Origin of the sequence: Pantoea sp. BR_17 (assembly GCF_041955125.1) — a bacterium.
Lineage (GTDB): Bacteria > Pseudomonadota > Gammaproteobacteria > Enterobacterales > Enterobacteriaceae > Pantoea > Pantoea stewartii.
The window spans coordinates 288,358-346,028 of sequence record NZ_JAVAXT010000002.1; the positions used below are offsets into that span (position 1 = coordinate 288,358).

Consider the following 57,671-nt stretch of genomic DNA (forward strand, 5'->3'; position numbering starts at 1 on the left):
CCGTAATCGTGCATTCGAAACTGCCAAAGCGCGCATCCTGCATTAACAGTCTGACCTGCACGTGCAGTGCTGCATCGGCGGGCAACCGGCCTGTAGCGCAGACTAACTCCCGTGCGCCCAGCACCATTCCCAGTGCGATGCTGCTCTGCCCCTGCTGATGGCGATGCCAGCCCGACCAGACGCCCACCGTCTGGGCCATTAACTCCAGCGCATACCAGCCGGGCAGATGACCGTCCGCATCCAGAAACGGTGCCAGTACGCTCCGGGGCGACACCGTGACGCAACAGGTTGCGCTGTCAGCCGTCACGCTGCTGACCGTTTCAAGTAACAGCATCGGCGCATCGTGTGGCAAATACTCAGCGGGGGATAAGTAATGGCTCATGAAATCTTCCCAAGCAGGATACTGGCGTTGTTACCGCCGAAAGCAAACGAATTAGACAGGATTACCGGGCGTTCCAGCGGCTGAGGCCGGGAGAGAATGCCGCACAGTGGCAGATCAGGATCGCGCGGCGACTGGCTGAAATCCTGGGCCGGCAGCGGCAGATCGCGCTGCAGAATCAGCATGCTGAGCGCCGCTTCCGTAATGCCCGCCGCGCCTAAGGTGTGCCCGGTCAGATGTTTGGTTGAACTGCACGGTACCGCCGTGCCGAACAAGGCATTCACAACGCCGGACTCAATCTGATCGTTAAGCGTCGTGGCGGTACCGTGCAGGTTGATATAGCCCACCTGCTCTGGCGTGAGACCGGCTTCGTTCAGCGCCTGCATGATGGCGCGAATAGCGCCTTCGCCCTGCGGATGCGGCGCAGAAATATGGTAGGCATCGCTGGATTCGCCCACGCCCAGCAGCGCAATCGGCTGAGGCTCACGGGTTAACAGCATCAGCGCCGCGCCTTCGCCAATCGTGATGCCACTGCGATCACGGCCAAAGGGCTGACACAGCGTAGGCGACAGCGATTCCAGGCTATGAAAGCCGTTAACCGGCATCCGGCTGAGCGTGTCCGCGCCGCCGACAATGGCGACATCGGCCAGCCCCGCGTCAATCAGGCGACGCCCGCTAATCATTGCCCGGGCGCTGGAGGAGCAGGCGGTCGAGAGCGTAAAGGCCGGACCATCCAGCGCCAGCCAGTGGCTGAGAAAGCGCGATGGATCGCCCAGTTCCTGCTGTGGATAGTGCCAGGCCGTGCTCGGCTGCTGGTTAAGCAGCCGGCTGACGTGCGTGTCCCCTTCATCCAGGCCGGAGGTGCTGGTACCCAGCACCACCGCCACCCGGTCGCGGCCATAGCGGGCTATCGCGTCATCCACCTGCGGCTGAATCTGCGCCAGTGCAGCCAGCAGCAGCTGATTATTGCGCGATCGGTGTGCGCTGAAGGCCGCCGGGATGGCGGGCAGTTCGCCCTCCACCCCCGCCAGCACTGCCTGCGGATGGTCATGCAGCCAGCCGGTACGCGCCCGCATACCGGGCGCCACGCCGCGTGTCAGGTTCGCCGCGATCGTGTCGTTATCGTTGCCCAGCGCGTTAATCATGCCGACGGCCGAAATGAAGATCATGTCAGTCATCCAGGTATTGAATGGTGATGTGGTAGTGAAAAACATGCTGCTGGATGCTGATCGGCTCGCGCCTGCCGTGCCGGTTCAGATAGGTAATCTCCGTCACCAACTTGCCGCTGGCATCGCGCAGTTCGCGCTTATCGCCCTTATCCACCAGCGTCCAGCCTTCAGGTAACTGCGGCAGCCAGGCGCTCACAGGCCAGTGGCTGAGCATGACGTCGGCCAGCACCTGACTGGCGGGCGGCAACTGCGGCACCACAATCGACTGCTCAGTGTGCACGCCCTGCTGGTCATAGGTCACCAGGAACAGGCGAATGCCGACTGATGACAGCCCCGCCAGCGTCAGCTTTTTATCATCTGCGTTGAGCATCACCAGCAGCGACTGGGTTTTACCGTTGAAACTGCCGGTGAGAAGCTGCTGCGAACTGACCGACGGCGAAATCCCCGGCGCAGGCAGCGTAACGCGCGCGTCCGGTGCCAGCCAGGCCTGCGGGCGCGATGCCTGCGGCTTGTGGACATGGCTGCAGCCGGCCAGAATCAGGGCGGCCGCCACTAACAGGCCGCTTCTGATCGCCCCGCGCGGCCGTGCTGGCCGCGTCGTGCGCATCAGACGCGCCCCGCATGTTTTCAGTAAACGCACAGTCAGGTTTCTCATCGTCTTTTCTTCTCTTTTTTTGTCGGCATCGCCAGGGGCGCAAGCAGCCAGGCGGTGAAAATCCCGCTGACCAGTACGATCCCGAAACTGCTGATGGCCTGGGTGGCGCTGAAAACCAGCATGCCAAGCGTCAGCAACGTCGTCATCATCGCCAGCGTGATGGCCAGCATAGAGGTCAGTGGCGTGCCGCGAGGATTACTGAAAAACAGCGTGTAATTGATGCCAATACCCAGCACCAGCACCTGTGCCAGCAGCGAAAACAGGTTCACCGCGTGGCCGCTCAACGCCAGTACGGCCAGGCCACAGCTCAACGATAATACGGACGGCACCAGGCTTATCGCCCCTTTGCGCCAACCCAGGCGCGCGATGGCTCCGCAGGCGATGACCGCCAGCGCCACCAACAGCAGTCCCGTCAGGATATGGCGGTACAGAGCAAACATCGCATCAAAGGTGCTTTTGCGGTCCACCCAGGCCACGCCGGGCGTCCCCTGGCTGAGCGCATTCAGCGCCGCGCTGTCTTTCACGCCGTCAACCGGCACCAGCACGCCGCTCTCGCCGTTCTGCAGCGTCAGCCACAGCAACCGCCAGCCTTCGCTGGCCGGGCTGGCCAGCCAGTCCGCGACGGTCACCGGCATCGCATTCAGGTCCGGATTGACCGTGGTTATCCCGGCCGCCTTCAACGCGCGGAGCACCATCGGCGCAGCTTCGGTTAACAGCACCCTGTCCTGTGTCTGACGGGCCAGAGAATTCAGCGGCACGGTGCGGTAACCCTTCAGCAGCCCCTGCGCTTTCGCCTTCTCCAGCACCGGCGTAAAGGCTTCCAGCCGCGTCAGCGTTTGCTGGGCGTTCTGGCCGTAAATCACAAACCATTTTTGATCCACGCTCTGGCCCGTCAGCGCGGTAATCGCTTTTTCCTGCGCCAGCACCGTAGCCGGTAATGCCTGCAACTGCGCAATATCATCATCTACGTGCAGCCGGGCAGCGCCCACCAGCGAAAAGAGTGCCAGCGCCAGCGGCAGGCCGAGCGACAGCTTTTTGTTGCGCCGCCAGGCCGCCAGCCAGCGCAGCATCAGCACCATGGCGGGCACCGGACGTACAGGCAGCCCGCGGCACAGCCACGGATGCCAGAACACTACCGTCAGGCAGGCGGCACTCAGGCCCACTGCGGCAAAAAGCGCCATCTGGCGGATGCCCGGGAACGGCGCGAGCATCATAATCAGATAGGCGGCTACTGTCGTCAGCAGAGCCAGCAACAGTGCGTTACGTACTTTCGCCAGGCTCTGCCAGGGCGAGGCATCGGCTCCGTGCACCATGCGCTCGGTGAGATAATAGAGCGTGTAATCGGCAGAGATACCAATAATGCTCATGCTCATCACCAGCGTCATCAGATGCAGTTCGCCAAACACCAGCAGCGTGACAACGGTGCCTGCCAGCGCGCCCACACCAATCGAGAGCAGGCACAACAGAATCGGCCGTAGCGAGCGAAACACAGCCAGGATGAGCAGCAGCACGCCAAGCACGGTAGCCAGCCCCAGCGTCGAGACATCGTGCTTCGCCTGCTGACTGGCATAATCGCTGTAAAACACCGTGCCGCGCGATAACAGTTGAGCCTGTGGATGCCCGGCCTTGAGCGTTTTTTCCAGCGCGCCGAGCGTACGCACCAGCTGATGCGTGCGCTGCATATCAAATGATGAGCCAGCCAGCTCACCGTGCAGCAAATACCAGTAATTACCCCGGCTGTCCTGCGTCACCAGCCAGCCATCCATCAGGCGCAGCCGTTGGCCATTTTTCGCCATCGCCAGCTGCGATCCGCGCATCAGCATCAGCGGATCATTTTGTAACTCTTTGCCGCTGACGCCGGAAAAAGCCGAGTAAAGCTGAGAGAGGATCCACTGCGCCTGTGCCTCGCCGCCGTTTTGCAGCCGCTGACGGGTTTCGCTGTCGATCATGCCGTTACGGTGCTGCCAGAAAAACGATCCCCAGGCCTGCTGACTGTCGGCATCCATCGGACCTTTCACCCCGGCCAGCATGCCGGATTGCTGCAACAGCGTCAGCCAGTCGCGGGCAACCTGGGGATCGGCCTGCTTACCGGGGCTGACCAGCCAGACCAGTTGCCTGTCGAGACGCTGCATAAAGCCGTCGTTCAACGCAGGCGGAATCGTGCCCAGCGCCTGCTTTGGCAGCATCGCCAGCACACTGCTGTTCAGTTGCGCTTTGGGCAGTAGCGTCAGGAGCAGCATCACCATCACCAGACAGACGAAGCCCCATAACAGCGCGGGCCGTTTACTGGGCGGCAAAGCGTTGGCGTTCATCATCGGTCAGTTGTGCGGGTGTCAGTTGGTGGTGCGAAAGCGTGATGTCGGTGCGATCGCCCTGCTTATCATTCAGTTGGATCTGCTCCAGAAAAGTTTTTCCGGCCAGATCGATGCGGGTGAAAATCTTGTCCAGCGGCGTCGTGATCGGCGTCAGGCGCAGCGTCCAGCGGCCCTCGCCTTTGTCGGCAAACGCGACGCGGAAGTTCTGCTCCAGCACCTTACGATCCGCCTGGAACAGCGCGCGCAGCAGGTGATTAAACTGGAACATCTGCGGATTGTTCTCGGCGGTGATAGTCTGCGGCGGCTGACCATTAATCACCTGCACCATGCGTTTATCATCCAGCAACAGTTGCATCGGGAACGGGCGGGTTTGATCCCACAGCAAGCCCTTGTCGCGGGCGATCAACATCGTCCCCTCGGATCGCAGCGGCTGCGGCATATCCTTGATCGTGCGCACCTGATCAAAGTGGGCGCGGATCACCGGCTGCGCGGTAAAGCGCTGCTGCAGATCATCAAGCGTCAGGGCGCTGACAAACGGACTGATCAACAGCGCCAGTAACAACAGCCCTCTCATGGCGTGACTCCCATACGTTCAAACAGAATAGCCGGGCAGACAAAGCACATCTCACGACTTTGCTCGTGTACCGCGACCTGAATGGTGTAGCCCGTCGTGGTGCGCTTGCCGCTGTCGGCATCGAAAATTTCATAACCAATGCGCAGACGGTTTTCGAATTCCTCTATGCGCGCCCGCACGCGAATGCGCTGTTCAAAGGTGACGGCGTGGCGGTATTTCACTCGCGTATCCACCACCGGCCAGACGTAGCCGGACGCTTTCATCTGGCGATAGCCATAGTCAAACTGATTTAGCAGCGCCTCACGGGCAATCTCGAAATAGCGAAAATAGTTGCCATGCCAGACCACGCCCATCACATCGACATCATGAAAGGGAATGGTCAGCTCGACATCGACAGTAAAACGGGGATCGTTAAGCACCCTTCACTCCTTGTCTTTGCTATCCGGCAGTTGCCAGAAATCGAAAAAGTTAAACCAGTCGAGCGGCGACTGGAGTGCGTAATGCTCAAGACGTTCAGCATAGCGATCGATAGTCTGCTGCAGCGCATTTTGCCGGTCGGTGCGCGGCAGCAACAGCGGATCGGCGAACGGCTCGCAGTGAATATGCAGTTTGCCCTGCTGACGCAGCGCGAAAATCAGATCGACCGGACAGCGCAGAATCGACGCCAGAATAAATGGCCCCTGCGGGAACGGTGCGGGTTGGCCCATAAACCGGCTCCAGCAAATGCGCCATTCCCCGCCGCGCTGCGGATTGACCGCAATGCGGTCGCCCACAATCGCGATCCACTCGCCGCGATCCAGCTTTTCTTTCAGCAACATCGCAGTATCCGGGCCGATATCGGTCACCGGCATCAGGTTCAGGCCTGCCTGCGGGGCCATCTCTTCCATGATTTGCTTAAAACGCTTTGCGTTGTCGCTGAACACCAGCGCATTAATGACTTTACTGCTGTTCAGTTGCGCCAGCGCCCGACAGGCTTCCACATCGCCCAGATGCGAGGCCAGCAAAAGTTTGCCCTGCGGATTACGCAGATCGAGCAACGCTTCAGCGCCGGGGGCAAAGGTAATATCGCGCCCAACGTGCAGCTCGCCGCGCCAGCTGGCAATCTTATCCAGCATCACCTGACCAAAACGCAGGAAGTGTTGGTAGCTGGTCAGGTTGGCGGGCACCGGTTTCTGCCGCACCCGCAGTTGCTTACACACACGCGCGAGCCAGTTCTGTGAGGCGTGACGCGCGGTGGTGGCTGTCAGCCAGTACACACCGACGACCGGATACAGCAACAGCGTAAACGCCCTGCGGCCCAGTACGCGCCAGACCAGCAGCATCAGTCGCATCCCCCACAGCCCTTTGACCTCTTTCTGCCGCGCCCAGTGCTGCGGAGAACGGCGGCCCAACAGGGAAGGAATCCGCGGCAACATGCCGAAAAACAGTCGCGTGTGCATCAGGGAAATGCGCACGTTATCTTTGAAGGCATCGAAATGCGACAGGCCGTCCTGAGGATAAGTCACGCGGGTGGGCACAAAGTAGCTGGGATGGCCCTGCCAGTAGAGCCGCACCATCACTTCGGTATCGAAGTCCATGCGCCTGCCGAGGGTGGCATGCTGTGCCAACTGTAAGGTGGGCGCGATGGGATACACGCGAAAGCCGCACATGCTGTCTTTTAACTGCAGGGACAGCGTTTCGATCCATACCCAGACGTGGGTAATCCAGCGACCATACAGGCGCGAGCGCGGAATTGACGCATCATAGACGGGCTGCCCGGAAATCAGCGCCTCGGGATGCTGTTGCGCCAGCGCCAGCAGCGCAGGAATATCCTCAATCGCATGCTGCCCGTCCGCATCCACCTGCACGGCATGGGTAAAACCGGCCTGCGCCGCGACCTGCATCCCGTGCATAACCGCTGCCCCTTTACCGGCGTTTTCCGCCAGGCGCACCAGCGTCAGCGTGCTGTTTTCAGCCGCCAGCCGATCCAGCACCGTCTGGGTTGCGGCATCGCTGCCGTCGTCGACCAGGATGCACGGCAGGCCGAACGGTGCCAGGCGCGTCAGCACCGTGGCGATCATCGCACCGTGGTTATAGCAGGGAATCAGGATGCAGGGGGAAAAGGTCAGCGACATAACCGGATCTTACCGCTGCTGGCGGTATGGCGCGCGTCACCGGCGTGACGCTGATAGCTGAAACTCAGCATCTGGCGCGCGTCCTGCCAGCTAAGCGCGAGCGTCACGGTGCTGTCCGGCAGCAGCGGCGACTGAAACTTCACGTTCTGAATGCTGTGAAAACGCCAGCCGGGCACCAGCAGCGTGGTGGCGTAATGCATGACCCAGTCCATCTGTGCCACGCCGGGCAACAGCGGCTGCACGGCAAAATGTCCTTTGAACCAGAACAGTGACGGATCAAGGTGTAACACAATCTCAGCCTCATCGGGCTGCGACTGATGGCGCTCAATTTCATGGGGTTTCATGAAACCACTCCTGTAGCTGCGCATAAACACGCTTGTTCATACTGTTAACCGGGATCGCGTCAATGACGCGCCAGTAACGCGGCACGGCAACCGGCTCCAGCCAGGGCTGCAGCGCCCGCCGCCAGGCCAGCTCCTGCTGCTTCGACGGCTCACGCTGCCAGTGCTGGCGCGCCGCTGCATCCAGTACCAGCAGCGCCCCAATGGCCTGCCGTCCATGCCGTAACACCGGCACCGCCGCCGCCTCGCGGACTCCCGGCAGACTCAGCAGGCGCTGTTCGACCTCACTGAGTGAAATCCGCTTCTCTTCAATTTTCACGACCTGGCCACGACGGCCCGTCAGGCTGAACTGACCGTCTTCCTCGAAACGCAGAATATCGTCGAGCGTTATGCCCTCTTCTTCTGCAATCAGCGGCGAAAACACACGTAATGTCTCGTCCTGCTGATGAAAGCGCACGCCTTGAAAGGGTTGCCAGCGCACCGCCTCCTGCTGGCGGTAACGCCAGGCAAGAATGCCGGTTTCGGTACTGCCATAGATCTCGTCGGGCCAGATCTGTAGCCACTCGGCGGCCTGCACGACATCCTGCCAGGGTAACATGCCGCCCGCGGACAGCACCATCGCCACCGGTGGCGGCGTCAACTGAGGATCCAGCCGTTTCAGGAAGGCCGGGCTGCTGATAAAAGCATAGCGATAATCATGACTCAGCGCGCTTAACTGCTCGGCGTACCAGAGCATTGCCGCATGCAGCGGCAGCCCGAGCGCCATCGGCAGCATGATACGAAATGACAGGCCGTACTGATGCTGCGGGACAACAGAAGCCACGATCCGGCAACCGGCCAGGCGTTCACCAAACTGCGCCGCCAGCAAGGCCGCTTCGTCATCAAGGCGTTTCACCGCCTTACGCACCCGTTTGGGCTGTCCGGTGGAGCCGGAGGTAAACAGTTCAACGGCGGCATCGTCGCGGATTGGCGGCAACGTCTCTGTCGCTGTGGCGGCGGCCATGGACGCGCTGATCACCAGCAACGGTCCCTGCCAGCCCAACGTTTTTTCACTCAGCACGCCATCAAACAACGCACGTTGCTCGTCAAGCAACGCCGCCCGACAGTGGCCGGGTATGACCGGCGTTTTGCCTGCGTGCAGGGTCGCCAGCAGGGCAACAATAAACAGATAGCTGTCCTCAAAGCACAGCGCCCAGCGGTCACCTTCCTGCTGCTGCAGTAAATGAACCAGGCGGGCAACGTCCTGCCGCAGATGGCCGAGCGTCCAGGTACGATCGTCCAGCCAGGCGACGGGCAGATCAGACGGGCGCGGAGCGCTGAGCCACTGAGACAGGGGAAGAGTCTGCGTCATTATCGTTCTCGTTTCATCAACTTACGGCGTACCAGCCACTCGCCCGCCATCAGCGTGCCCATCAGCAGATAGGCGATCATACCGTTCCAGGCCGTCCATAACCGCATATCCCCGTGCAGCGCGGTCCACAGCGCAATGCTGCCGTTGAGGATAAAAAAGAGGCACCAGATTTGCGTCACGCGCCGGGTATAACGTACGCCTTTTTCAGGCAGATTCGGCTCCGTTACCCTGGCGAGTCGCTCGACCAGCGGCATGGCTGACCAGAGCGATCCGCCAAACACCGCCAGCATGACGCCGTTCACCACCACCGGATAAAAAAGCAGGAGCTGATGCGTTTTCAGCAGATAGCTGGCCGCACACAGGGCAATGCCTGCCACCGCGACAGTCTGGGTGATCGCACGCATCGGCCCCGCGCGACGGCGGCTCTGATACAGCCGTGAAAGCAGCAGCAGCGCCATCAGGGGCAACAGCCAGTGCAGGCTGTGATGCGCCAGCCCTACGCTGATCAAAAAAGGCCACGCCACCAGCAGTAAGCCTGTCAGCAACGTGACAACGGGCAGCGTGCGTTTGCTGGCCATCGCGACTCAGGCTTCTTTTAGCAGGCGTTCTACCGCGTCAACCACATCCTGCACAGTACGCACGGCTTTAAACTCTTCCGGTTTGATTTTCTTACCGGTTTTCTTTTGCAGATGGACGATCATGTCGACCGCGTCGATGCTGTCCAGCTCCAGATCTTCGTACAGCCGCGCCTGGGGCGTAATCGCCTCCGGATCCGTTTCAAACAGCTTCACCAACAGGGCGGAAACTTCTTCATAAATAGCGTTTTGTTCTGTCATTCTGGCGGATCCTCAGGCACGTTGCGCGTCGATGAACGCTGCCAGCGTGGCAACGGAGAAAAAGTGCTGACGCATCTCTTCACTTTCAGCCGACAGCACCACGCCGTACGCATTTTTTACCGCCAGGCCCAGTTCGAGTGCATCGATGGAATCCAGGCCTAAGCCATCACCAAAGAGCGGTGCCTCTGCATCGATATCGTCGGCAGTCAGCTCGTCGAGATTCAGCGTGTTGATAATGAGATTTTTGATTTCAAGGTAAAGCGCTTGCATCATTCATTCCTGAAAAGGGTGGAGAACCTGGTTGTAATTGAAGCAAAAGATGCCGGTTCAACTGCCTTGCCGCCAGTGCCGGTTCTTGTGAGTTTGCTGTGTAAAATGAGTCGATTGCTATCCGCTCCCGCACCTCAACGCTAAACAGCGGTTTGGCGGGCGGCACGTTATACCATTTGCTCTGCTTATCCAGCAGATGCTCGCTGCAGTGAATGATCACCACACGTAAATCGCTGCCGCAGCGCACGGCAATATTGGCCGCGCCTCGCTGTAAGGTCATCGGTTTATCGGGGCTGGTCCGCGTACCTTCGGGGAAGATCAAAATCGTGTCGCCCTGCGCCAGGCGCTGCCGACAGGCAGGCAACAGGGCCTCCGCCTGACTGTTGATCAAATAATCCGCCGCCCGAATCACGCCGCCCACAAACGGGTTTTTCAGCAGCGCGCTCTTGACCAGACAGTCGGTTTCCGGCATGACCGAGGCCAGCAGCACGTAGTCGATCAGCGTCGGATGGTTCGCCACCACCAGACAGCCGCGATCCTGGCGCAGATGCTCCAGCCCGCGCATGCGGTAATCCAGTACGCCGACGCCTTTTGCCACCCATAAAAAGAAACGAAAGCTGGCGGCAATGCTGCATCGGGCGATACGGCGGCGACGGCCTTTGTCCCATACCACCAGCAGCAGCAGGTTAAACCACACCACAGAAAGCAGCAGTCCACCCAGTCCGAACAGAGCAAAACAGAAGCCGGTCATCACCAGCCGCCATGCCCGGTTTACCACCGCGAACAGCCTGCTCATGCCCGTCTCCACTGCCACTGCATGCGCTCGCCCGCTAAGGCAAAGGTGGCATCGTCGTTCAGGTAATGCTGTAAAAACTGCAGGCTCTGCGGCAAGGCGCTGTCCTGCCCTGTCTGCTGTGGCCGCGTTTCGCACTGCAGGGCCTGGCCGGCTTCAATCACCAGCGCCACGGCAAAGGGCCATGTCGCCATGGGGTTCGGCAGTTGCGGAAGATAAAATTCAGGCATGGTGCCGTCGAAATCCACCATCAGCACGCGCTGATAGCCTGCCTGCAGCAGACAGATCACCTCACACAGCCCCTGCTGAAACGTGTCTTTTCCCGCAGAGAGCGAAGAGGAAACAACAGGTTTCCGGGCGGCAATGGTCAGGCTGCCCACGGCGGAGTTATGAACGGACAGGGCAAAATCGGTGGGCGACAGCGCCTGTCCTGTCGCCAGGGCCTGCAAAATTCGGAAGTTGCGTTCCAGCTCACCGTGACGGCTGGTATACAGCACGGCATCAATCTCATGCTGTCGCAGCATGGCTAATCCACATTCCACAGCCAGCTTGCTGCCCGAACTGAGGCGACGCGCGGTCATCATCGGCAGTTCTCTCAGCTTCGCCTGCGGCGCAGCCGGATCGATGGCGAGCGACAGCCGTGCCCAGTCGAGCCACTGTGGTGTTTCGCTTAATCCTGGGGCCCTGGCCTGCCAGTCAATAATGTTTAATGCAAATTTCATCAACGCGCGTCCGCGATATTCAGGTGATACTCAGGGCGCTTTACGCCGCTTTGTTATTTTTTTGACACTGCAACAACGTATGCCCAACGCCCAGGTTGTCATGACGTTCATCCACCTGGAACCCTGCCTTCTCCAGGCAGTCATAAAACGTTTCTACGCTGTAGAACGGGCTGTTGCCGTTTGCCATACAGGTGAAATAAAGCGAAGACGCATTGAGACTAAATGAGGCCGCTTCAAACTTCTGTGCATCCCAAAACAGTTCCATGATGAACAGCGTTGCGCCGGGTTTCATGACGCGGGCAACCTTGCTCAGTACGACGACGATCTGCGCCGGTGAAAAACAGTCCAGAAACTGACTCATCCACCAGATATCCGCCTCTGCCGGTAACGACGCGTCGGCAAGCATATCTGCTTCATGGAAAGCGATGCGATGAGAAAAGCCTGCATTTTCGATATTTTCACGGGCCAGCGCAATTTGTTGTGGCAAATCAATCAGGGTGACCGCGACGTCACGGTTGTATTCACAGCACCGTATTGCCCATTTCCCCGTATTGCCGCCCACATCGTTGATGGCGGCAGGACGGCTGGCGAACACATACGGAAGTGCGGCGTGAAACGCGCTGTCCGAGTAATAGTGGTCGAAGGCAAACCAACTGTTCCGCGCGGCCTCAGGAAGCTGTGACAACCCCGGATAAATCGTTGGCCAGTCGCCAAACACCTGTAACCCCGCAGGTTTGCCGGTTTCCAGCGACGCCTGAAGATGGAACAGCCCCTGATAACAAACGTCCTGGGTGAAATCCATATTCACGCGCGTCATCGCGTCATGCAGCAGATAATGCCCCACTTTCGCCAGAACATAGCGCCCGTCCTGCTGGGTGACGATGCGCCCACTCAACCCCATATCCAGCAGCACGCCCACGGCATAGACATTGATGCTGCTGTTTTCCGCAATGGCGTCCAGCGTAGCACCGGTTTTCCCCTGTTTATCCAGATACGCAAGTACACCGGTATTACGCAGACACAGCGCCGCCTGAAAAAGCATGGGCGCAAACGCAATGCGTTGCGCTTCCGTAATGGCATCCAGGGCACTGAGCGTATCCGTTTCGTACATAAGCGGGAAAACCTGCTGAGTCAAAATAGGTTTATCGGGCCATGACGGGCCCGACTTTAAAAATAATTACGGTTTTGCGCCTGCAGACAACGTAGCCTTGATGTCGTTATCCAGGGTTTGTACCCAGCGGTTATAGGTTTTATGGATCTCGCCGCCTGATGCCATCAGGTTATTGCTGCGCGCATAGGTAATGTCATAGCCACCCGCCGAGTAGTTAATGCGCACTTCGGCTCTGTGATCACGGCTCTGGTGACTCGCGTTGATGACGTCCGGACCGGCCTGCGTCATGGTCCACTGGCGCAGTGCGCCCGCTTTCAAAATCGCGGTTTTAACCTGTTCCTGCGTGTAGCCTGCCGCCAGCGTGGTGTGAATCTGGGCAATTGGTGCCGTACGGGCACAGCCTGATAACGCACTCACAACCGCTACCGCGGCGAACCACTTCATATACTTTTTCATTCAACATACCTGTCTGTGTGAAGTTAATAAGAACAAAATCATTAGCGTGAAAATAATTATCATTATTACCATGCAGGACTTATTTGCGTTAAATTAAACGCAACCAGTGTTGGCTGATAGCCCGATAAGCGGCCGCAATGGTCTTATATTTACTCTTTTACTTCAACAAAATTAATTAACGAGTGGAACAGCCGTATTGTGGCCATGCTGTTATCACAGGCCGAGGGGATAATTTAGCCACCTCAGCATAAGCCGCGTTATTAAGGCACCGCTCATCAGACGGATAACATTTACGTTATGTAATGCGTTCCAGCAAGGTTATTTCCCCCGGGCTGGCGCGACGATCCTGCCACATTCACGATTTGACGCCAGGCACGTTGCACGTTCACCGCGACGTGGGGCCGGGCTCATCGCATCAGGTTGGCCGGGATTTGGCGCGGTGCGGGACGATGACCAGCGATATTATCCGCAAAGGAGACGTCAGCAGGATTCCGGGAGAAGCTAAATCGCATTTTTTCATGCTTCCTTATTGCTGCCATGGAGACCTTCGCTCCGAACCCTGAAGTCTTTTTGCGCGATATGCGCTGATGAGCCTTACAGGCATCCTGTAACAGGAGACGTTCAGATTCACACAACGGTATTTAACCGTGCCTGCTTTAATAAACGATCGTTTATTAAAGCAGGCGCTTGCCTTTTCGGTACGGTATCTGCATAACCTAAAATCCCGGTTTATTTTCCCCAAAAAAGCTAAAACCCAGGCTCAATTTGGCTTCCTCAATTTATGTGCCCTGTATTTTCTCCTTACCTCATCACTCTACTTGCTCTTATATTTTGAGACACCGGTATAAATCCGCTGGTCTGAAAAAAATAAAAAGCACCACCATCATGAAACGCACTACGAAAAACCATGATGTAAAAAAACCTGACTAATTTTAATTAAAAACATCACCTTGCTATAACATTATCTTTACGCACACGTTGGTTAACCGCATGGGTTAACCCGTTCACATTTTTGGAATATCGTTAAAGCGATAACGATAATTATTGTGCCAGCTCACGTATTCTCTTCCCACTTTCGAGACAGAATCGCTCGCCTTTACGAATACATGGGGATTTTTACGAATTAAACCAGCTTTTTTAATTTAAGTTTCACCTTATCCCTTTCGCTAATAATTTGGGAAATTTTTAACAGGATTCATGATGAAAACGATCAGGCATTACAGATGGCATATGATCTTACTGGTGTGCTTTATTACGATCATTAATTACCTTGATCGTACGGCGTTAGGTGTGGCTGCACCGACCATTATGAAAGAGCTGGATATCAGCAAAGAGCATTACTCCTGGGTGGTCAGTGCCTTTCAACTGGCTTATACGATTGGTCAACCCATCGTGGGCTATGTCATTGACACCATTGGCCTCAAACTGGGCTTTTTTCTCTGCGCCATGATATGGGGCGTGGCCACGCTGATGCATTCGCTGATGGGATCCTGGCAGGGCCTGGCGGCGGTGCGCGCGATTATGGGCTTCAGTGAAGCCTCTGCGATTCCGGCTGGCGTCAAAACCGCCTCCACCTGGTTTCCGGCGAAGGAACGCGGCATAGCTACCGGCGTATTTAATATGGGCACCTCGTTCGGAGCAATGCTGGCACCGCCGCTGATTGCCTGGTGCATCCTGTTTCACAGCTGGCAGTTTGCGTTCATTGTGGCAGGCATACTGGCGATTCTGGCAGCCTTCGTGTGGCTCTTCTTTTATAAAGATCCCAAAGAGGCCAAACGGCTGTCGGCAGAGGAACGCGCCTATATTGAAAGCGGACAGGAAAAACACCTTCATACTACGAAGAAAGAGAAGACCTCGCTTGTGCGTATCCTGAAGCAGCGTAATTTCTGGGGCATCGGGATCTCACGGTTTCTGGCCGATCCGGCCTGGGGCACGATCAATTTCTGGGTGCCGATCTTCTTTGTTGAAACCCTGCACTTTAGCCTGAAAGAGATTGCGATGTTTGTCTGGCTGCCCTTCCTGATGGCCGATCTGGGTTGTCTGGCCAGCGGCTTTGTTGCGAAGTTCCTGAACGATCGCGGGATCAGCCTGATTAATTCCCGCCGTATTACTTTTACGATTGGTGCCGTTCTGATGACCACTATCGGCCTGGTCAGCGTGGTTGAAAACCCCTATGTTGCCGTCCTGCTGATCAGCATCGGCGGTTTCTCCCATCAGTTGCTCTCGACCGTCGCTTCTACGCTGGGTGCCGATCTGTTCAGAAAAAACGAGGTGGCCACCGCGGTCGGTATGGCGGGTGCCTGCGCCTGGTCCGGTCAGTTGATCTTTAATCTGTTCATTGGCGCCTTCGTCAGCATTATCGGCTTCGGTCCGTTCTTCGTTGCGCTGGCGGTATTTGACCTTATTGGTGCGGCGGCACTGTGGGGATTGATTCGGGAGCGGAAGGAGGCCGATGAGGGAGAGGCCGGGCTGGCGGCATCGCATTAACGCTTCTTTTGTATTACTGAGAGGCACGCTGCATGGCGTGCCGCTTTTCTCATTTTCTAAGCGCAGAGAATACTGCATCCATCCCGTAAAAATGGGCTTCAAAAAACTGACTAAATTATGGAAAAGTCCCTCATCCTGTACGGAGAGATTGAGACGTGCGAACGACGACAGATAATAGTGGTCTGGGCGAATTACAGAAGTTATGTTAATGCATTCTCCTCTCAGATCAGGGATGCGATATGTGGGATATGTCTTCGTTTTTAGCTGCCTTACTGGTTTACGCCATCGGCACCGCCTCGCCTGGACCGGGCAATCTGTCTATTGCGAATGCGGCCATGAATGATGGCCGTCAGGCCGGACTGGTGTTGGCAACCGGCGTCATCTCCGGCTCCCTGTGCTGGGGCCTGTTAACCGCCTTTGGTGTCTCTGCCATTTTGGTTTCCTTCCACGGTTTTATCGTCTGGCTAAAACTGCTCGGCGCGGCCTATTTGCTCTGGCTGGCGTCAAAAGCCCTGCGCAGTGCCTTTCGCCCTGGCGACCTGGCGACACGTCCCACCCGTTCTCACACGCGTTTACGCGGCTACTATCTGCAAGGGCTGGGATTGCACCTTACGAATCCCAAAGCCGCCCTGACCTGGTTCACCGTCACCAGCGTAGGCCTGACCCGCAGCGCCCCACAGTGGCAGAGCTATGTTCTGGTTGCCACCTGCGCGCTAACCGGCGTGATGATATTTGGGCTGTACGCGCTGATTTTTGCTTCGCAAACGGCGGAGACGTATCTCAATCGGGCAAGGCGCAGTTTTGATGTGGTTTGTGCGGGGTTTTATGCGTTGGTGGCGGTGGGGTTTTTGGTGTCGCTGCGATAAGTGCGTTCAGAGAACTCATTCATCCTCGCGGACACAGAATCCGCCACGTAGCGATAGCAAAAACCGCGGAGTTAACACTGAAGCAAATGTGAGGCGATGCCCCATTTAAGCGCAGTACAGCGCCCATCAATCAACTCAAATGTGGAGTAACTCGCGTTGGGTTGAGCATAGCGGGCAAAATTAACAAGGTTTCCCTCGTTAAGCATGGCAAGCGTTCCCTGAATGATGTGCCCATGGGAAACGAGGCAAACAGTCTGGCGTTTTTGCTCGTCCGCAAGACAATGTAAAAACCACAGCATTCTATGCGTTGCCTGCGCCAGCGATTCGCCACCCGGAGGGCAATAATCAGCATGTGATGAAAATAACGCCTCAGCTTCATCAGGATAGTCAGACGCGAGTGAGGCTATGTTCATTTCCTCAAACATACCAAATGCCTGTTCCTTGAGTGCAGACTCCGCAATCACTGGACAGGCGAAGCGTTGAGCCAGGGTTTGAGCCATTTGCCATGCTCGCCCTAGTGGAGAGGCATAAACACGCTCAACGACATGATCTTCTTTTGCCAGTGCGGCCACTAATGCAGCCGTTTCACGTCTGCCACGTTCGCTCACTGCGCTGTCGCACTGCCCTTGAATGATGCCCTGTACATTCCACTCCGTTTCCGCGTGTCTGACCAGAATGACTTTCATCGTGAGAGGCCTTAATGGTTGGTTTTGGTTTATCTTCGGTTATCACGAGCACTACATCCTTTTGGTTTCGTCGAATGCTCGTCTGTTTTTATCTGAAAACCGCCAGAATGTTTTAGCCCTAACGCGGAAGCTCAAGGCCAGCATTCACCCTCAATCATTCGGCTTTCCTTAAGATAGTTGGTTTCCAGTAAAAAATTTATACGATCTTATAACATGATATAAAGCGCCGTTTCGGGTTGTGTTTCAGCACCTGTCTTCAAGCGATTTGGGAATGTTGAAAAAGTGACATTCGTTAGTGATCTCATAAGCCCAGTCGTTGCTGCCGGTCAGCAAGCTGGCATCAGTAAGTATTGCGGTGAGGCAACGGTCACGAACGGCTCGGCGATAAGATTACGCTTCACCAGCGGAAGCGCCTGATCCTGTGGCTAGCTAAGGCGTAAACAGTGCCGATGTGGAAATTGTTATGGCGATCCCAGGAGAGTGCGAGTGGCTGATGAAGGATTTCGGGGTCAGGGTTTGGTGACGCGGTGAAAGTCCCGGAGGCGGTTTAGGCAAGAGCCACAGAATAGCGGATTGACGCTGAGGACGCGTGAAATGGTCGGGTATTTCCCCCTTCTTTTCGCCACTATCAGAATTTAGATCTGCCACTAAAAATGATGGATTACGTTGCGATTTGCGTGAAATTTCTGCGTACGCTTTCGCAGTTTGCTATTTTCACTCTCGCTGCGTTTTCTCCTGCCTGATTAAATATTCCGGTCATTTAGCGCGATACGAATGTGGGGCAACACATCCGCATCGCTAATCACAATCACTATTTACGAGGAATAGTAATCATGACTGCCTTTGATTGTATTTCAGGCCACACTGAACCTAAAGCACCAAACTATACGCAGCGCTATGCGACCGTGGGTTATGTGACCCGCACTCCAAATTATCGCCGCGTTCCAGCGATTACGCTGAAGGGCTGCTGGCTAAAAGAAGCGGGTTTTCCGATTGGTGTGCAACTGGATGTGAAGGTCACCTGGTGCCAGATTATTATCAGCTTTAAACCCAGGGATGTGATAAACGGGACGCGGGTGGGATCGATTAAGGATCTGGCTTCGCTGTCCGTGCAGCAGAGAAAGCGGGTGATGAAGGCAATTGGGCTGACTGAGTGGTAAGAGGTTGAGGGGGCTTGCTCCTGCGGAGGTGGGGGCAGGCTGTATTCGTTACGTTAAGAGTAAAAGCAGAGTTACTATGACCGAGGCCAATTTAGCGAAGATGGGCATTGCACGCGTAAAACGCCTTGCGGATGAAGATGGTAAGCCCTGCGCCATTGAAAAAGCGCCGGTAAGCGAGGTGGAATATGCTTTCTACCGCGATGCCGCTCCCCTTCTGGCTCAGCATGGCATTCTGACACCCGTTGTGAAATCAGCCTGCCACGAACAACGAAAGCTCATACTCGAATATATTCCTGAACCCATCCAACAAGACGCTGTTACAGGCGATGCATTCCTTTCCGTTCTTGCACGATTACATTCTGTACCGCGTGATCCCTCATGGACGTTCAGCACACATCGGTGGGACGAGGCAGCACTGGAAAGCTGCCTCGATCTGCTTCGCCTGCCTGCTGAGGCGGAACGGCAGCTTCGGGCAATGCAGAAGCACAGCAATGTGCTTTTTGAACCGTATTGCGTGATCTCCGGTGATACCAATGCAGGTAACTGGGGAAAGAGAGAGAATGGCGAACTGGTGCTGTTCGACTGGGAACGCTTTGGCCTGTGTAGCCCGGCGATAGATTTAGCGCCTTTGATCAAAGGGATGGGAGGAGAAGAAGACTATCGGGCCATAGCGCGACGCTATTGTCAGTTGAATAGCAGGTTTGATGCGGATGTGCTGGTGAAAGAGATCGCCCTTGCTAAAGCATGGATTGTAAATGAGGTGGTGCTGATATTGAGTGAGCGGAGAAAGCCGGAACTGGCGAAGTATTTGGGATGGTACGGGGAGGTGCTGCCTGAGTGGTTGGCATCATCGAGATTAGACAGCTAGCCATATCTTAAGCAAACTGAAGAACGCAGGGTTGGCACTGTACGTGTTAGCTGATGCCACAAAGGTCTTTGCATTAATTCTGTTTCACTCGTAAGAGATTCAACGTATAACATATTGAATGAGTGATATAGAGATGAACATAAAATGGCTTTCGTATTCATTCCTGCATTAGTTACCTTACTCGTATCAAAAGAGAAAGAAAAAGGGCTGGCATTGACGAGAAATGGAGTTGAAGCCATTCATTATAATGCCACTGCAATCACGTTGCCTGAAGATATCGCATTCAGTATGGTGGAAAGTCGAGGGTATAATGACATGGAGCCAGAAGATGTCTGGAATGCCCGGCAAGCGTTTAAAAGTAACATCACACAATGAAAACTATCGAGGAATTAAGGGCAAGCCTTCTTAAAATTGGTGAACAACTTGGCGGCGGCATCAGGCCAAATTATTACTTCACTATCCCAGACCAATCCGATGGTGTAGGCACCCCCTATCTGGAGATAGGCGGGGAAGTATACCATTTTGTGGCTAGTGAAAGAGGGATCGAGTTTAATCGAAAATCGACTCTTGATTATGAAGACGTTCTTTACTGGTTCACTGACGATGGCGTTAGGGCTTTGGCTTCTGAGTATGCTGCATCAAACAAAATTCGAATGAAGAATTCAGAATCTTATATTTTCGAAAGCAATTTTATCTGATGCTTTCAGTCAAGCCTGAGTGGGCCACAAGAAAAAAGAATGAAATAAAGCAGATTCTCATTAGTTAATCATCCCTGCTTGACCCTGCGTACGGTTCTACAAAAATTCTTAACACATGATAAGAAAAAATCCATTTTATATCAAACATTTAACTTGTCGATTAAGATCAGAACACCGCCAAAAGAAATTAGGAACACAAAACATCCAAAGCTCAATAAAAAAAAATTAAAGAAAGGAATCATCCACCGCATCAATTCGACATTATTCGAATCAACAAACTGATATGCCTCGCTGTTTTTATCCAGGAAAAATATACTTTTATTTTTTTTAAGTCTGATAAAGAAATATGCCATCGTGGCAGCACCAAAGAAGCCAATCATACTGCTGTAAAGATATGGAGCAGGAAGCGTATGTTTTTTCTGATAAAGACCAATAATCTCATAATATTTCCTTCTGTTTATTGCGTACAGAAGGACTGACAGGACGAAGCATGAACAGGCAAAAAGGATAATTAGAACAACAAGATTCTTCATTTGTTAAAGGCCAAAATGTTTATATAAAGCATCCATTCCCAAGTCAGCTGCGTAACCACCAGCCATACCACCAGCAACTGAGCCAACCGCTGCGCAAGCCACGCCACCAACACCTGCAGTTGCAATACCAATAGCCGCACATACACCCAAGCCAGCAAACGTACCTAAGGCCCCGCCACCATAGCCAACAGCTGTAGTGCCAATAAACTTTCCATATTCTTTAAAAGCAGTTCTTTCACATTCGTTCTCTCGGCCCGTCGTGCAGCTTTTGACCACTTCATTTGTGCTGTTCGCAAAAGAAAAACCAATACCAATGTAGCCGCCGCTTTTAAGAAAACGTGCAGCTTTGGCAGCATTCCCCACGAATGTGGAATAACCCGGTATTGCACCAATACCAACGGTAGACCACTCGTGAACTATTGAACGGCTAGAGAGGTTTAATGCTCTACGGATGTCTTCATATGGTTTGAATTTAACCGAATAGCGGATAAGAGATTTCAATAATGGCTTGTTAACCAATTCTTTTAATTGATTAAAGAGTTGATTACGCTCTGCAAAAAACTGCTGACTAATCAGCGTTCCTTGTGTACGAAATTGATTTTGATAACTTGCCTCAATCTTTTTCAGTATTTGCTCAATTGAAGCAAAATACTTTTCTCCAACGTCACTGGTTATGCCGAAGATTTTGTCACCTGCGCTTGTAATGCCTGCGATAAGTCCATAATATTTGTGCAGATACTCAGCTTCATCAGTCCTGGTGCCCATCAAAGCTTCATTCGTTTTTGACTTAGCCTGTCTCAATGCAGCCAGAGCGTTAAGTGTTAAGTGTTAAAGGTGCCGGTGTATCAGGGTCTGCAACAATCAAAATTTGCCCTGGCTTTAACCAGGGCGTGTCAGCATTCATCTGCATAAACATCTGAGCGGCCGGAGAATGGACATTGTTGAAAAGTGATCGTGCCTGAAAATCCAGGGAACCCGGCAGATCTACTACACAATATCCAGGTGCAATATTACGAGCCATTTCCATATCCTCCATCCGCCTGAAACTAGTGAGACTTTATGATAAAACTCAAACATCATCAATTCATAGAGTAACGTTATCATTCACCAAAATGATATGAAATGGCTCAACTTTTATTCCAGTAAGCGTTGCTCCAGATTGGAATAAATGATCTTAATTTCATTTTTTAAAGCATCACCGACATACACCATCGATGTGTCGTAACGCTTGAAATTCTCATCACGAGATGCACTAAACCAGTTGAATGAACCGACACACAAGAGGCCTTCGTCACCAATGACTACTTTACTGTGTATGCGGTCAACAAGTCTGGTTGATATACCGAGTTCTTCTAGCTTTCCAAGAGCTTCATCAAGGCGCTGCCGTTTTTCTATCCGCTGATCATAACTGGAAGCCTGGGTATTGAAACTCTTGTCTGTCACGACTGTGATATCAATTCCGCGGGAAAGGGCACGTTTCATTGATGCCAGAAATCCGGTTTCTTCCAGCTTATGCCAGATTAACCAGGGAGAGACAATCATGATGCTCTTCCCGATTGAGTCAAACGTCTGGTTGAGAAAGGCATCATGCTCTTCTGCCCCGTGTAGGGTAGAAATCTGTGTTTGAGCAGTACTTAAATCCGGGCGTTTTTTGAACTCAAACTGCAGCGCATTATTTGCGGAAGCAAACAGGTATTACGCCAGTAATCCTCTGGGCGAAGAGCCCGGCTGGATCTCGAAGAGATCCATATCTCCGAAGACCAGAAAACTGTCCTTAGCCCGGGAAACGGCAACGTTCAGCATGCTGCTGTCACTATCAATAAATCCGCCATCTTCGTGCTTCGAATATACGGGTGAGAAAAGCACGATGGATCGTTCTGCCCCTTGCAAAGCGTGCACAGTTCCTACCGTCAGGGAATTTTCATCACCACTACAATTAATATCCTGGTCGCGTAATGATGACTTTATGGCATTAACTTGTGCAGAAAATGGTGTCACCACACCCACCACTTTATGTATCGGTTTTCCGTAATGCGCCTCGATTTCGACTTTATGAGTCGCAAGCCAGGCCGCTATCGTTTCAGCCTCAAAGGCATTATAGCGACTTCCACCGTTTGCCTTTACACCTTTGCCATCAATGTGGAGATAACCCATCGCAGGAAAAATCGTTTCCTTTTCCTCGCCTCGTTTTGGCTGCAACTTACCGTGATAACAAAGAGCGTTACAGTAGCCAATAATATTGTCGAAGCAACGTCGATGCTCATACAGGTACATTCCGCGGGCAAAGTCAGGATCGTATTTATAGCGTGAGTTAAACTGAGCCACTTTCATAACACTGCCTGATGCAGCACTTTTTCCTGACTCACTCATTAAGATATAGGCTTCAGTAAGCTCCTCTTGCGTACTGCCGTGAAGGATATTCTCCTCCATCATGTTACCTATATCGATGCCTGGCAGGCTGTTCCAGATAGGGGAAATTTGTTCTGTATCACCAATTACCAAGGCTTTTTTAGCCAGTGCGAAAGACGCTGCAGCAACCTCAGGGAGGACCTGCCCCGCTTCATCGACAATCAGCAAGTCGGCAAAATTGTATAAATAGTTGTCGTCAAATTTCTTGTTGCCGCCAACAAACTCACTGGTCTTCATATGGCACGGCAACATGTAGCAAGTCATCACTACACAAGGCGTGAGTTTCATTCTACGCTGCCAGCGTGCCTTAACACTTTTTGCCCCAGAACGTTTTTTTTCTTTTTGAAGATTATCAATCCCGTCCATATCCATTAGCCAGCGGCCTTCCCAGTAATGGGTTGCCAGTAAGAACGCAGGGAAACGGATCCCTGTATCCGCCAGCTCATCCGCTTTGGACAAGGTCACTTCATCTGCATCTGAGTGCCCTAATGAATATGTCAGCTCGCGCCAGCGCTGAGATGCTTCGCTTTCGCGTCTGAAGATGTCCTGGGCTAGTTCGATCTCCTTTTGGTAACCCACCTGTTCTTTAGACGCTTGGGAAATTAAATCTTCTATAAATGCGTCAATATCTTCAGGCAGTGCTCCCTCAAATGCCATCATCTTTGCGCCAAACAATTCATCTAAAAAGAGGTTCATTTGATATTGGCGTTTAGTCCGAACGACAGGCAGCCAGGAGAAAAGCGCATATAACACGGACTCATTCGCACGATATTGCTGCCACTGCTTTTTACCTTGACTCAAAAGCGTGATGTCATTCGTACTGTTAAGCAGTAACGCATTTTTATCTTCAATGTACTGGTCGAGATCTTCGCTGATGGCATCCCGCTCATGCCGAACCGCATTCAGCCTGTTCCATGCCGGCTCGATTTGCTTAAGCTGATGAGACATCTCAGCTAAACGATTATGTAAAAGCGCTATAACCAGCTCTGGAGAGCTACAGTCTTCGTTCGGAAACGCAGCCTTTGCCTTCTCCAGATAAAAAACTCTGGCGTCTTCAACATATTCGAGGGATTCAACACGATTAAAAAAATCTTCCGTCTGGTATTTTTTTACAGCGTCGGCTCTTTGAGTGGAAGACGGATAAAACGCGCCAAAACTGCTCACGTCGGGTAACCAACGCCCCGCCATTATCCCGGTACCAGAACCAAAATCTTTACCGAACGCTTCAATGATGTTGGTTACAGCCTGGTTATTGGTCGACGTAGCAATAATTACAGGCGGTTCACTCTTATTAAGTGCAGCCCTGGCCCATTCGGTAGCAATAATGGAAAGCACCAGCGTAGTCTTACCGGTTCCCGGAGGACCGTTCACAGCCAGCATATCGCCCGGTTGCTGAGTCAGGTAATGACTCAAAGCATCACGCTGCGCCAAAGCCAGCGGAAATGTATCGCCAGAATGCCCAAGACGCTCGCTAAACATGGCGTTGTCAGGCAGAAGTGATTCTAAGGGAGGCATTTCATTAGAGGCAAAGCGCGATAATAACGGCACTTCTTTTTTGCTCAGCAGCAGATGGTCATACATAGGCAATATATGTATGTTTGCCCCGCTAACCCGGTTAGCTTTGATTACATAGCCATATTCAGCCAGTTCATATTGCTCGTGGGATTCAATCCACTCTTTAGCGACGTTTTGAAGAAGCTCTTCTGACTCTCTACGATATTTTTCCCATAGGTTCTTGTATCGTTCATATCGCTTTTCACGCTGCTCATCCGTTTCCGCGTGGTGCTCATGCTCATCATCCACGCCAAAGGTGGTTGAGTCATGTGTTGTTCTGTATTTGTCATATTGCGCCATCTCACCGATTGAAAATGTACCTGTGGGAAGTGGCTCAAGCAGGTCTCGCGGAATGGTCGTCGGCGCGTTGGGAAACAAAAAACCTTCGCGGTTCAGGAGAGCAGAAGTGACCAGTGGCGTGACGAACTCTGGTGCGCCTACAGTCCGCTCTTTGCCATGCTTCAACAGCCGGATAAATACCCGAGGCCGTAACAGCACCTCAACGGTTTTAACGTCTTCATCTTCATCCTCAAAAAACGCACGGACTGTTTCATCCTTCAGCCTTGATGAGTTAATGTTCGTCCATCTGGTGAATGGCTCTACATCCTTACTAGCAAAAGCACCTTTACCCGACTCTGCATCAGCCAGAGAGTTACGCCAGTATGAAGTGAATCCTTTAGTGTTACTGTCCATCCCACATCCCGCGACTTAAGTCAAATTATTGATTTGATAGATATAAACTCACCTTATGATTAAGCATTGTCCACGATGTGAGCACGAGTGCAATGATTTGTTTGTGGTATGGACATATAAAACTTATTTGTCCAAAACGCCCTTTAAATTTGGCTGATCTAACCAGAGCATGACGCGTACTATGATCTGGACAAAATTCGTTTTATCTTTCTGCTCTTTTCTTTATAAATTTTGATATACGTTAAGCACAGAATATCGAACGTGAGGATTATAAATTTCCTCGAAAAAAATCTGTATTTATTAATCAAGGCAGAGGATAAAAATTAATAAAATGAGTTTTTCTTTTATATTTCCCCCTTAAGATTTACAGCCTAAAAATTTTTGGCATTGCTCTTCATTTTTTTAATTTCCACTAATGTAAAATAAGAAAATCCAGTTACTCAGCTCACGATCCTAACGGGCCCCTCTGAACTACACAGAGTATAAAAATCATGGTACATACTGAATTAAAAAAATAGAAAGTCTTTAAATATGAATGGTGCGAAGGCCGGACTCGAATTTCACACCTAATAGACTGATATCAATATTGTTTACAAACAGGAATAAAGAGTTATACCCGCACTTGTACCCACAAGTTAAAATCCGTACAAAAAATAGACATTGCAAGTGGGTATAAAGCCATACCAGTAGAACACCGATATGGCTATCAAAGCAAGATTCAGGCAGGAAGGAAAGTTTTCTTCAGAGGCACCAAAAGTTTGGTCTCGATATCGACTTGCTCATAGTTCTCAATAAGCGCACGGACGAGATCATCAAGCGTCCAGAGCGTCAGAGGTATCGTCGAACGGTCAGCTTCATAGCGAGCATCTTTCGTAAAGCCCCCCGTACTGACATAAAGCCCGCGATCGTCTTTATGGCGACCGCCGATAAAGCTGCGAATCTGCTGACTCCCCATTTGCTCCCTGCGATGTTTTACCTCAACGATAATACGTGGATTTTCAAAACCGAACCCATCAGGTGAAGCAATGATATCTTTACCCCGATCGGCTCCTGCAGGTGAGACCTGCGTTTTATAGCCCATACTGCGCAAAACTCCAGCAACCAGATGTTGCATCTCGTCCCAGTCAAGAGAGTTGATACGATCTTTGATACCCTCAAACGCCAGCATTTCCATATCGCGGAGCGGATCAGAAACGACCTCATCTTCATCCATCACAACTGGACTCTGAGTAATAACATCTATAGTGGGTTTCTTATCCTGCAAAAGTTCTTCTAGAGCATATTCTGGAAGCTGGAAAACTGTCAGCGTAGAACCCAACGTGTTTTTGGTAGCAACAGACAGTCTATCGCGGTCGATTTCTTGAGTATTCCATTTAACCTGCCGAGCGATACCCATCACCTCTTCTACCCATTCAGGATGATATTGGAAGTCTGAAGTAACTTTGCCCAGCAAATAAGTACGGTTGGCTGGCGAATAGGTAATAACCCAATCACCCTTTTGGATCTCATTCACAAAACGCCAGACCTGCGATGCACCAGAACGCGCAGTTCCCAGCTTTGTTAAGGGATCTGCCTCCTGGTATAAGGCAAGTAACTGGGCTCGGGATAGGCCGGGTTTGACTAATGGAGCCAGCTGAGACCAACCGATGCCTACAATTTGCTTATCGCGAAAATCGTCATAGAGCTTGCCGCCGTCACCGCGGATCATCCACATTCTGTTGCCCATACACGTCCCTTTATGAGGAAAAGAAATTAAGCTGGATCATAAGCTTGTTCGCCGCATGCGTCAAAACCATCAACAACGACGGTCCAGCATTCCCGGATTGTGTTTTGCGATGATGTGCCCAGTTAAAATTACAGCTTCTATTTGCATGATATTTCGTCCATATAAGTAAAAGCACCAACCAGCATCGGCAGGTGCTTTTTGGAATGAGTAAATTAAATAAGTAAGGAAAGCTGCAGTGTGAATCAGGAAGGCAATTCACAATGTTCACCGTGCCGCGCTAATACGATTTCTTTTCAATAAACCTGTTGCCTGTCGCGCCCGCAGAATATCGACTACCCGCAGATATGGGGACTGTTCTTGCCAGTCGAATCCCCTGCGATCAATACGAACCAGCCCGTACTTTTCCACCAGAAAGTTTACGGCATTAGCCAGAGTGATACCGGCATCGATATGTTCCTGTATAACGGTTTCATCACAGAAAGGTGTATCGTTTAGCGTCAGACCATAATGCTGTTCAAGCAGGCGTGTAAGTAGCATTTGCCAGACAGCCACGGGTGACAGGCATGGCTTCGCCGCCCACAGAGTTGTTGCAGGTTGATATTTCATTTTGTTCTCGTGAAAGTAATTAATATTGAGTGGGATAAATGGCGATATATATGTAGCCGCAACTACCAAGAGTATCGGCTTCGCACGTTAGTCCGTTGTGATATAGCGCGACGCAGTGCTGATGCCGGGAAGAGAGTTCTCCGCTGGTGAGCATCAGCTCCAGTTGTTTGAGTATCAACGGAAAGACCTGATCCTGGTGCAGCGCGTCATCGTCGCTGAAAGCACCTTTAAACCCGGCACGGTCAGCGAGAAAATGCACCCGGTTGCCTTCCCGCACCAGACGAGCTCCAAAACAGGGTGTGATCGTACTCTTTAGCCCCCACTGCTGGCAGGCTGGATTCTCCGGCTTGTCACCAGATTCTGAGTGATTGTTCATTATTGTTCCTGATTAAAGTAAAGGATTAATTGAGAGTAACGCTTCGAAGAATGACATAGGGACCATTGCGGTCCTGACGACGTTCAGCAAACACGGCCAGAACGCCGCGTATGTCCTCCACCTCACGGCCAGCATAATGGCAGATACTGCCTGACCATTTATATTTGCCCGTACTAAAGCGAAACAGTCGGGAGCCGGGATGTTGCCGGTACAGAGTCATTGCCTGGCGTTTGCTGGTGATTTTCATATCCAGCCTCGCTCTGCGAACGACACAATGCCCTCTGAACCGACAACCAGATGATCGAGCGTTTTCACATCAACCAAGTCCAGCACCTCCTTTAGTCTGTCAGTCAACTGGCGATCGGCTTTGCTGGGCTCCGGATCGCCGGATGGATGGTTATGCGCCAGCACGACAGCTGCGGCATTGAAGCGAAGCGCTAACTTCACTATCTCTCGGGGATGGACCTGCACATGATTAACTGAACCAGCAAACAGTGTTTCGCTTTCCAGTAAACAATGTTGGTTATCGAGATAGAGCACCATAAACACTTCCCGTTCTTGTCCTGCCAGCTGTAGCCGAAGCCAGTCACGGGCAGCAGTGCTTGAAGTAAAGAGTATGCCAGGCTGACGAAGATATTTCTCCAGCAAGTTGATAGCGCGGCGAATGGTCCGTTGGGCATAGGGTGTCAATCCGGATGTCGCTGGAAGCAGGCAACCATGCCGGGCCATAACCGTCAGTGGAAAAAGTTCAGGCTGTGATGACACCGGGGATAATGCGGTATTCATGTCAGGTATTCCTCAGTCGATGAGATGCATAATGGCGCTGCACTCTGGATGGTTTAGCGCGTAGTCGCGTAAGCGATAATAGTGCTCAGTCATTGCATCACATTCAGTACGACAGACGTGGTGGCTGTAAGCCATCAGACAGGCGACTATCCCTGCAGCTTCACTGGTAAGCTCTGCGCCATTGCCGTTCATGCTGTTGAACAATGTCCACTTCTCCTCTTGCTCTGACTCGGGAGCCATAAAAGCGCCACTGTTACTGAGCGTCGAATAATTCCAGATACCACCGTGATAATCAGTACACAAGCGGTCCATCCAGGCAAAGATTCGGGGTTCAAGGGTTATCCATTGTGGGATGGAGCCAAAGTGCTGCGGCCAGAAGCTGATGCGTAACTCGTCAGGGACCACTGAGGCAGTAATTGCTGCCTGCTCAGCAAACTCAAGGTTTTGTGTATTCATTAAACTATCTCCTTATGCCGGAACGGTTGTTTAACGCCCGAAAAATTCGAGCATGTTTTCTGCCATAACCCACAGGGCACGATTGAGCTTCACATCGCCGTCAATGCCGGTAACAGCACGGGTGCGGCTACTTTTACCCTGAGCGGTTCGCCCTGACAGACCACCTTTCATCAGGTTCTCCTGCACGCGCTGATAGACGGTCCACAGGTCATCGCTGTAGTCCTCCCGACGACGAGGAGCCAGCAATTGCGATACCGTGACCGGCTGGTGATCCTCACCAAATCGATACTTCAGTGCGGCATTCGCCAGTGCATGACGGGCAGGGTCTGTCAGCACAAGCGACTGCATCGCATCGCGCTTATCATCCACCCGGTCAAAAACACCGAGGACTTCGTAAGCCCCTTCAATTACCTTCTCAACGACATTCCCCTTATGCGGAACCCGAACTTCTCCGAACGACTGACCGCAGACCAGACCGTTGGTACAGACGCCACGAAACAGCCCCGGCAGCATCTGGTAGCTCGAGGAGCCGTCATGACTGTTAAGTAGAATGATTTCCGGTACCTGATGCCCGGTCAGCTGTCCGGCACGACGCAGGCGAAGCATGTGTTTGGTGTGTTCCCGCTTGCTCTGGTCACGTACGCGGGTCTGGCAGGCAAAGAATGGCTGGAAGCCTTCACGCTGTAGACTTTCAAGGATGGTGATGGTCGGGATGTAGGTGTAACGGTCTGAGCGTGATTCATGCTTGTCGCTCCCGAATACGCTGGGGACATAACTCATCAACTCTTCATGTGTCAGAGGCCGGTCACGGCGTATCTGGTTTATACGGCCAAAGCGGCTGGCTAATTTCATGGTCATTACCTGTATGTAAGACAAAAGAGAACGCCCTGCTCGAATGAGCAAGGCGCTGGTGTATTGCTAATGTTTTAAGCGTTGCGGATAAGGCTTACGGAAGGGCAAATTTCGGTACGCAGCCGTTATCGCCAAATTCAGGAATAACGACGCCAGCTCCTTTGAGCGTAAATGCTGTTGGTTTCGCGCCGGTGCCCGAAACAATGACGTTCTTGCCGCTACGTAATTTGTTCCATGCCCACATCACATTGTCTGAACCCACATGGGATTCGCTTTCACTGGTGTCGACTTCTTCGGTGTTATCAATTTTCATCATCAGGGTCTGGCCGCTATCCATGCTGACCTGATGGCCGTTCACGTCGGTGAAGATGATAGTAGCGGCCTGCGAGCCGGAGCTGTCGCAGGCGAGGTAAAGTTGTGACTGTCCTTTGCCGAGAATAGTGTATTCCGCCGTACCCTGTGCGAAGCCGCTCGTCCAGGTCTCGTGGTTACCGAAAGCCAGCACCTGAGCAGAGAAACAAAGTGCGAGGGTAAGTGCCGCAATGGGTCTGAATGACATGATAATCTCCCTTTAATAAGCAATAAACAGCACGGAAGAGTTAAGACTTACTCCAGTAGCTGGATTATTCGCTGATGGTGAAGGTGCCCTGGTCGGTTAACACCCTGGCTTCAAGAAAACTGCAGACTACGCCCGCCGGTGGCTGAAGGTAGGTATGGCCGAAATGCCAGGTCAGACCGTCAGCAAAATGCATCGTGGTGGGCGTGAAAGTCGCCCCCTGCGCCACCCAGCCCTCAAGCCTTTTCCCCTGGTATGTGACAGTTCCTTTTGTCAGCAGCGGGCATTTCCCCCGATTGACGTCAATATTTTTAATCACAACGGTGTCAGTTTTAGCTCTGACAGTGACATTGATACCCTGTATGTTCTTTTGAATATCGACCTTAATGATGTCATTTTCAGACGCTCCGGCCGTTAAGGACAGGACTGCCAGCAGCATCATGGCAGCAGTAGCGGTATAATATTTGCTCATGGACGTTCCTTAAGACGTGACAATCCCTGCGATACATCGCATTGATTTTTAATGAAGAAATAACATTATGACATGATTCCCCGTGGATTATGTAACGACGGGGCTTATCAGGTACAACGATGAATATCGATCTGTTAGATCGACGAAATCGATCGTGATGAAGTAAAAACGCTTATCGGCAGTGATGAGGATGTGTATTTAACCGAAGAAAAATCCCCAGAGTGAGCGTGCCGCGCGGGCGACAGTATGTGTAACAGCCTGTAATGCCGAACGGGCCACCACTGGAAGAGGAGTGAGATCGATGACTTTATCGATAACCTCCACCACGGCATCGCCAAAGCTGCTGCTGGCGGTGCTGATGACGCTGGTGGTGTGATACCCATTATGCAGGTGGGGAACCAGCGGGCTGCGGGCCTGCTTTGGGAGACGGGTAATCATCGCTTCCACCAGACGTGACAGGCGATAACGTCCCCGGACGGAGACCGGCAGGATTTCCGGCTCAGCGATGCCTAACTGTCGGGCCACCGCCTGCTGCTTCTGCGCAATACGTTCTGTCTGTAATGCCGAGGGCTGAGCCGATAACCAGTTCCAGCGCTCAGCGGGTTCGGTTTTGTCCACCTGGTTCAGTACCCACAACACCGGCGGCAGAGATCCGCCGTACTGTGCGAACACATTTTGGTAAAACTGCTCTTCCGCCGCATAAGCGCGGTCATCGGCCTTAAGCACCCACAGCACCATATCCAGCTGTGGCATCAGTTCCCTGTACAGCTCGCGGTATTCGCCATCGCGGGTAACACTTTCACCCACGCCAGGTAAATCAACGAGCGTCAGGAAGTGAGTACCGAAACGTAGCCGTACTCGCTGTGGCTGGCGGGTACAGGCTTCCACCGCATTCACGGCGCAGACTTCACTACGAAACAGCGCGTTACACAGCGAGGACTTACCGACGCCGGTTTTACCCATAATGCCAATCACGGGTTCGTACGTGACGAGTTGATTGAGCTCTTTCAGCAAATGTTGTCGTAGTGAGCGTGGATAGCGCCGCAGGTGACGGCGGATAATGGCGTAGCCCGAGAGATGTTTCATGCTGGCCTCTGAATGAAAAAAGGCCATCCGGAATGGATGGCCTGACTTAAGTAAACGGGAGGGAATTCAGTAAAATGATATATAACTAAGAATTTATTAGTTTTTCTGGTTCAGCTCTTGCCAGGTTTTTTCTATCAGATATTCAATCACATCAGCCCTGTTTCGGTTAAAGCGTTTCTCCAGTTTTACCAGCGTCTTTTTTGCATTTTCAGAAATACGAATATTAACCGGAGACTTAACCGCTACTTTCTTACGATGCTTCATATTTGCATAACGTTTGCGCAACGTATTAAGAAACAGTTGTTTTGTGTCTGGCTCTTCCTCCCAGAGATAATATAGTGCAGGAACAGCAATGTTTTGCATCTCATGAACAAGGTTAATATTTTTAAAACCCCGAAGAATCTTTCGATGCAGACCGAATTGAGCCATTATCCATTCAATGTTTTCAGGCTCTGCGTCAGTTATCCAGGAAAAATCTTTTCTTAATCGTTCCTTATTGTAAAAATACTCATCCCTTAGTCCCGCTATAATGGCATCTTTGCGTTTAATCCGGTGAGGTAACATATCCAGGATGGATAATATTGCCAGATAACATTGTTCCGGTGTGTCAGGGACTGATGACGACATGTGCTCACCAGTAAGCCAGAACCGCCCCTGCCGTCGGTAATAATATCGTGGATTCGCTTCATTACTCTCATTCAGCCCGAATGTTACATATTCTTTTACTAACCCTAACCAGAAATACAGACAACCATAAGCATCCCGCCTGAGCCATGACAACTGAGATTCATCAACACTACGTTCACGGTAATTTGAGGCATACCGGAGGACTGCTCTGAGAATACGTGCGTCACCGTCATTATCTTGTATTTCATCATCAATGATACTGTTAATTTTATCCTGAATTTGTTGCCTGTTCTTTTGCGAACTGAAAGCAAAGCGTCTGGCATCTTCTGCATGACCAAGGCGCCAGAGAAGATAGACCCCTTCCCTGACTGAATTCACTTCAATATACCTGTGCATACAGCTCCCTCTGATAACATTGAATAAAAATCATCGACAAGTATACGTTGTGTATAAAAACAGAAATGTGAAACATCACAAAGAATTCAACTAAATATACATGGCGATATCTGAAGGCAGTACTTCAATCACAAGTTGGATTCACAACAAAAACCAAGTGGCTTTCATTGAGTCATCACGCAGATACCTGAGGGATATCATGCAATTATATATTTTTATATTTAAATAAAATCAATTAGTTAGATTGCATTCATTCATGTTGTTTATTCTTGTTAAGAACATTCTATATCTCATTATAACTGGATTATGATACTACAGGTTCAGTATGAGAGCATCTGGTCTGGATGGGGGTGCTTTACCCGCAGCGTTCGTGCTTTCATTTTTTACGCTGTCTTGCAATTATACGAAACGTTACCTTTACAGGTTCCGGCGTAGCCGTTGTGCCAATATAAGTGACCGGGGGTGGAACACACATCACTCTGCTGTCAGAGTGGTGAAGATAATATACGCTGAGGTGTAGAGGAGTAAGCACAGTGAGCGACATTCTCAGAGAATATTATCGTAAGTGGCGGGAAGGTATGCGTAGCATAACACCTGTACGGTAGCATTACTGGAATGCACGGTGATTTTAATCAGATGTAGCCGGATTAAAAAACGTCGATAACACGTTTTCTATCTACAGAAACACTTCACGAATCCATTAACCATAGACTGACTGAAACCCTCAAAATAGATTCATTTAGGTTATTAGTGTTATTTTATAAAGAAGCGTACTGATACTCCCCATCGGCAATCCCTTCCACGAGATATCCATCCGTAGAGTTTAGTCACATACACTCAGCGTGATTATTCTCTTCTCCAGTCTGATCGTAATGCACTTATGCTGAACAATATCCCTCACGCTGAGAATACTCTGCTGACGGTACCAGTGACGGCGTTAAACATGAACCTGCCCAACCACTCGATTAAACTCACGTAGTAAAAAATAACACGCCGCTGTTATCCCTTGACCACTATTCATCACGGGATAACATCATGCTTCACAATACAAACAGAAATCACCAACCCGATAGTTCTCTACAGAACGTTTTATTCAACCATCAGAACCAGCTCTTCAACTGCTACTCGAAACTGTTAATGCTGCGGGTGGATTTTGCCTATCGCCAGAATAGTGACTTATTTAACGCCGCTGACGTGAATCAACTGGTCGCCGATATGACCTGGCTGACTGAACAGAGTTCGGCATTATCAGGGCTGGTGGGTTATGCCTGGGTACTGGAATACGGAGAAGACCACAGTTACCACGTCCATGCTGCATTTTATCTCAATGGTCAGCGTCACAGGAAGGTCTGGTGCTTCTGGGAAGCGATAAGAGACCTATGGGAAGATATTACGGACGGAGAAGGCTATGCGCACCGATGTGAACCTAAGGCGCATTACAGGGTACGGGGAGAGCGTGTAGTTAGCTTTTGCGATAGCAGGGGGCGGGAGGGCATGCAATACATCCTGAGCTATCTGGGTAAGCAGTCGCAGCGTACAAAGCGGCGGATTTACAGAGTAAGTGCAGTCCCGGCACCAGCAGCCAGTGGCAGACGTCGCAGGGGATAACATCAGCGGTTAAAAAAATACGCCAGTGCCTCATCGTTTGAAGAAGTCTGCGCCATTCGATTACCTGACTTCTTCTCCTTTACCACCAATGGAGAAAAAACGATGACAACTGATTACAGCGTTCTTAACGACCAACTGGTAACGATGGCGTTTATCACACAACTCACCGGCTTAACCGACAAATGGTTCTATAAGCTCATACAGGACGGTGAGTTCCCGAAGCCCATTAAGCTGGGCAGAAGCTCCCGCTGGCTTGAAAGCGAAGTGGAAGCCTGGCTGCAGCAACGCATTGCTCAGTCCCGGCGGTAACCTGTCGAACGCAGTCACATCTCCCACCTGATTTAACTCTAACGACCGTATGACCCACAGTGCTGCCCTCCTCGGGACGGCTTACGCCTGCGCGTCGCATGGCAAAGGACCAATACTATGACGATTTACGCCAAATCTTTTATCGCGCTTGACGGCAATCAGCACCTCACGGGTGCCACCACTGCACAGATTTCCCCTTACGACCACTACACCTGCCACCTCTGCGGCAGCACTCTGGTATTCCACCCGGAATGGGCCATCAACCGTCCGTGGTTTGAGCATACCAGGGAAGACCTGACGGAGAACGGACGTAACCACTGCCCGTATGTACACCCGGAGCCGAAAGAAGCGCGACGAATACGCATGCTGCGGCGCTATGTCCCCGATGCTCAGCCGCTGGTACGCAAGACTGACTGGCATTGCACGGCTTGCGACAGCAATTACCACGGTGAACGCTACTGCCTGACTTGTCGTACCGGTGACCGCAGCACTGAAATCTACCAGAGCTGAGCCACCAGTAACCTGTCCCGTAACTTCATACCAGTGCCGTCACTCAGGCGGGGTATCACATCAGGAATATTATTATGCAGTTTCGAACTATTCGTACCGCCTTTGACCATGAGGGCAATGTTGTTCGTGTCAACGAATTGACGCCTCGCTCCCGTGGTAGCTGGTTTTGCCGTTCCTGTCGTAGTGTTCTTCGACTGTGCTGGACACACGACAACGGTGGGTACTTTGAACACGATCTTGAGGTTGCAGAAAACGCCATACTGAAACATTGTGAATATCTGCTCACCTCATCATCTTCACCACCATCGCTCTTCACTCAGGCGGTCAGTGAAATAGTGCAGCGTACTGAACCGCTCCCAAAGGTACCGAGCTCCAAGGATTATTTCTGCGTGCTGTGTGATCATGCTTATTACGGGCTGAGAAAGTGCCCCTGTTGTCTTAACAGTCTGTACAGTACTGAAGCGGCTCTGCGGGATACACAGACCATACCGAAAAAATGGGCAATATGATGGAAGCTTACTGTACCACCTTGCTGACATTTGGTTTTGTCGGTGGGTGGCCCGGAGCCATTCTCGGTCAGAAAATCTTCCGGCATAAAACGCAAAAGCAGCCGTTTAAGACATGGTTCATCATCAGCGTGATAGTCAATATCGCGGTGCTGGTGGCGATATATTGGTTTTATCCCCGCTGAATCTAGCGGCTCCGTTTTGAGCTGTGCTGGCTCCTGCCTCTCTCGGTTTAATCTCTGCTCACTCATCCCCCCTGTGCTGTTCACAGCCCGGTTATAGCTAACCACGCGGTGGGATTCTCCCGCTTCGTATCGATCGGCGCCAACGATCAATATCGAAAAACTGATCTATCAAAACGATTATCTTTCATGCGCCCTGCCTGGTTATCCTTGTCTTAACTTACTCACAGAAAAACCTTTTATTACGGTTAGTTATCTAGCCGAGGCTTGCTACGCCCATTTTCCATGTATCCCAAATTACGAGGTCGCAAAGACGCGGAAAGATGAAGAGATGCGCACGTTGCAACAAAAAAAGAAGTGTCCTTGAGCGATGGCTCTCACTCGATAAAGAATTCTGCGACGAGTGCTTGTTTGATATCGACCAGGAAATCAGGGAAAGACGGATTATCCCGATCAGAAGGCTTAAAGATGACGATGAAGGTAAATAGTTACTCGTGATGAAGAATAAAATCGACGTTAGTGTCATTATCCCTGCTTACAACGCCGTTGAGACCATTGGTAATCTGGTTAATAAAATCCTCAGCGAAACCCACGTGGCTATTGAACTTATCATCGTCGATGACGGTTCTACTGATGGAACAGCCAACGTTCTTCGTCAAATCCATGATGACCGACTCATTCTGATTGAGCAGGCCAATCGAGGTGTCTATGCTGCCCGAAATGCTGCTCTAGCCTTGCATCAAGGAGAGTGGGTAATTTTCCTCGATGCTGACGATGATATAGCAGACGGGTTCATTGAAAAACGATGGCAAGCAGCTACTGCGTCGCAAGCCGACGTCATGATCTTTAATGGCTGGCATTCTAGTGCTGACCTACATCGAAGAGCAGTCCACCGAAAGCAGCCATATGGGGCGACCCTGTCAGGTAATGAGTGGATTAGACAGTGCGTTACACGCCGTGAATGGCCACATTACCTGTGGTTGCAGATGGTCAAGTCAGCCTATATCAGACAACACTCACTGCACTTCCAGTCCGGTAAGAGCCATAAAGACATTATCTGGACGGTTCATCTTGCAGCGAGAAATGGCCAGCTCTGCATATTGGATGTTAAGGACTATATCTATATCAGTAATAAGACCTCTATCACGCACCGCCCGGATTACTATGATGTTCGTGCAATAAGCTATGTTGAAGTGATCGCGGAAATTATCCAGCTAGCGGAACAGGAACAAAACAAAAAAATAAAGTTATTTTTGTACAGACATGCGCTGGTGGAGGCCCGTCACTTTTTGGGGTTATATCGGAAAAAGGTTATGGATAATTCCAACGTTAAAACCAGTTTCAACAAAAATATATCCTTTATCAGTTTATTCCAAGGTATTAGCAGCCTCAGTGACATATTTTTCTTTATCAAGCTAATGCGTAAAATTTTTTAGCGTGCATAAAATAATGCTCTGTTGGCACCGTCTAACCTTCTTAGGTGCAAGACAATTGTAGTCCTACAGCTACAAAATATTGCCGTATGACATCACCAGGTAACATCTCTAAAGCAATGTTACCTGGTGATGTCTCGAAAGTTAACCTGGAAAACGATACTTGATAATTACAACTGACGTTGTTCCAGGCTGGAATATATCGTTTTAATTTCGCTTTTTAAACTTTCGCCACGGTATACCATCGACGTATCGTATCGTTGATACTTCTCATCGCGCGTAGCGCTAAACCAGTTAAAGGAACCGACGCAGAGCAGTCCCTCATCACCAATCACAATCTTACTGTGAACACGGTTAACCAGCTTCGTTGTGATGCCCATTTCATTCAACCTTTCCACTGCTTCATTTAGCCGCTGATGTTTCTCTTTGCGTTTTTCAAAATCTGCATGCTCAGTATTAAACTTTTTATCCGTTACTACAGTGATATCAATACCACGGGCGCGCGCCTGTAACATTGACGCCAGAAAACCTGTCTGTTCCAGCTTTTGCCAGGTGAGCCACGGGGAAACGATAGTAATACTCTGATTAGTTGCATCAAAAGTTTGATTCAGAAACGCATCATGTTGCTCCACCCCGTGTAGGGTTGAAATCTGCGTTTGTGAGGTACTTAAATCCTGGCGCTCCTGAAACTCAAACTGCAATGCATTATCAGTGGCAGCAAACAGGTATTTCGCCAGCAATCCCCGAGGTGACGATCCGGGTTGGATCTCAAACAGATCCATATCACCAAAGACCAGGAAGCTGTCCTTAGCTCGTGAAACGGCGACGTTCAGCATGCTACTGTCGCTGTCAATAAAACTGCCATCTTCATGCTTCGAATATACAGGAGAGAAAAGCACAATCGCCCTTTCCGCCCCCTGCAATGAATGGACAGTACCAACTGTCAGCGAATTTTCATCACCACTACAATTAATATCCAGCTTACGTAATGACGATTTAATCGTACTGACTTGTGCCGAAAATGGGGTAACAACCCCCACTACTTTATGTAGGGGTTCACCATAATGGCGCTCGATTTCCTCTTTGTGCGCCGCAAGCCACGCAGCTATCGTCTCAGCTTCAAAGGCATTATAACGGCTTCCTCCATTGGCCTGCATACCTTTACCATCAATATGCAAATATCCCATTGCAGGAAATATTGTCTCTTTTTCCTCCCCTCGTTTGGGCTGCAACTTACCGTGATAGCAGAGGGTGTTACAGTAGCCAATGATGTTATCGAAGCAGCGACGATGTTCGTACAGATACATCCCCCTCGCAAAGTCCGGATCATATTGATAGCGCGAATTAAACTGAGCGACCTTCATGACACTGCCAGATGCAGCACTCTTTCCTGAATCACACACCAGAGCATAAGATTCAGTAAGTTCTTCTTGAGTACCACCAGGAAGGATGTTCTCCTCAACCATGTTGCCGATATCAATACCGGGCAAGCTATTCCAGATAGGCGCAATCTGTTCTGTGTCACCAATCACCAGGGCTTTCTTCGCCAGTGCGAAAGAAGCTGCCGCAACCTCAGGCAACACCTGCCCCGCTTCATCGACAATCAGCAAATCGGCAAAGTTATATAAATAGCCATCATCAAACTTCTTGCCGCCAACATGCTCCCTGATGAGCATATGGTGAGGAAGCATAAAGCAGGTCATCACGACACAAGGGGTGAGCTTCATTCTACGCAGCCAGCGGGCTTTAATGGCCTTCGCCCCTTTAAGACCTTTTTCTTTTTGAAGGTTATCGATAGCAGCCATATCCATCAGCCACCGGCCTTCCCAGTAATGCGTCGCCAGCAAAAACATTGGGAAACGGAGCTGTGTATCAGCAAACTCATCGGCTTCGTGCAGACTCAACTCTGTTTCACCCGGATTTCCCAGTGAGTGAGTAATATCGTGCCAGCGTATAGCTGCTTTGTTTTCACGTCGGGAAATGTCCTCAGCAAGATCAATTTGCTGTTGGTACCCGGCCTGCTCTTTATGAGCTTCTTCAATCAATCCATCGATAAAGGCATCAATTCCATCAGGCTGAGATCCCTGGAATGCTGTCATTCTTTCGCCAAACTTAGCCTCCAAAAACAGCTTCATTTGATAGTGACGCTTAGTACGGACGGCGGGAAGCCAGGAAAAGAGAGCGAACATGATCGACTCACCGGCTCGATATTGTTCCCACTGTTTTTTGCCCTGCGTTAATAGCGAGATTTCATTTGTGCTATTGAGCAGTAACGTTCTCTTATCCTGAATATACTGTTCGAGATCGTCACTGATGGCATGCCGCTCCTGACGGATTGCGTTCAGGTCATCCCACGCAGGCTCGATTTGCTCAAGCTCTGCAGAGAGTTCAACCAAACGCTGATGCAAGAGATCCACAACGTGTTCAGGAGAACGACATTCCTCAGTTGGGAATGCTGCGCTTGCCTTTTCTAGGAAAAAGCACTGGGCATCTTCTACATATTCAAGAGATTCAACACGGTTAAAAAAATCTTCCGTCTGGTATTTTTTTACCGCCTCGGCTTTTCGGCTTGAAGACGGGAAGTACGCGCCAAAGCTTTTTACTTCAGGTAACCAACGCCCGGCCATAGGCCCAGTGCCGGTAGCAAAATCTTTACCGAAGGCCTCAATAATATTGGTAACGGCCTGATTGTTGGTTGATGTCGCAATCACCACTGGCGGTTCAGTTTTGTTTACAGCCGCTCTCACCCACTCCGTAGCAATGATGGAGAGTACTAGAGTAGTTTTTCCTGTTCCCGGAGGACCGTTGACGGCAAGAATATCGCCCGGCTGTTGAGTGAGATAATGGCTAAGGGCATCGCGCTGCGCAACAGCAAGCGGAAATTTATCACCGGAATGCCCCAGACGCTCGCAGAACATGGCATTACTGGCAAGGAGCGGTTCAACAGGAGACTTCTCTTTCGAGGCAAAGCGCGCCAGTAATGGCACCTCTTTTTTGCACGACAGCAAATGATCGTACATAGGCAGGATATGGATGCTGGCCCCTCCAGACTGATTGGCTTTAATGATGTAGCCATATCCAGCTGATTCATATTGCTCAGGTGATGCGAGCCATTCGCCAGCAACATGTTTTAAAAGTTCATCTGAATCTTTAAGGTACTTTTGCCACAACTGCTGATAACGAGCATATCGTTCCGCTCGTTTTTCGTCAGTCTCCTCATCCAGCTCATCTTCATTACCGGGACTAAAAGTGATCGAATCATGCGTGGTTTTGTATTTGTCATATTCCGCCATTTCACCAATAGAAAAGGTACCTTTAGGGAGAGGTTCAAGCAGGTCACGGGGAATGGTGGCTGGCGATGCGGGAAACAAAAATCCTTCACGGTTCAACAGTGCGGAAGTCACCAGAGGCGTAACTATACCTGGTGCGCCTGCCGTACGTTCCTTGCCATGCTTTAACAGGCGGATCCACACCTGCGACCGTAACAACACCTCGACGGTTTTAACCTGCTCGTCTTCGCCCTCGAAGAACGATTGCACGAACTCTTCACCCAACCTTCCCTGTTCAACGTTCATCCATTGCGTGAATGAATCTTCATCTTTGCGCTCAAATGCCCCTTTTCCAGACTCGGCATCAGCTAAGGTATTACGCCAGTATGAAGTGAATCCTTGAGTATTGCTGTCCATTCCCCATCCCGTGACTTAAATAAAACTATTGATTTCGTTGATATAAAATTCTCATGGTTAAACATTGTCCACGATGCGGTGTCGTTCGCAATAATTTTTGTATCGCTCTGGTACATTTGACAAATTATACAAAGGTCATAACTTGCTGAGAGTTATCTATTAATGGGAGCCTTAGTTAAGCCAACTCGACGATCCTCCATCTGTTTCATTGCTTTGCCAGCCCAATTGTTACCAACGTCAAAAAACGAAGTTTGAACGGCAAAATTCAATTTCAACTCACAAAATACTATGTAAATCAGTAAGTCGTGATATTATCTTACGTTACCCTTATACCCAGAGTCACAGCCATGATCCGCTGCCACCTCGCCAGAATGATGGGCGAACACAAATTGCGCATTGCAGACGTTGCCAGGGAAACTGGGCTCAGCCGCGCCACAGTGACCTTGCTCTATAAAGAGACGGCACAAAAGGTAGATCTAAATGCCATTAAGCAGATCTGCGTACTGTTTGATTGCACTGTTGGTGAGCTATTGGAATTGATACCAAGCCCAAATGACCAAGGAGCGACCTAATGGCCTCTGAAGCAGATACTCGAGCGAACTATATTGATCCAGCTTTGGTTTCAGCTGGTTGGCTATCGAGCAACATCAGCCGGGAGCATTACTTCACCGACGGTAGAAAGATGGCAGGTGGTGTGCGTGGGCGGCGTTGTTTTGTGGATTATCTGCTTCATAAAGACAGTCGCTATTTGGCAGTGGTGGAAGCTAAAAAAGAATCCGAGCACCCTACGAAAGGCCTGCAACAAGCAATCGACTACGCTAAGAAGCTTTGCGTTCGTTTCGTCTATTCAAGCAACGGTAAGCAAACCTACGAATTCGATCTGGAAACAGGCAAAGGCGACTATATTGAGTTCTATCCAACACCTGTAGAGCTAGAAAAACGCTATACAAGTGAAACTACGGGATTAAGTCAAGAACTAAGAAACATCCCGTTTCACTTGGAAGGAGCAATGCAACCACGTTATTACCAAGAACTGGCAGTCCATTCCGCTACAGACGCAATCGGTGAGGGTAAATCCCGAATCTTGCTCACACTAGCTACTGGCACTGGTAAAACATTCATTGCCTTCCAAATCGTTCATAAAGTATTTCAGGCTCGCTGGAACCGCGACAACCCCGGTTCGCGCAGACCGCGCATTCTGTTTCTGGCCGATCGTAATATCCTTGCAGACCAAGCCATTAACACCTTCAACCCCTATGAAAAAGATTTGATTAAAATTAATGGGGAGGAAGTTCGTAAGCGCAATGGCGTGGTGCCCACCAACGCACACATCTTTTTTGCGATCTATCAGGCGATTGCGGAACGGGAAAACATTGATGGCTACTATAAAGCCTATCCCAAAGATTTCTTTGACATGGTATTGATTGATGAATGTCACAGAGGTGCTGCCAATGAAGCAGGTTCCTGGCGAGCCATTCTTGATCACTTCAGTAGCGCTGTGCATTTGGGTTTGACTGCCACACCAAAACGCACAGACAACGTGGACACCTATGAATATTTTGGCCAGCCTGCCTATGTGTATTCACTAAAGGATGGTATCAACGACGGTTTTCTCACACCATACCGGGTTAAGCGCATCAGAACTAATTTGGATGAATTAGTTCTCACCAATGATGATGTAATCGTCGAAGGTGAATCTAGTCAAAATTTATATCAGGTCGAAGATTACGACCGCAAAATCATTGTAGATGAACGCACTGAGTTGGTTGCGAAAGCAATTTTGCAAAACATCAACCCGCTGGATAAAACTATTGTCTTCTGTGAAAACCAAAATCATGCGCTAACCATGCGCGACATGATTAATAAAAACAAATCAGTTAAAGATCCGCATTACTGTGTACGGGTCACCAGTGACGAAGGCAAGATCGGTCGCGAACTGCTGGAAAAATTTCAGGACAATGACAAAAACATCCCTACCATTATTACCTCATCACAAATGCTCACTACCGGCGTTGATGCCCGTAACGTACGCAACGTAGTGCTGGATCGAACCATAGACTCAATGGTGGAGTTCAAACAGATTGTTGGTCGTGGTACTCGAGTGTTCGACGGTAAAGACTACTTCACCATCGTGGATTTTCGTGGTGCGACTAATAATTTCTATGACGAAGAATGGGATGGCGAGCCCCAAGCCCCCGAGCCGGGTGGCACCAGAGAACCTACGCCGCCACCCTATTCACCCGAGCCACCAGTAGGCGGCGACAGGCCAGAACCCGAACCAGGCGAGCCACACCCACGACTGAAAGTAAAACTAGGTAAGTACCGTGAGTTCAAGGTCATTGATATAGAAACCCGCTATATCGACGAGAATGGTAAGCCTCTCTCGATTCAGGAGTTTGTCGAACGGCTAATTCAACAATTGCCAGGGCTATTCAAAAGCGTCGATGAACTCAGAGACATCTGGTCAGACCCAGACCTACGCGAACAACTGCTGGCCAAACTGATACAAGCCGGCTTTGACAAAGAGCAGCTATCCGCTCTGCGTCGAATGTTCGAGGCCGAAGACTGCGACATATTCGATCTACTAGCATTTTTAGCGTTTGAACAACCCATGGCTACACGCAGATCCAGAGCTGAGGCTGTACGGACTAATAACGCCTTTTTTGATCAATACAAAGAGGCAAAGGCCAAGCAATTCCTGCATTTTGTCCTGAAACGCTATGAACAAGACGGCACTACAGAGTTGGCGCGTGAGCGCCTGCCAGCCCTAATTGAACTATCCGGCCTCGGCACCACCAAAGATGCTTCTATGGCATTTGGCGGCAAACCTGCGCAATTGCTCGCCGCATTCAAACAACTACAACACCAGCTTTATCACGTGAGCTAAATAATGGAACTGAACTTAGCCCCAAACCCATTGCACCAACATGCACAGACTCTCCGTATTGATAAAATCGCGACGCTGATTGGCGAGAACGGCTCTGGTAAATCCAGTATTTTACAGTCAGTATTTGAACAACGATTAGCAGGAACAGACCATGAAAATCTCAAGGTCGTGTGCTTCTCCTCCGGACAGAACGAGAACTACTCAGCAAAGTTCAGTACCTATCTAAATAGAGAGCGGAAAGCCGGTCGAGGATTGAGCCTTGAGTGTTTTTACTATGATAAGTCTTGGTCAAAATTGTTAATTTTTTTAGCTACCGCGATCAAGCGTAAAGGAAAAGTTCGGGCTTTTTTGGCTGAGCGCAATTATGTAGTTGAGACTGAGATTAATGAAGGAAGTGATCGAGAAAAAGACGATCTAAGCACAATCTTGAAATGCACTTTTAAGGTTGATAAAAACTACATCGCACGTGTGCAAGATGCACTTAGCCGTGAAGAACGTGGAGAAGCGGACACACTACGTGCAACGCCATACTTTCGTTCACTGGAAAGCTTTATTACAAACCTGATTTCCCGTAACTATGAGTTCGAAGAGCCCATTAGAAAGCAAAGCATCAATATCACAGCCAATGGGTTAATCCAGGTTTCTTTCGACTACCCTAGGCGAGTTCAGGCTGGCGATGACGAAGCCGGTGCGCTTAACGCCCAAGCTACCAGCTGGGACCCGGAAGTGGCCTTTTTTACACAAGCCGCTGATAACAACTACTTTATAGATAAGTCTCGTTGCAAGCTGGTATTCAAAGGCAATATCGAGCTGGATCAGCTCAGCGATGGTGAATACCAGCTCCTGTTCCTGTATGCGCTAATTGACCTTTTCGACTCTGACAGCACCCTGTTCTTATTCGATGAGGCAGACTCTCATCTTCACTATAAAAACGTTGAAAAACTTTGGACTCTGCTGCACGGCATAAAAGGGCACGCCATCACTACCACACACCTTCTCGACTCCATTTCGGCCAAAGAGAATCGTATCGAAAACCTGAAAGTCGTGGAAAAAGGGCGGATCAGCGAAGACAACAAGATTAAACAGTTGATCAATCGCCTGAGTGTACTTTCACGCGCAAAATCCGTTGAGTTTGAGGTATGCGGCAAACTACCAAATATAGCGTTGTTAGATGACTACAACGACTGGGTTATCTTTACCAAACTTGCAGCACATGCAGGTTTAGATGTAGACCGGCTATCCACTGTATATGCCATGAAAAAGTCTTCGAGCTATACAACGGCAAGCGAGACCTTTGGCAAAGGTAAGATCGATTGGCTACATAGTCTCAGCAAGATAGAGTCTCCTCTGCTCACAACCAAAATATTTATGATATGCGATCGGGATGAAGCAGTATTAGATTGGAGCGCGGCCAATGGTGTACAAGTGAACGGGCAGGTGTACCGTAACTTGCTCAATGCCGTTCAGTGGCCGCACGGTATGAGGGTGACACCATATTTACTTGCGTGGAAACGTAGAGAAATCAAAAACTACTTACTCTCATACACAGCTTTGGCGCATCACCATCTTCTCGGTCAGATTAATAATGGTGATATTGCTCAGCGTAATCATCTACAGCCCAACAATCCTAGTGATAATGAAGATATTCGCAGACTGAATGTTAAAGATGTCATCAACCCGCTAATTAATACCGACGGCGAAGGTTTAAATCCTGAAAAACTACAAGCCTATATCGACCTGATTCCGCCTGACGAAATCAGCGAAGACATCACTAATATGTACAATTTTATTATCGGAAAACTCTAAGCATGTCACTACAACAAAAAATTAGCCGCATTACCGACATTCTGCGCCGTGACGATGGTATCAGCGGTGCCATGCATTACACAGAACAAACCTCTTGGGTATTGTTCCTGAAGTTTCTCGATGATTACGAGTCCGAAAAAGAAGACGAAGCAGTATTGTCCGGCAAAGACTATCAACCCGTACTGGATAAGGAACACCGCTGGACAACCTGGGCTTGCCCAAAAACTGCCGATGGTAAGCTGGATTTGGCGCGAGCTAAAACAGGAGATGACCTGACCGATTATGTGAACAGTCAGCTTTTCCCTTACCTGAAAAGCTTCGCCAACGTAATAGTAAATGGCGTAAACCCAAAATCCTTCACCTACAAAATTGGCGCGATATTTCAATATCTGGATAACAAAGTGGCCTCTGGTCATACCCTGCGCGAAGTGCTGGATATTGTGGATAGTCTGAACTTCCAGTCTGAGTCCGATTTATTCGAGCTCTCATTGGTCTACGAAGGCTTATTGCAAAACATGGGCGATGCTGGTGGCTATGCGGGTGAGTTTTACACCCCTCGCCCTGTAGTGCGAGCTATGGTGCAAGTGATAGACCCCAAGCCCGGTGAGAGCATTTACGACGCGGCGGCAGGTTCATGCGGTTTTTTGGTTGAAGCCTTTGAGCACCTGAAGAGCAAAAAGAATGAACTTTCCACCGAGCAATGGGATTTCATTCAGCGTGATACTTTCTTCGGCTATGAAAAAACCTCGCTGGCTTATGTCATGGGTATGATGAACATGATCCTGCATGGTATCGAGTCGCCCAATTTGTTCCGCGGTAATACCCTGACCCAGAATATTCGCGATATTCAGGAAAAAGACCGTTACAACATTATTCTGGCAAACCCGCCGTTTGGCGGCAAAGAAAAGTCACAAATTCAGCAAAACTTTCCCATCCAGAGCAACGCCACTGAGTTGCTGTTTTTACAGCACTTTATGAAAACCCTGAAAAGTGGAGGCAAAGCAGCGATTGTGGTGCCAGAAGGTGTGCTATTCCAGACCAACAGCGCTTTTAAACAGGTTAAACAAGAGTTGCTGGAAAACTTTAACCTGCACACCATTTTAAGCTTACCTGCTGGGGTGTTTTTGCCTTATTCCGGCGTAAAAACCAACGTGCTATTTTTTGAACGAAGCGGCGGTACCAGTGATGTTTGGTACTACGAATGTGAGCCAGAACAAAAACTCACCAAAAATAAACCAATAACAGATGATCACCTGAAGGAGTTTGTTGATCTGTATAACAACCGTGAAACCACTAAGCGTTCATGGACAGTTTCAGCCAGCAAGTTGGCCGAAGATTATGACCTATCTGCAAAAAATCCAGCCAAACAGAAAGATGCTGAGCACTTAGCACCACATGACATCCTCAAAAAGATCCGCACCAAGGAAAAGCTGGTATCTGGCCTGTTGGATGAAATTGAAAACCTGTTGGCGGAGAAGTAATTATGGAGCAAGTTTTATATCAACTGCCTGATGGATGGGCCTGGAAAAGGTTATCTGAATTAGCAAAAACTACCAGCGGAGGAACGCCATCACGTTCAAATAAAGATTACTGGGGTGGAACTATACCATGGGTTAAGTCTGGAGAACTAGGTGACAGTAGAGTTGAAAGAAACGAAGAATTTATAACAGAGTTAGGGTTAAAGAATTCTTCAGCAAAATTGTTCCCAAAAGAAAGTTTGCTTATTGCCCTATATGGTGCCACAGCTGGAAAGCTTGGGATTCTGGCTTACCCTGCAGCCACAAATCAAGCAGTATGTTGCATAAGCCCAGATGATAAGTTGTTAGAAAGAGACTTCTTACGTTATTACCTACTTTCACAACGGAAAAAGATTATCGAGGATAGTTTTGGTGGAGCACAGCCAAACATTAGCCAAGCGTATGTTCGTGACATCAAAATTCCCACGCCACCAATAGTTGAGCAAAAGCGTCTCACCGAAAAACTCGATGCTCTACTCAACCGTATCGACACCGCCATCGAGAATTTGCAGGAAAGTATCACTCTGGCTGATGCTCTGTTGAAAAGCTCTTTGAATTCAATGCTGACCCCACGTGAGAATTGGGAGTGGGTTAGAATGAATGATGTTTGCCAGATTACCTCAAAACTATGTGACCCAAGGGAAGAACAGTACTTAGATATGTTCCATATTGGTGGGGCTAACATCACACAGTTTAGCGGCTCACTAATAAACGTAAAAACAGCAAGAGAAGAGCAACTGATTTCAGGGAAATTTCCTTTTGATACAAGTATGGTTTTGTATAGCAAGATTCGACCTTATTTAATGAAAGTCGCTAGACCAATGATATCAGGTATTTGTAGTGCAGATATTTATCCGCTCACACCTGTTAGGGAAAAGATGACGAGAGATTTTTTGTTCTATCTTCTGCTATCTGAACAATTTACTCAATATGCAATAGAAGGCTCCAGTCGAGCCGGAATGCCAAAAGTCAACCGCAACCATTTATTTAACTTTGCGTTCCATTTGCCGTCATTAGATGAACAAGTATCTATATGTGAATCTCTTGATGCTTTAGTTGAGAAAACTAACGAAGCAAGTATTGAACTAGAGGGCAAATTGGTTTATTTAACAAGCTTAAAAGCATCAATTCTAGATTCTGCTTTCAAAGGCGAGTTCTAAGGAGAGAATATGGCCAAGCTATTACCTGAATATTTCAGCCCTGAAGATCTGAATATTGAGATTGAAGAAGTATTCCCTAACTGCACGGAAGTATTCTATCTTCCGAGTATAAGTGAGCTTGAAGAAGCAGGAATAGATTCGGCTGATCCCAGTAAGTATAAAAGAAAGATTGCTCTATTTAGCGGTCAGGATGGATTTATCTCGGTTTTCCCCATATATACTCTAGCTACCCATCCTAACTACTTGAGCCAGAAGTATGACCAAATAAATGAAATTGGTATCGAAGTTAACCTTGACTCTGCACCCTATACAAAGGGCGAGGTATCTGAATGCTTACAACTTCTACCAGCAGGTTTTATCAAAGACATTCGCTATGGCCTAGGATTGACAAAAGAATATCGTGCGATAATTTCAGCTATTGAAGAGCATACGGTTCGCCAATGCCTTCTGATTAATATGGCGGAAACGGGCGATACTGATGATGAATGTTTTGTTCTTAATTTAAATGATTATGATGAAATGCGCCGTGCTTGTAACCGCATTACAGAAAGAGCAAGGAAAGTTGCCCGTATTACAAAAGCAACAGCCGCTTACAACCATATCGCCCATCGTTTGGGAAACGAACAAAAACGACTGCCTACAGATAATGACACCATTAGCAAGATGCTTCGGATCAAGATAACGGATACTGATAAACAAGCAGCTATGAGCCTAGTCACGGAAGACAAATCAGTGGTAAAACAAACCGACTCACTCACCTTGGCCAAGTTGAAAAATGATATCGAGTTGGTCTCATTAGAGCGTTTGATTGATTCTTATGAAGGCTTGCTAAACACAAAGACTAAAGAAGATACCTGGCAGAAACTATTCAATCAGAACCCATTTATCTTGAGTCTTGCCTTCGGCTACCCGGCAATAAAAATATCAGACCAAGCAAGTGTTGGCGGCAAACGCTTGACGGGGGATGGCGAAAAAATAACGGACTATCTAATAAAAAATGGTATCACGAACAACTTAGCTTTAATTGAAATTAAAAAACCTTCTTCTGCCTTACTGAACAAAACGCCCTATCGAGGCTCAGTATACTGCGCTTCCACAGAACTTACAGGCTCTGTAACACAAATACTCGATCAGTGTTATCAGCTTCAGCAAAATATCGCTATGATTAAAAATAACAATCGAATTTATGACATTGAATCATATGCTGTTCACTGTATTTTAGTAATTGGTAAGATACCAAGTGATGAAGACGAGAAGAAGTCTTTTGAGATGTACCGACGTAATTCGAAGAACGTACAAATCACCACATTTGATGAGCTCTTACTCAAGTTAAAGCAACTGCACAAGTTTCTCGATAATAGCGATGAAAATGAGGAGGCTGCGCCGTGAGCCTACAAACAAATTTAAAAGGCCGCTTACGAAATACTTCATTACCTAAGAGTCACGGCCTAATGCCAGTATTTGAGGCGGTGGTAAACTCCATTCATTCTATTGAGGAGACTCCTAACACCACTGACGGAAAGATTGTTCTTCGCATTAATCGCACCACTCAAGGCAGTCTAGATTTAGACGCAAAATCACAATCACCAATCATCGGCTTCACTATAATTGATAATGGCTGTGGTTTTGACGAAGCCAACTTTAAGTCATTTGAAACCCTAGATTCTGACCACAAAATTGATAAAGGGTGCAGGGGTGTTGGCCGCCTGATGTGGCTCAAAGTGTTTGGTCTGGTCGAAGTGGAAAGCCACTTTTTCGATGTTGATGGTGAGCTTAAAAAACGCATATTCCGCTTCGACGATAAATCGGGAGTCCACGGTGAAAAGGTTTTAGAAGCCACATACCAAAAACCAGGCACTATTATAAAACTGCTTGATTTTGATGAAAACTTTCGAAAGCAGGTTCCTGCAAAAGGCCAGTCCATAGCCAATCAGTTGCTGGAACATGTTCTATGGTATTTCGTACGACAAGGAAGCGCACCTAAGATACTTCTAGAAGACGCGGACGAAGTGTTTGACCTAGATCTTTTGCTCCAAGAGCATATGCATGCCAGCGCCTTTCTCGAAACAATAACAATTCGTGGTCACCAGTTCGAATTAACTCATATCAAATTTCGTGCATCCGTTAATAAAAAACACCAACTGGCACTCTGCGCAGCTAATCGGCTGGTTAAAGAAGAGTCCATTCAAGGAAAAATTCCTGGACTGTACGGAAAAATTTCTGACGTTTCCGGTGAGTTTACTTATACATGCTACATATCCTCCGACTACCTGAACCAACATGTGCGTAGTGAGCGTACCTCGTTTGATATTGCTGAAGATGTTGAGGACATGCTCAACGAAGTAAGCTTTAAAGACATTAGAGAAGCCGTGTTGATTCGTACCAAAGAGTACCTGCAAGATGTTCTGGCAGAAAACGTGTCGGCTGGCCGCAGACGAGTGGATGATTTTATCAACAATCATGCTCCACGCTATCGCCCCATTGCCAATTATGTTGCAGAAGAATTTTTGATCGTTGACCCGGAAAAATCAGACAAAGAGCTGGAGTTACATCTGCATGCTCAGTGGTATGAGGTGGAGCGTCAGTTGGTGAGCGAAGGCCATGACATCATGCTGCCTCAGAATAAGGAGCATGTAGAAGAATATAAAGAACGGTTAGGCGACTACCTACGCAAAGCAGGAGACATTAAAAAATCAGATCTTGCCAATTACGTTTCACACCGCAAGGTTATTATCGACCTGTTACAAAAATCTATTGAACGACTAGAGGACGGAAAGTACGCCCGTGAAGATATGATTCACGAACTAATCATGCCTATGCGCAAGGATTCCGTCGAGGTTTTCCTAGACTCTTGTAACCTTTGGCTAATCGATGAGCGCTTGGCATTTCATAACTATTTGGCTGCTGATAAAACGCTCAATTCTATGCCAATCACTGGTAATGAATCAACCAAAGAGCCAGACTTACTCAGCCTTAGAGTATTTGATAATCCACTTCTTGTTAACGACCAGATCAGCTTTCCACTTGCCGCCATCACAGTTATCGAAATTAAACGCCCCATGCGTAATGATATGCGAGAAGGTGAAGATAAAGACCCTATTGATCAGGCGCTCAGTTATTTAGAGCGGATACGCGAGGGTAAAGTAACTACAAAATCCGGTCGCCCAATTCCGGGAAATAATGATATACCGGGCTATTGTTATGTACTTTGTGACCTTACTGAATCCATGCACCGGCGCTGTCGTCGAGCCAATCTGCGGATCACATCTGATGGGATGGGCTATTTCGGTTATAACGAACCTTCCCATGCCTATATTGAAGTGATTAGTTTTGACCAATTAGTAAAAGCGGCTAGAGAGCGTAACCGGGCATTTTTCGACAAGCTTGGATTGCCTTCCGCTTAGGATTGGTAAGGGGGAGTCAGCAATAGAATTTACTGTGTTGCTAATGTCAGGCCGCACTGGTGGTACAGGATTACAAACTCTTGCATCTTGCTTTATCGAAACACGAGCCCTTCAGCAATCGATATTTTGGAGCAGTAACGTTGAAAAACTGAATTATTCCATTTTTCATAGTTAGATTTTGGCCTGAATTATCAATTGTTCTAAAAAATGACTTCATGTCTGAGCCACACCGCATATGACCACAAGTTACTGTAATAAAATAATAAAAAGTGAGGTAAGGATCGATATCGCACAATATCGATCTTTATCAATCCCAGGATTAAAAGACGCTTAGCCATCTTTACGGCCAGGCGTCCTTTTATTTAGCTTTCCAACTTTACGAAGTAAATTTTACAGAGCGGAACTATCGCTCTGTCGATTCACTCTATCAATCTTCGAAAAATCAAACGGACTAACCCCCTTCTCCCGATTAGCATCCAGATAATCCGCCCACCACTGCAGCATCAGCCTCCTCTCTCCCAGATGTTCCGCCTTATGGATATAGGCCGCCCGAACAGAGTTACGTTCCTGATGACTCATCTGACGCTCTACTGCATCCCTCGACCACAATCCCGATTCAATCAAAGAACTACACGCCATTGTCCTGAAACCATGCCCGCATACTTCCGTTTTCGTGTCATAACCCATCACTCGTAAAGCCTTGTTCACCGTATTCTCACTCATCGGCTTACGCGGATCGTGATCGCCAACGAAGATCAGCTCTCGGTTTCCATTCATGCTTTTGATCTTTTCCAGAATAGCTAAGGCCTGACGCGATAAGGGAACAAGATGTGGAGTCCGCATCTTCGAACCACGTTGAGAATGCTTAACACCTTGCAACGGTTCACGCTCACCAGGAATCGTCCACATGGCCGTTTCAAAATCCACTTCTGACCAGCGAGCAAAGCGCAACTCGCTTGAGCGGATAAAAACTAGCAATGTAAGCTTCACGGCTAAACGGGTTAATGGCCTACCAGTGTAATGATCAATGCGGTGAAGCAATTCAGGAATGCGATTAAGTTCCAGAGCAGCACGATGCTGTCTTTTCGCCGTAGCAACCGCACCGGCAATCTCTTGCGCAGGGTTGTAGTCGATTAAGCCGCTCTGAACGGCAAAGCGCATAATCGCGGTAGTACGCTGCTGTAAACGGGCGGCAACTTCAAGTCGCCCGGATGACTCGACGGCTTTAATGGGTACAAGCAGATCCCGGGTCTTCAGTTCCGCAATGTTCCGCTTACCGATGGCAGCAAAGAGATTATCCTCCAGACTTTTCAAAACACGAGCGCTATGCGATACCGACCACTTCTGATTGCTGGCATGCCAGTTTCTGGCGACCACTTCAAACGTTATTGCCTCTTGCTCCTGCTCTACCTTAACGGCTTTCTTGTTCTCACTGGGATCGACGCTGTTTGCTAACAGCTTACGGGCTTCATCCCGGCGTGCCCTGGCATCCGCCAGCGAAACTTCAGGATATTTCCCCAGCGCCAGCATTTTCTCCTTACCGCCAAAACGATAACGCAACCGCCAATATTTGGAGCCGTTAGGGTGAACTAGCAAAACCATACCGTCGCCGTCAGTAAGTTTATAGACTTTTGCTTCAGGCTTAGCCGAACGAACCTTCACATCACTCAGAGCCATGATGAGTATCCTTTCAAGGGTTCTGTGTGGGTACAAACATTATCGAACCGGGATATACCCGCAGTTGTACCCGTATCAGTAAGTTGATGTAGATTGAATCAGGTTGACTTAGGTTGAGTGAAAAAGCGAGGAAAGCCTTGCGGATACTGGATTTCAGGCACAAAAAAAGACGTCCGTTGACGTCTATTGATGTTCCGATGGTGCCGAAGGCCGGACTCGAACCGGCACATCTTTCGATGGTTGATTTTGAATCAACTGCGTCTACCGATTTCGCCACTTCGGCACTGAAGAGGATGCGGAAAACGTTGGCGATTATACCGTTACGTGCCCGGCGCGCAACTCTATTCCGCTGTGATGTGCGCTAAGCGGCGAAAAAACACACGGAACCCGGTAAACCTGCCCTGTGCCGCTGCCAGAATCCTCCCAAACCGCCTTCCCCTCGCCATTTCGTCGGAACTTTCTCATCCGCACCGCCTCTTAGCAACACGAAGCACTAAACCCAACCGAGGTCGAAATGAAAAAGCGCCATATCGCCTGCGCCCTGGCAGCCCTGCTGCTGGCGGGCAATGCGTCAGCCGCAAGCTGGCAGGATCAACTGAGCAGTGCCGCCAACCAGCTCAGCCAGCAAAACAACGGTGCAGCAGGTCAGCAGAACGGCGGGCTGTCGATGTCCTCCATTACCAGCCTGCTGAACAGCAACGATAAAGCCATGAGCGCCAACAGCATGACCAATGCCGCCGGCGTGATGCAGTACTGCGTGGAGCACAACGTGGTGAAAAACAACGTGCAGTCGGTAAAAGACCAGGTGCTGAGCAAGCTGGGCCTGAATACCACCGCTGCGCAGGAGCAGAAACCGGATTACACCCAAGGCGTGGCCGGGCTGCTGAACACCGGCAATGGCCAGCAGCTGAACCTGCAAAGCCTCAGCAACTCGCCGATGGGCGAGAAGCTCAAAACCAAAGCCTGTGATGTGGTGCTGAAGCAGGGTAAAAACTTTATCTCCTGACCGTCGCCTGCCAGCCCCGCGCTGGCAGGTTTTTCGCCCTTCTCTTCCGCCTGTTTACCGCCTGCCAGTCCCCCGCCCGCTGTCTGTATCATCTTGTATGGCAACACGTTAAGTCATAAGTTTTCCTTCCTAATGCGTTGAGCGTTATAGTGATGTTTTGGATTTGAACAGGACGGCACGCATGAAAGGTATCAACATCGCAATTTACTTCGATCCAGACCTGATCACAGCCTGCGTAAATGCGTCAGAAGGGAGCTATGTAAACAAAAAGTTCGAGTACGACGACGGGGTGATCGAAGAGATCTACCAGTGGCTCGAAGAGTACGATCCCAACCGCACGCATATCTGCCTGATTGAAAACGAAAGCGCTGAGCTGCTGGCCGACGAACTGGTGGATAACGGTTATCACGTCCATCAGGTCACCATCCACCAGTTGCTGACCTGGTTCGCCGCCGAACCACCTAAATCCCCGGATGGCACACCGATGCGCCTGATGCTGCGCTACATGGCCGAAGAACACCCGCGCGAATATGAATCCCGCACGCCGCAAACCGAAGCGTTAATGGAAATGTTCGACGAGCTGGATGCGCTGGAGATGGTGGAAGACAACGAAGACGAAGACAACCTGCCCGCCGACCTGCTGCGCAGCATGAAGAAGCATAAAATCAGCGCCAGCGATGCGGCACAGCGCCTGATCCCGGACGTGAACGAACGCATCCGCGAGCACCTGATGCAGTACCCGGAGCTGATGACGCCGGAAATCCTGCAAGACTTCTTCCCGGAGCTGCTGGAAGCACTGGAACGGCCTAAACACTAAGCGGAATAAGGCATGCTGGAGTTAATCAAAGCTGTCGGGTTGGGACTGGTGGTAATCCTGCCGCTCGCCAACCCGCTCACCACCGTGGCGCTGTTTTTGGGCCTGGCCGGTGAGATGAATTTTCGGGAGCGCAACCGTCAGGCCCTGCAGGCGAGCATCTATGTGTTCGCCATCATGATGGTGGCCTGGTACGCGGGCAGCGCGGTGCTGCATACGTTCGGCATCTCCATTCCGGGGCTGCGCATCGCGGGCGGACTGATCGTGGCGTTTATAGGTTTTCGGATGCTGTTTCCGGCGAAGCCGGTGGGCCATTCGGTCGAAGCCAAACACAAGCACGATGAGCTGGAAACCGCGCAGGAGCCGGTGAACATCGCCTTTGTGCCGCTGGCGATGCCCAGCACCGCCGGGCCGGGGACGATCGCGATGATTATCTCCTCGGCGTCTACCGTGCGCAGCGGGGTGGATTTTCCGGCCTGGGTTATTAATGTCGCGCCAGTGCTGACGTTCCTGGTGGTGAGCGTGATTTTATGGATTTCCCTGCGCAGTTCAGGGGCGATCATGCGTCTGGTGGGCAAAGGCGGCATCGAGGCGATCTCGCGTCTGATGGGCTTTCTGCTGGTGTGCATGGGCGTGCAGTTCATTATCAACGGCGTGCTGGAAGTGATTCATAACTTCCACTGACGATCTGAGCCGCCCTTAACGGGCGGCTTATCAGCTAAGACGAAACTGGCATAGCTCAGAACAAACCGGCATTTTGACCTGCTCTGGCGCGGGTTACAGTAGGGTTATCAATCATTAAGGATAACCGCCATGCGCAAACCGCTGCTCCTGCTTACCGCCCTTGCTCTCTCCTCTGCCGCCCATGCGGCGACGCCAAAAGATACGTTCGTGGTCGCCGTGCCGCTGGACGGCATTATCAGTTTTGACCCGGCGGAAAGCTTTGAAACCGTCAGCAACAGCAGCCTGCGCAACATCTACCAGACGTTACTGGAGCCGGACCTTCAGGATCCGCAGAAGCTGTCCCCGCTGGCGGCGCTGCGCTGGCAGCCGGGTAAAACCCCAAACAGTCTGGTGTTCGACCTGAACCCGCAGGCGCGTTTTGCCAGCGGCAATCCGTTAACGGCGCAGGATGTGGTGTTCTCCTTTACCCGCGCGGTGAAGCTGAGCAAAGCGCCCTCGTTTATCCTGAGTGAATTTGGCTGGACGCCAGAGAACATCGACCAGCAGTTCACCGTGATCAACGATCATCAACTGGAGCTACGCTGGCCGGCACAAATCGGTCAGGATCTGGCCCTGCGCCTGTTGACCGCGCCGGTCTCCTCCATTGTCGACAGCAAGCTGGCGCAGTCGCATGCCGCCAGTAACGACTTCGGCAACGGCTGGCTGAAAACCCACTCGGCGGGCAGCGCGGCCTATGCGATCAAACAGTTCGTGCCCCTGCAGGCGCTGGTGTTGGAGGCCAATCCCAACAGCACCCAGAAAGCGCACCTGAAACGGGTGCTGCTGAAAGGCGTGGCCGACCCGGGCACCCGTCGGCTGTTGATCCAGCAGGGCGATGTGGATGCGGCGTACCAGTTGGGGCCGGATCAGCTGGCCTCGCTGAAAAGCGATCCCAATGTGCACATCGCGGCCTTTCCTTCCAGCCTGATCTACTACCTGGGCTTTAACACCAAAAGCACGCAGCAGCCTGCGCTGGGGAATCCGGCCTTATGGCAGGCGGCGCGCTGGCTGGTAGACTACGACAGCCTGGCGAATCAGCTGCTGAAGGGGCAATATCGCGTGCACCAGAGCTTCCTGCCGCAGGGCTTTGACGGCGCGCTGGAGACCAAACCGTTCCACTACGATGTCGAGAAGGCCAAAGCGATCTTAGCCAAAGGCGGCATTAAGCCTGGCGCGCATATCGCGCTGTCGGTGGTGAATCAGCCGCCGTATATCGACATTGCCCAAGCGCTGCAGTCGAGCTTTGCCAAAGCCGAGGTGAATCTGGATATCCAGCCAGTGGCGGAATCGGAGCTGTGGAACAAGATGCGCAGCCGTCAGTTCGAATCCATTTTTACCTACTGGGGCGCGGACTATATCGATCCGAACACTAACGCCAGCACCTTCGCTTATAACGTGCCAAACGGCAGCAAAACGCTGGCCTGGCGCGTGGGGTGGGATATTCCGGAGCTGAGCGCCCTGACC

The 57,671-nt window shown here is 50.3% G+C and carries 52 protein-coding genes, 1 tRNA gene and 3 pseudogenes (2 of these 56 only partly in view); 23 read left to right on the forward strand and 33 right to left on the reverse strand.

Annotated elements, in window-relative coordinates; genetic code table 11:
• From RAC60_RS04900 to RAC60_RS04975, 16 genes are all read right to left on the reverse strand, one after another.
• Positions 1–382: the 5' portion of a 3-hydroxy-fatty acyl-ACP dehydratase gene (locus RAC60_RS04900; RefSeq protein ID WP_058708674.1), read on the reverse strand. 95 nt of this gene lie to the left of the window's left edge; 382 of the gene's 477 nt are visible here — the first part of the coding sequence; it begins with the start codon at positions 380–382; the stop codon falls past the left edge of the window.
• A complete protein-coding gene (locus RAC60_RS04905; RefSeq protein ID WP_039338825.1) occupies positions 379–1,548 on the reverse strand; it encodes a beta-ketoacyl-[acyl-carrier-protein] synthase family protein in 1,170 nt (389 codons plus the stop codon). Before RAC60_RS04905 ends, RAC60_RS04900 begins: the two co-directional genes overlap by 4 nt.
• Position 1,549: 1 nt before the next feature.
• Complete coding sequence (locus RAC60_RS04910; protein ID WP_375092988.1) at positions 1,550–2,155, reverse strand: DUF3261 domain-containing protein; 606 nt, start codon at positions 2,153–2,155, stop codon at positions 1,550–1,552.
• A gap of 44 nt (positions 2,156–2,199) precedes the next feature.
• A complete protein-coding gene (locus RAC60_RS04915) occupies positions 2,200–4,518 on the reverse strand; it encodes an MMPL family transporter (RefSeq protein ID WP_375092792.1) in 2,319 nt (772 codons plus the stop codon).
• Complete coding sequence (locus RAC60_RS04920; protein WP_058708672.1) at positions 4,487–5,092, reverse strand: outer membrane lipoprotein carrier protein LolA; 606 nt, start codon at positions 5,090–5,092, stop codon at positions 4,487–4,489. The genes RAC60_RS04915 and RAC60_RS04920 overlap by 32 nt, the downstream gene beginning before the upstream one ends.
• Entirely contained in the window at positions 5,089–5,511 is a 423-nt protein-coding gene (locus RAC60_RS04925) for a thioesterase family protein (protein WP_039338828.1), read from the reverse strand. Before RAC60_RS04925 ends, RAC60_RS04920 begins: the two co-directional genes overlap by 4 nt.
• 3 nt (positions 5,512–5,514) lie before the next feature.
• Positions 5,515–7,206, reverse strand: a complete 1,692-nt coding sequence (locus RAC60_RS04930; RefSeq protein ID WP_375092794.1) for a glycosyltransferase — start codon at positions 7,204–7,206, stop codon at positions 5,515–5,517.
• The gene (locus RAC60_RS04935; protein ID WP_058708670.1) at positions 7,197–7,550 is read right to left on the reverse strand and encodes a hydroxymyristoyl-ACP dehydratase; all 354 of its coding nucleotides are present in this window, start codon (positions 7,548–7,550) and stop codon (positions 7,197–7,199) included. Before RAC60_RS04935 ends, RAC60_RS04930 begins: the two co-directional genes overlap by 10 nt.
• Positions 7,537–8,898, reverse strand: a complete 1,362-nt coding sequence (locus RAC60_RS04940; RefSeq protein WP_375092796.1) for an AMP-binding protein — start codon at positions 8,896–8,898, stop codon at positions 7,537–7,539. The genes RAC60_RS04935 and RAC60_RS04940 overlap by 14 nt, the downstream gene beginning before the upstream one ends.
• Positions 8,898–9,476, reverse strand: coding sequence for a hypothetical protein (locus RAC60_RS04945; RefSeq protein ID WP_205952580.1), 579 nt, complete (start codon positions 9,474–9,476; stop codon positions 8,898–8,900). Before RAC60_RS04945 ends, RAC60_RS04940 begins: the two co-directional genes overlap by 1 nt.
• A 6-nt stretch (positions 9,477–9,482) precedes the next feature.
• Positions 9,483–9,734 carry an acyl carrier protein gene (locus RAC60_RS04950; RefSeq protein WP_039338833.1) on the reverse strand — a complete coding sequence of 84 codons (252 nt, stop codon included), beginning with the start codon at positions 9,732–9,734 and terminating at the stop codon, positions 9,483–9,485.
• A 12-nt stretch (positions 9,735–9,746) separates the two neighbouring features.
• The gene (locus tag RAC60_RS04955) at positions 9,747–10,004 is read right to left on the reverse strand and encodes a phosphopantetheine-binding protein (RefSeq protein WP_039338834.1); all 258 of its coding nucleotides are present in this window, start codon (positions 10,002–10,004) and stop codon (positions 9,747–9,749) included.
• Positions 9,985–10,818, reverse strand: a complete 834-nt coding sequence (locus RAC60_RS04960) for a lysophospholipid acyltransferase family protein (protein ID WP_375092798.1) — start codon at positions 10,816–10,818, stop codon at positions 9,985–9,987. Before RAC60_RS04960 ends, RAC60_RS04955 begins: the two co-directional genes overlap by 20 nt.
• A complete protein-coding gene (locus RAC60_RS04965) occupies positions 10,797–11,519 on the reverse strand; it encodes a beta-ketoacyl synthase chain length factor (protein WP_058702133.1) in 723 nt (240 codons plus the stop codon). Before RAC60_RS04965 ends, RAC60_RS04960 begins: the two co-directional genes overlap by 22 nt.
• A 40-nt stretch (positions 11,520–11,559) precedes the next feature.
• On the reverse strand, positions 11,560–12,630 hold the full coding sequence (locus RAC60_RS04970) for a class I SAM-dependent methyltransferase (protein ID WP_375092799.1): 1,071 nt from the start codon (positions 12,628–12,630) through the stop codon (positions 11,560–11,562).
• Between the two features lie 66 nt (positions 12,631–12,696).
• Positions 12,697–13,086 carry a hypothetical protein gene (locus RAC60_RS04975; protein ID WP_185199968.1) on the reverse strand — a complete coding sequence of 130 codons (390 nt, stop codon included), beginning with the start codon at positions 13,084–13,086 and terminating at the stop codon, positions 12,697–12,699.
• A gap of 1,200 nt (positions 13,087–14,286) precedes the next feature.
• On the opposite strand from RAC60_RS04975, the gene RAC60_RS04980 reads away from it, so the two are divergent.
• Both RAC60_RS04980 and RAC60_RS04985 read left to right on the forward strand, forming a co-directional pair.
• Positions 14,287–15,573: an MFS transporter gene (locus RAC60_RS04980; protein ID WP_058702136.1), complete on the forward strand. Its 1,287-nt coding sequence runs from the start codon at positions 14,287–14,289 to the stop codon at positions 15,571–15,573.
• A 239-nt stretch (positions 15,574–15,812) separates the two neighbouring features.
• On the forward strand, positions 15,813–16,439 hold the full coding sequence (locus RAC60_RS04985) for a LysE family translocator (RefSeq protein WP_277284123.1): 627 nt from the start codon (positions 15,813–15,815) through the stop codon (positions 16,437–16,439).
• 71 nt (positions 16,440–16,510) lie between these two features.
• Here the strand turns inward: RAC60_RS04985 and RAC60_RS04990 are convergent, their stop codons facing one another.
• Positions 16,511–17,125, reverse strand: a complete 615-nt coding sequence (locus tag RAC60_RS04990; RefSeq protein WP_058708662.1) for a histidine phosphatase family protein — start codon at positions 17,123–17,125, stop codon at positions 16,511–16,513.
• An 833-nt stretch (positions 17,126–17,958) separates the two neighbouring features.
• On the opposite strand from RAC60_RS04990, the gene RAC60_RS04995 reads away from it, so the two are divergent.
• From RAC60_RS04995 to RAC60_RS05010, 4 genes are all read left to right on the forward strand, one after another.
• A complete protein-coding gene (locus RAC60_RS04995; RefSeq protein ID WP_033740127.1) occupies positions 17,959–18,285 on the forward strand; it encodes a SymE family type I addiction module toxin in 327 nt (108 codons plus the stop codon).
• Positions 18,286–18,361: 76 nt separating this feature from the next.
• Positions 18,362–19,153, forward strand: coding sequence for a phosphotransferase family protein (locus RAC60_RS05000; protein WP_058708661.1), 792 nt, complete (start codon positions 18,362–18,364; stop codon positions 19,151–19,153).
• Positions 19,154–19,297: 144 nt separating this feature from the next.
• Entirely contained in the window at positions 19,298–19,528 is a 231-nt protein-coding gene (locus RAC60_RS05005) for a hypothetical protein (protein ID WP_058708660.1), read from the forward strand.
• Positions 19,525–19,851 carry an Imm63 family immunity protein gene (locus tag RAC60_RS05010; protein ID WP_375092803.1) on the forward strand — a complete coding sequence of 109 codons (327 nt, stop codon included), beginning with the start codon at positions 19,525–19,527 and terminating at the stop codon, positions 19,849–19,851. Before RAC60_RS05005 ends, RAC60_RS05010 begins: the two co-directional genes overlap by 4 nt.
• Before the next feature lie 536 nt (positions 19,852–20,387).
• Here RAC60_RS05010 and RAC60_RS05015 read toward each other — a convergent pair.
• From RAC60_RS05015 to RAC60_RS05075, 13 genes and pseudogenes are all read right to left on the reverse strand, one after another.
• Positions 20,388–21,405: pseudogene (locus RAC60_RS05015) on the reverse strand (hypothetical protein).
• A gap of 113 nt (positions 21,406–21,518) precedes the next feature.
• A pseudogene (locus RAC60_RS05020) lies at positions 21,519–25,040 on the reverse strand (AAA domain-containing protein).
• A gap of 718 nt (positions 25,041–25,758) precedes the next feature.
• Positions 25,759–26,766 carry a restriction endonuclease gene (locus tag RAC60_RS05025; RefSeq protein WP_375092805.1) on the reverse strand — a complete coding sequence of 336 codons (1,008 nt, stop codon included), beginning with the start codon at positions 26,764–26,766 and terminating at the stop codon, positions 25,759–25,761.
• 264 nt (positions 26,767–27,030) lie between these two features.
• Positions 27,031–27,372 (reverse strand): TA system toxin CbtA family protein, encoded by a 342-nt coding sequence (locus tag RAC60_RS05030; RefSeq protein WP_375092807.1) that lies wholly within the window; start codon positions 27,370–27,372, stop codon positions 27,031–27,033.
• 19 nt (positions 27,373–27,391) lie between these two features.
• Positions 27,392–27,748, reverse strand: coding sequence for a type IV toxin-antitoxin system YeeU family antitoxin (locus RAC60_RS05035; RefSeq protein ID WP_375092808.1), 357 nt, complete (start codon positions 27,746–27,748; stop codon positions 27,392–27,394).
• Between the two features lie 25 nt (positions 27,749–27,773).
• Positions 27,774–27,995 carry a DUF987 family protein gene (locus RAC60_RS05040; RefSeq protein ID WP_375092810.1) on the reverse strand — a complete coding sequence of 74 codons (222 nt, stop codon included), beginning with the start codon at positions 27,993–27,995 and terminating at the stop codon, positions 27,774–27,776.
• Positions 27,992–28,534, reverse strand: coding sequence for a DNA repair protein RadC (gene radC, locus RAC60_RS05045; RefSeq protein WP_375092812.1), 543 nt, complete (start codon positions 28,532–28,534; stop codon positions 27,992–27,994). The genes RAC60_RS05040 and radC overlap by 4 nt, the downstream gene beginning before the upstream one ends.
• A 12-nt stretch (positions 28,535–28,546) precedes the next feature.
• Entirely contained in the window at positions 28,547–28,990 is a 444-nt protein-coding gene (locus RAC60_RS05050) for an antirestriction protein (protein ID WP_375092813.1), read from the reverse strand.
• Positions 28,991–29,020: 30 nt separating this feature from the next.
• Positions 29,021–29,842, reverse strand: coding sequence for a DUF932 domain-containing protein (locus RAC60_RS05055; RefSeq protein ID WP_375092814.1), 822 nt, complete (start codon positions 29,840–29,842; stop codon positions 29,021–29,023).
• Positions 29,843–29,936: 94 nt separating this feature from the next.
• Positions 29,937–30,401 carry a hypothetical protein gene (locus RAC60_RS05060; RefSeq protein ID WP_187253659.1) on the reverse strand — a complete coding sequence of 155 codons (465 nt, stop codon included), beginning with the start codon at positions 30,399–30,401 and terminating at the stop codon, positions 29,937–29,939.
• A gap of 64 nt (positions 30,402–30,465) precedes the next feature.
• A complete protein-coding gene (locus RAC60_RS05065; RefSeq protein WP_375092815.1) occupies positions 30,466–30,870 on the reverse strand; it encodes a hypothetical protein in 405 nt (134 codons plus the stop codon).
• A gap of 198 nt (positions 30,871–31,068) precedes the next feature.
• A complete protein-coding gene (locus RAC60_RS05070; protein WP_375092817.1) occupies positions 31,069–31,956 on the reverse strand; it encodes a GTPase family protein in 888 nt (295 codons plus the stop codon).
• 96 nt (positions 31,957–32,052) lie between these two features.
• Complete coding sequence (locus RAC60_RS05075; RefSeq protein WP_375092819.1) at positions 32,053–32,979, reverse strand: hypothetical protein; 927 nt, start codon at positions 32,977–32,979, stop codon at positions 32,053–32,055.
• A gap of 1,035 nt (positions 32,980–34,014) precedes the next feature.
• Between RAC60_RS05075 and RAC60_RS05080 the strand changes: the two genes are divergently transcribed.
• The 6 genes and pseudogenes from RAC60_RS05080 to RAC60_RS05105 all read left to right on the forward strand — a co-directional run bounded on the left by RAC60_RS05080 (position 34,015) and on the right by RAC60_RS05105 (position 37,530).
• A complete protein-coding gene (locus RAC60_RS05080; protein WP_375092820.1) occupies positions 34,015–34,587 on the forward strand; it encodes a hypothetical protein in 573 nt (190 codons plus the stop codon).
• Positions 34,588–34,689: 102 nt separating this feature from the next.
• Positions 34,690–34,896 carry a helix-turn-helix transcriptional regulator gene (locus RAC60_RS05085; protein WP_375092822.1) on the forward strand — a complete coding sequence of 69 codons (207 nt, stop codon included), beginning with the start codon at positions 34,690–34,692 and terminating at the stop codon, positions 34,894–34,896.
• Positions 34,897–35,013: 117 nt separating this feature from the next.
• Positions 35,014–35,406 carry a putative zinc ribbon protein gene (locus RAC60_RS05090; protein WP_375092824.1) on the forward strand — a complete coding sequence of 131 codons (393 nt, stop codon included), beginning with the start codon at positions 35,014–35,016 and terminating at the stop codon, positions 35,404–35,406.
• A gap of 74 nt (positions 35,407–35,480) precedes the next feature.
• A complete protein-coding gene (locus RAC60_RS05095; RefSeq protein ID WP_375092825.1) occupies positions 35,481–35,915 on the forward strand; it encodes a putative zinc ribbon protein in 435 nt (144 codons plus the stop codon).
• A 14-nt stretch (positions 35,916–35,929) separates the two neighbouring features.
• Positions 35,930–36,097: pseudogene (locus RAC60_RS05100) on the forward strand (DUF1294 domain-containing protein); the annotation flags it as partial.
• Between the two features lie 494 nt (positions 36,098–36,591).
• Positions 36,592–37,530, forward strand: coding sequence for a glycosyltransferase (locus RAC60_RS05105; protein ID WP_375092990.1), 939 nt, complete (start codon positions 36,592–36,594; stop codon positions 37,528–37,530).
• Positions 37,531–37,697: 167 nt separating this feature from the next.
• On the opposite strand, the gene RAC60_RS05110 is transcribed toward RAC60_RS05105, so the two are convergent.
• Positions 37,698–41,213 carry an AAA domain-containing protein gene (locus RAC60_RS05110; RefSeq protein WP_375092827.1) on the reverse strand — a complete coding sequence of 1,172 codons (3,516 nt, stop codon included), beginning with the start codon at positions 41,211–41,213 and terminating at the stop codon, positions 37,698–37,700.
• Between the two features lie 347 nt (positions 41,214–41,560).
• Here RAC60_RS05110 and RAC60_RS05115 point away from each other — a divergent pair, with 347 nt between their 5' ends.
• The 7 genes from RAC60_RS05115 to RAC60_RS05145 are packed head-to-tail and all read left to right on the forward strand — an operon-like array spanning position 41,561 to position 51,987.
• Positions 41,561–41,785, forward strand: a complete 225-nt coding sequence (locus tag RAC60_RS05115; protein ID WP_040077403.1) for a helix-turn-helix transcriptional regulator — start codon at positions 41,561–41,563, stop codon at positions 41,783–41,785.
• The gene (gene hsdR / locus RAC60_RS05120; RefSeq protein ID WP_375092829.1) at positions 41,785–44,100 is read left to right on the forward strand and encodes an EcoAI/FtnUII family type I restriction enzme subunit R; all 2,316 of its coding nucleotides are present in this window, start codon (positions 41,785–41,787) and stop codon (positions 44,098–44,100) included. Before RAC60_RS05115 ends, hsdR begins: the two co-directional genes overlap by 1 nt.
• Before the next feature lie 3 nt (positions 44,101–44,103).
• Complete coding sequence (locus RAC60_RS05125) at positions 44,104–45,906, forward strand: AAA family ATPase (protein WP_375092831.1); 1,803 nt, start codon at positions 44,104–44,106, stop codon at positions 45,904–45,906.
• A gap of 2 nt (positions 45,907–45,908) precedes the next feature.
• Positions 45,909–47,387, forward strand: a complete 1,479-nt coding sequence (locus tag RAC60_RS05130) for a type I restriction-modification system subunit M (protein ID WP_262789241.1) — start codon at positions 45,909–45,911, stop codon at positions 47,385–47,387.
• 2 nt (positions 47,388–47,389) lie between these two features.
• The gene (locus RAC60_RS05135) at positions 47,390–48,583 is read left to right on the forward strand and encodes a restriction endonuclease subunit S (protein ID WP_262789242.1); all 1,194 of its coding nucleotides are present in this window, start codon (positions 47,390–47,392) and stop codon (positions 48,581–48,583) included.
• 9 nt (positions 48,584–48,592) lie between these two features.
• Positions 48,593–49,972, forward strand: a complete 1,380-nt coding sequence (locus tag RAC60_RS05140) for a Shedu immune nuclease family protein (protein WP_262789243.1) — start codon at positions 48,593–48,595, stop codon at positions 49,970–49,972.
• Positions 49,969–51,987: an ATP-binding protein gene (locus tag RAC60_RS05145; RefSeq protein ID WP_262789244.1), complete on the forward strand. Its 2,019-nt coding sequence runs from the start codon at positions 49,969–49,971 to the stop codon at positions 51,985–51,987. Before RAC60_RS05140 ends, RAC60_RS05145 begins: the two co-directional genes overlap by 4 nt.
• A gap of 390 nt (positions 51,988–52,377) precedes the next feature.
• On the opposite strand, the gene RAC60_RS05150 is transcribed toward RAC60_RS05145, so the two are convergent.
• Entirely contained in the window at positions 52,378–53,664 is a 1,287-nt protein-coding gene (locus RAC60_RS05150) for a tyrosine-type recombinase/integrase (protein ID WP_375092835.1), read from the reverse strand.
• 198 nt (positions 53,665–53,862) lie between these two features.
• A tRNA-Leu gene (locus RAC60_RS05155) sits at positions 53,863–53,947 on the reverse strand.
• A gap of 231 nt (positions 53,948–54,178) precedes the next feature.
• Between RAC60_RS05155 and RAC60_RS05160 the strand changes: the two genes are divergently transcribed.
• The 4 genes from RAC60_RS05160 to RAC60_RS05175 form a co-directional block, all read left to right on the forward strand.
• Positions 54,179–54,670, forward strand: coding sequence for a DUF2501 domain-containing protein (locus RAC60_RS05160; RefSeq protein ID WP_006121821.1), 492 nt, complete (start codon positions 54,179–54,181; stop codon positions 54,668–54,670).
• 181 nt (positions 54,671–54,851) lie between these two features.
• Positions 54,852–55,487: a hypothetical protein gene (locus tag RAC60_RS05165; RefSeq protein ID WP_006121820.1), complete on the forward strand. Its 636-nt coding sequence runs from the start codon at positions 54,852–54,854 to the stop codon at positions 55,485–55,487.
• A 12-nt stretch (positions 55,488–55,499) separates the two neighbouring features.
• Positions 55,500–56,168, forward strand: a complete 669-nt coding sequence (locus tag RAC60_RS05170; protein ID WP_039338855.1) for a MarC family NAAT transporter — start codon at positions 55,500–55,502, stop codon at positions 56,166–56,168.
• 129 nt (positions 56,169–56,297) lie between these two features.
• Positions 56,298–57,671, forward strand: partial view of an ABC transporter substrate-binding protein gene (locus tag RAC60_RS05175; protein ID WP_058707955.1) — the 5' portion only. Its footprint extends 195 nt past the window's final position; 1,374 of the gene's 1,569 nt are visible here — the first part of the coding sequence; it begins with the start codon at positions 56,298–56,300; its stop codon lies off the right edge, out of view.

What these genes read in the sequence shown, in the direction of transcription:
- RAC60_RS04905 (WP_039338825.1), bottom strand. Translation starts at nt 1,548, where the DNA reads ATGATCTTCATTTCGGCCGTCGGCATGATTAACGCGCTGGGCAACGAT.
- RAC60_RS04910 (WP_375092988.1), bottom strand. Translation starts at nt 2,155, where the DNA reads ATGCGCACGACGCGGCCAGCACGGCCGCGCGGGGCGATCAGAAGCGGC.
- RAC60_RS04915 (WP_375092792.1), bottom strand. Translation starts at nt 4,518, where the DNA reads ATGATGAACGCCAACGCTTTGCCGCCCAGTAAACGGCCCGCGCTGTTA.
- RAC60_RS04920 (WP_058708672.1), bottom strand. Translation starts at nt 5,092, where the DNA reads ATGAGAGGGCTGTTGTTACTGGCGCTGTTGATCAGTCCGTTTGTCAGC.
- RAC60_RS04930 (WP_375092794.1), bottom strand. Translation starts at nt 7,206, where the DNA reads ATGTCGCTGACCTTTTCCCCCTGCATCCTGATTCCCTGCTATAACCAC.
- RAC60_RS04935 (WP_058708670.1), bottom strand. Translation starts at nt 7,550, where the DNA reads ATGAAACCCCATGAAATTGAGCGCCATCAGTCGCAGCCCGATGAGGCT.
- RAC60_RS04940 (WP_375092796.1), bottom strand. Translation starts at nt 8,898, where the DNA reads ATGACGCAGACTCTTCCCCTGTCTCAGTGGCTCAGCGCTCCGCGCCCG.
- RAC60_RS04945 (WP_205952580.1), bottom strand. Translation starts at nt 9,476, where the DNA reads ATGGCCAGCAAACGCACGCTGCCCGTTGTCACGTTGCTGACAGGCTTA.
- RAC60_RS04950 (WP_039338833.1), bottom strand. Translation starts at nt 9,734, where the DNA reads ATGACAGAACAAAACGCTATTTATGAAGAAGTTTCCGCCCTGTTGGTG.
- RAC60_RS04955 (WP_039338834.1), bottom strand. Translation starts at nt 10,004, where the DNA reads ATGCAAGCGCTTTACCTTGAAATCAAAAATCTCATTATCAACACGCTG.
- RAC60_RS04965 (WP_058702133.1), bottom strand. Translation starts at nt 11,519, where the DNA reads ATGAAATTTGCATTAAACATTATTGACTGGCAGGCCAGGGCCCCAGGA.
- RAC60_RS04970 (WP_375092799.1), bottom strand. Translation starts at nt 12,630, where the DNA reads ATGTACGAAACGGATACGCTCAGTGCCCTGGATGCCATTACGGAAGCG.
- RAC60_RS04975 (WP_185199968.1), bottom strand. Translation starts at nt 13,086, where the DNA reads ATGAAAAAGTATATGAAGTGGTTCGCCGCGGTAGCGGTTGTGAGTGCG.
- RAC60_RS04980 (WP_058702136.1), top strand. Translation starts at nt 14,287, where the DNA reads ATGAAAACGATCAGGCATTACAGATGGCATATGATCTTACTGGTGTGC.
- RAC60_RS04985 (WP_277284123.1), top strand. Translation starts at nt 15,813, where the DNA reads ATGTGGGATATGTCTTCGTTTTTAGCTGCCTTACTGGTTTACGCCATC.
- RAC60_RS04990 (WP_058708662.1), bottom strand. Translation starts at nt 17,125, where the DNA reads ATGAAAGTCATTCTGGTCAGACACGCGGAAACGGAGTGGAATGTACAG.
- RAC60_RS04995 (WP_033740127.1), top strand. Translation starts at nt 17,959, where the DNA reads ATGACTGCCTTTGATTGTATTTCAGGCCACACTGAACCTAAAGCACCA.
- RAC60_RS05000 (WP_058708661.1), top strand. Translation starts at nt 18,362, where the DNA reads ATGACCGAGGCCAATTTAGCGAAGATGGGCATTGCACGCGTAAAACGC.
- RAC60_RS05005 (WP_058708660.1), top strand. Translation starts at nt 19,298, where the DNA reads ATGGCTTTCGTATTCATTCCTGCATTAGTTACCTTACTCGTATCAAAA.
- RAC60_RS05010 (WP_375092803.1), top strand. Translation starts at nt 19,525, where the DNA reads ATGAAAACTATCGAGGAATTAAGGGCAAGCCTTCTTAAAATTGGTGAA.
- RAC60_RS05025 (WP_375092805.1), bottom strand. Translation starts at nt 26,766, where the DNA reads ATGGGCAACAGAATGTGGATGATCCGCGGTGACGGCGGCAAGCTCTAT.
- RAC60_RS05030 (WP_375092807.1), bottom strand. Translation starts at nt 27,372, where the DNA reads ATGAAATATCAACCTGCAACAACTCTGTGGGCGGCGAAGCCATGCCTG.
- RAC60_RS05035 (WP_375092808.1), bottom strand. Translation starts at nt 27,748, where the DNA reads ATGAACAATCACTCAGAATCTGGTGACAAGCCGGAGAATCCAGCCTGC.
- RAC60_RS05040 (WP_375092810.1), bottom strand. Translation starts at nt 27,995, where the DNA reads ATGAAAATCACCAGCAAACGCCAGGCAATGACTCTGTACCGGCAACAT.
- radC (WP_375092812.1), bottom strand. Translation starts at nt 28,534, where the DNA reads ATGAATACCGCATTATCCCCGGTGTCATCACAGCCTGAACTTTTTCCA.
- RAC60_RS05050 (WP_375092813.1), bottom strand. Translation starts at nt 28,990, where the DNA reads ATGAATACACAAAACCTTGAGTTTGCTGAGCAGGCAGCAATTACTGCC.
- RAC60_RS05055 (WP_375092814.1), bottom strand. Translation starts at nt 29,842, where the DNA reads ATGAAATTAGCCAGCCGCTTTGGCCGTATAAACCAGATACGCCGTGAC.
- RAC60_RS05060 (WP_187253659.1), bottom strand. Translation starts at nt 30,401, where the DNA reads ATGTCATTCAGACCCATTGCGGCACTTACCCTCGCACTTTGTTTCTCT.
- RAC60_RS05065 (WP_375092815.1), bottom strand. Translation starts at nt 30,870, where the DNA reads ATGAGCAAATATTATACCGCTACTGCTGCCATGATGCTGCTGGCAGTC.
- RAC60_RS05070 (WP_375092817.1), bottom strand. Translation starts at nt 31,956, where the DNA reads ATGAAACATCTCTCGGGCTACGCCATTATCCGCCGTCACCTGCGGCGC.
- RAC60_RS05075 (WP_375092819.1), bottom strand. Translation starts at nt 32,979, where the DNA reads ATGCACAGGTATATTGAAGTGAATTCAGTCAGGGAAGGGGTCTATCTT.
- RAC60_RS05080 (WP_375092820.1), top strand. Translation starts at nt 34,015, where the DNA reads ATGCTTCACAATACAAACAGAAATCACCAACCCGATAGTTCTCTACAG.
- RAC60_RS05085 (WP_375092822.1), top strand. Translation starts at nt 34,690, where the DNA reads ATGACAACTGATTACAGCGTTCTTAACGACCAACTGGTAACGATGGCG.
- RAC60_RS05090 (WP_375092824.1), top strand. Translation starts at nt 35,014, where the DNA reads ATGACGATTTACGCCAAATCTTTTATCGCGCTTGACGGCAATCAGCAC.
- RAC60_RS05095 (WP_375092825.1), top strand. Translation starts at nt 35,481, where the DNA reads ATGCAGTTTCGAACTATTCGTACCGCCTTTGACCATGAGGGCAATGTT.
- RAC60_RS05105 (WP_375092990.1), top strand. Translation starts at nt 36,592, where the DNA reads ATGAAGAATAAAATCGACGTTAGTGTCATTATCCCTGCTTACAACGCC.
- RAC60_RS05110 (WP_375092827.1), bottom strand. Translation starts at nt 41,213, where the DNA reads ATGGACAGCAATACTCAAGGATTCACTTCATACTGGCGTAATACCTTA.
- RAC60_RS05115 (WP_040077403.1), top strand. Translation starts at nt 41,561, where the DNA reads ATGATCCGCTGCCACCTCGCCAGAATGATGGGCGAACACAAATTGCGC.
- hsdR (WP_375092829.1), top strand. Translation starts at nt 41,785, where the DNA reads ATGGCCTCTGAAGCAGATACTCGAGCGAACTATATTGATCCAGCTTTG.
- RAC60_RS05125 (WP_375092831.1), top strand. Translation starts at nt 44,104, where the DNA reads ATGGAACTGAACTTAGCCCCAAACCCATTGCACCAACATGCACAGACT.
- RAC60_RS05130 (WP_262789241.1), top strand. Translation starts at nt 45,909, where the DNA reads ATGTCACTACAACAAAAAATTAGCCGCATTACCGACATTCTGCGCCGT.
- RAC60_RS05135 (WP_262789242.1), top strand. Translation starts at nt 47,390, where the DNA reads ATGGAGCAAGTTTTATATCAACTGCCTGATGGATGGGCCTGGAAAAGG.
- RAC60_RS05140 (WP_262789243.1), top strand. Translation starts at nt 48,593, where the DNA reads ATGGCCAAGCTATTACCTGAATATTTCAGCCCTGAAGATCTGAATATT.
- RAC60_RS05150 (WP_375092835.1), bottom strand. Translation starts at nt 53,664, where the DNA reads ATGGCTCTGAGTGATGTGAAGGTTCGTTCGGCTAAGCCTGAAGCAAAA.
- RAC60_RS05160 (WP_006121821.1), top strand. Translation starts at nt 54,179, where the DNA reads ATGAAAAAGCGCCATATCGCCTGCGCCCTGGCAGCCCTGCTGCTGGCG.
- RAC60_RS05165 (WP_006121820.1), top strand. Translation starts at nt 54,852, where the DNA reads ATGAAAGGTATCAACATCGCAATTTACTTCGATCCAGACCTGATCACA.
- RAC60_RS05170 (WP_039338855.1), top strand. Translation starts at nt 55,500, where the DNA reads ATGCTGGAGTTAATCAAAGCTGTCGGGTTGGGACTGGTGGTAATCCTG.